The organism is Bdellovibrio sp. SBM16 (assembly GCF_056175625.1).
Window position 1 is genome coordinate 633,966 of record NZ_JBJKJG010000001.1, and the last position, 57,671, is coordinate 691,636.

At 43.0% G+C, this 57,671-nt stretch carries 43 protein-coding genes, 1 tRNA gene and 1 pseudogene (2 of these 45 cut by a window edge); 33 read left to right on the forward strand and 12 right to left on the reverse strand.

What is annotated here, in order from left to right; translation table 11 throughout:
• Positions 1 to 378 carry the end of a DUF3943 domain-containing protein gene (locus tag AC04MM_RS02910; RefSeq protein ID WP_475378815.1) on the forward strand. Its footprint begins 702 nt before the window's first position, so 378 of the gene's 1,080 nt are visible here — the last part of the coding sequence; its start codon lies beyond the left edge, outside the window; it ends in the stop codon at positions 376 to 378.
• Here the strand turns inward: AC04MM_RS02910 and AC04MM_RS02915 are convergent.
• On the reverse strand, positions 375 to 917 hold the full coding sequence (locus tag AC04MM_RS02915; RefSeq protein ID WP_475378816.1) for a NifU family protein: 543 nt from the start codon (positions 915 to 917) through the stop codon (positions 375 to 377). The genes AC04MM_RS02910 and AC04MM_RS02915 overlap by 4 nt on opposite strands.
• Before the next feature lie 122 nt (positions 918 to 1,039).
• On the opposite strand from AC04MM_RS02915, the gene AC04MM_RS02920 reads away from it, so the two are divergent.
• From AC04MM_RS02920 to AC04MM_RS02930, 3 genes are read left to right on the forward strand one after another with little or no spacing between them, the layout of a single operon-like run.
• Complete coding sequence (locus tag AC04MM_RS02920; RefSeq protein ID WP_475378817.1) at positions 1,040 to 1,966, forward strand: class I fructose-bisphosphate aldolase; 927 nt, start codon at positions 1,040 to 1,042, stop codon at positions 1,964 to 1,966.
• Between the two features lie 16 nt (positions 1,967 to 1,982).
• The gene (lysS, locus tag AC04MM_RS02925; RefSeq protein ID WP_475378818.1) at positions 1,983 to 3,473 is read left to right on the forward strand and encodes a lysine--tRNA ligase; all 1,491 of its coding nucleotides are present in this window, start codon (positions 1,983 to 1,985) and stop codon (positions 3,471 to 3,473) included.
• A 4-nt stretch (positions 3,474 to 3,477) separates the two neighbouring features.
• Positions 3,478 to 4,026, forward strand: coding sequence for a rhodanese-like domain-containing protein (locus AC04MM_RS02930; protein WP_475378819.1), 549 nt, complete (start codon positions 3,478 to 3,480; stop codon positions 4,024 to 4,026).
• Positions 4,027 to 4,080: 54 nt separating this feature from the next.
• Here the strand turns inward: AC04MM_RS02930 and AC04MM_RS02935 are convergent, their stop codons facing one another.
• Together AC04MM_RS02935 and AC04MM_RS02940 are read right to left on the reverse strand one after the other, a co-directional pair.
• Positions 4,081 to 4,536 carry a hypothetical protein gene (locus AC04MM_RS02935; protein ID WP_475378820.1) on the reverse strand — a complete coding sequence of 152 codons (456 nt, stop codon included), beginning with the start codon at positions 4,534 to 4,536 and terminating at the stop codon, positions 4,081 to 4,083.
• 116 nt (positions 4,537 to 4,652) lie between these two features.
• Positions 4,653 to 5,600, reverse strand: a complete 948-nt coding sequence (locus tag AC04MM_RS02940) for an HD-GYP domain-containing protein (RefSeq protein WP_475378821.1) — start codon at positions 5,598 to 5,600, stop codon at positions 4,653 to 4,655.
• 66 nt (positions 5,601 to 5,666) lie between these two features.
• On the opposite strand from AC04MM_RS02940, the gene recG reads away from it, so the two are divergent.
• The 6 genes from recG to uvrC all read left to right on the forward strand — a co-directional run bounded on the left by recG (position 5,667) and on the right by uvrC (position 15,548).
• Positions 5,667 to 7,754: an ATP-dependent DNA helicase RecG gene (gene recG / locus AC04MM_RS02945; protein ID WP_475378822.1), complete on the forward strand. Its 2,088-nt coding sequence runs from the start codon at positions 5,667 to 5,669 to the stop codon at positions 7,752 to 7,754.
• A gap of 181 nt (positions 7,755 to 7,935) precedes the next feature.
• Entirely contained in the window at positions 7,936 to 8,430 is a 495-nt protein-coding gene (locus AC04MM_RS02950) for a CarD family transcriptional regulator (protein ID WP_409477492.1), read from the forward strand.
• 122 nt (positions 8,431 to 8,552) lie between these two features.
• Positions 8,553 to 10,055, forward strand: coding sequence for a glutamate--tRNA ligase (gene gltX, locus AC04MM_RS02955; protein ID WP_475378823.1), 1,503 nt, complete (start codon positions 8,553 to 8,555; stop codon positions 10,053 to 10,055).
• A gap of 10 nt (positions 10,056 to 10,065) precedes the next feature.
• Complete coding sequence (gene cysS, locus AC04MM_RS02960; protein ID WP_475378824.1) at positions 10,066 to 11,523, forward strand: cysteine--tRNA ligase; 1,458 nt, start codon at positions 10,066 to 10,068, stop codon at positions 11,521 to 11,523.
• A gap of 15 nt (positions 11,524 to 11,538) precedes the next feature.
• Positions 11,539 to 13,626, forward strand: a complete 2,088-nt coding sequence (gene uvrB, locus AC04MM_RS02965) for an excinuclease ABC subunit UvrB (RefSeq protein ID WP_475378825.1) — start codon at positions 11,539 to 11,541, stop codon at positions 13,624 to 13,626.
• Positions 13,623 to 15,548, forward strand: coding sequence for an excinuclease ABC subunit UvrC (gene uvrC / locus AC04MM_RS02970; protein WP_475378826.1), 1,926 nt, complete (start codon positions 13,623 to 13,625; stop codon positions 15,546 to 15,548). The genes uvrB and uvrC overlap by 4 nt, the downstream gene beginning before the upstream one ends.
• A gap of 7 nt (positions 15,549 to 15,555) precedes the next feature.
• Here the strand turns inward: uvrC and AC04MM_RS02975 are convergent, their stop codons facing one another.
• A complete protein-coding gene (locus AC04MM_RS02975) occupies positions 15,556 to 16,293 on the reverse strand; it encodes a hypothetical protein (RefSeq protein WP_475378827.1) in 738 nt (245 codons plus the stop codon).
• Positions 16,294 to 16,512: 219 nt separating this feature from the next.
• Here AC04MM_RS02975 and AC04MM_RS02980 point away from each other — a divergent pair, with 219 nt between their 5' ends.
• The 6 genes from AC04MM_RS02980 (at position 16,513) to AC04MM_RS03005 (ending at position 32,370) form a co-directional block, all read left to right on the forward strand.
• Positions 16,513 to 16,893, forward strand: coding sequence for a hypothetical protein (locus AC04MM_RS02980; protein WP_475378828.1), 381 nt, complete (start codon positions 16,513 to 16,515; stop codon positions 16,891 to 16,893).
• A 77-nt stretch (positions 16,894 to 16,970) separates the two neighbouring features.
• On the forward strand, positions 16,971 to 17,969 hold the full coding sequence (locus AC04MM_RS02985; RefSeq protein ID WP_475378829.1) for a SpoIID/LytB domain-containing protein: 999 nt from the start codon (positions 16,971 to 16,973) through the stop codon (positions 17,967 to 17,969).
• Positions 17,970 to 17,991: 22 nt separating this feature from the next.
• Positions 17,992 to 18,858, forward strand: a complete 867-nt coding sequence (locus AC04MM_RS02990) for a M14 family metallopeptidase (protein ID WP_475378830.1) — start codon at positions 17,992 to 17,994, stop codon at positions 18,856 to 18,858.
• Positions 18,803 to 19,705: an SDR family oxidoreductase gene (locus AC04MM_RS02995; protein ID WP_475378831.1), complete on the forward strand. Its 903-nt coding sequence runs from the start codon at positions 18,803 to 18,805 to the stop codon at positions 19,703 to 19,705. The genes AC04MM_RS02990 and AC04MM_RS02995 overlap by 56 nt, the downstream gene beginning before the upstream one ends.
• Before the next feature lie 145 nt (positions 19,706 to 19,850).
• Positions 19,851 to 21,038 (forward strand): EAL domain-containing protein, encoded by a 1,188-nt coding sequence (locus AC04MM_RS03000; RefSeq protein WP_475378832.1) that lies wholly within the window; start codon positions 19,851 to 19,853, stop codon positions 21,036 to 21,038.
• An 82-nt stretch (positions 21,039 to 21,120) separates the two neighbouring features.
• Entirely contained in the window at positions 21,121 to 32,370 is an 11,250-nt protein-coding gene (locus AC04MM_RS03005; protein WP_475378833.1) for a hypothetical protein, read from the forward strand.
• On the opposite strand, the pseudogene msrB reads toward AC04MM_RS03005, so the two are convergent.
• A pseudogene (gene msrB, locus AC04MM_RS03010) lies at positions 32,371 to 32,841 on the reverse strand (peptide-methionine (R)-S-oxide reductase MsrB); the annotation flags it as partial.
• 328 nt (positions 32,842 to 33,169) lie between these two features.
• Here msrB and AC04MM_RS03015 point away from each other — a divergent pair.
• The 6 genes from AC04MM_RS03015 (at position 33,170) to AC04MM_RS03040 (ending at position 41,508) form a co-directional block, all read left to right on the forward strand.
• Positions 33,170 to 33,245: transfer RNA gene (locus tag AC04MM_RS03015), tRNA-His, on the forward strand.
• A gap of 416 nt (positions 33,246 to 33,661) precedes the next feature.
• Positions 33,662 to 34,447, forward strand: coding sequence for a hypothetical protein (locus AC04MM_RS03020; RefSeq protein WP_475378834.1), 786 nt, complete (start codon positions 33,662 to 33,664; stop codon positions 34,445 to 34,447).
• Positions 34,434 to 35,771 carry a type IV secretory system conjugative DNA transfer family protein gene (locus tag AC04MM_RS03025; protein ID WP_347359485.1) on the forward strand — a complete coding sequence of 446 codons (1,338 nt, stop codon included), beginning with the start codon at positions 34,434 to 34,436 and terminating at the stop codon, positions 35,769 to 35,771. The genes AC04MM_RS03020 and AC04MM_RS03025 overlap by 14 nt, the downstream gene beginning before the upstream one ends.
• 106 nt (positions 35,772 to 35,877) lie before the next feature.
• A complete protein-coding gene (locus AC04MM_RS03030; RefSeq protein ID WP_475378835.1) occupies positions 35,878 to 37,371 on the forward strand; it encodes a transposase in 1,494 nt (497 codons plus the stop codon).
• Between the two features lie 169 nt (positions 37,372 to 37,540).
• Positions 37,541 to 37,963 carry a DUF4112 domain-containing protein gene (locus AC04MM_RS03035; protein ID WP_475378836.1) on the forward strand — a complete coding sequence of 141 codons (423 nt, stop codon included), beginning with the start codon at positions 37,541 to 37,543 and terminating at the stop codon, positions 37,961 to 37,963.
• Positions 37,964 to 38,019: 56 nt separating this feature from the next.
• Positions 38,020 to 41,508: a hypothetical protein gene (locus tag AC04MM_RS03040; RefSeq protein WP_475378837.1), complete on the forward strand. Its 3,489-nt coding sequence runs from the start codon at positions 38,020 to 38,022 to the stop codon at positions 41,506 to 41,508.
• On the opposite strand, the gene epsC is transcribed toward AC04MM_RS03040, so the two are convergent.
• Entirely contained in the window at positions 41,497 to 42,006 is a 510-nt protein-coding gene (gene epsC, locus AC04MM_RS03045; protein ID WP_475378838.1) for a serine O-acetyltransferase EpsC, read from the reverse strand. The two genes, AC04MM_RS03040 and epsC, sit on opposite strands and share 12 nt — an antisense overlap.
• Positions 41,991 to 42,986: a 3'-5' exoribonuclease YhaM family protein gene (locus AC04MM_RS03050; RefSeq protein WP_475378839.1), complete on the reverse strand. Its 996-nt coding sequence runs from the start codon at positions 42,984 to 42,986 to the stop codon at positions 41,991 to 41,993. Before AC04MM_RS03050 ends, epsC begins: the two co-directional genes overlap by 16 nt.
• A gap of 418 nt (positions 42,987 to 43,404) precedes the next feature.
• Between AC04MM_RS03050 and AC04MM_RS03055 the strand changes: the two genes are divergently transcribed.
• Both AC04MM_RS03055 and AC04MM_RS03060 read left to right on the forward strand, forming a co-directional pair.
• Positions 43,405 to 44,639, forward strand: a protein-coding gene (locus AC04MM_RS03055) for an IS3 family transposase (protein ID WP_475378840.1) whose coding sequence is annotated in 2 segments (ribosomal slippage) — positions 43,405 to 43,759 and positions 43,759 to 44,639 — 1,236 coding nt in all. Because the reading frame shifts where the segments join, the coding sequence is not laid out codon by codon here.
• A 305-nt stretch (positions 44,640 to 44,944) separates the two neighbouring features.
• Positions 44,945 to 45,460, forward strand: coding sequence for a hypothetical protein (locus tag AC04MM_RS03060; RefSeq protein ID WP_475378841.1), 516 nt, complete (start codon positions 44,945 to 44,947; stop codon positions 45,458 to 45,460).
• 106 nt (positions 45,461 to 45,566) lie between these two features.
• Here the strand turns inward: AC04MM_RS03060 and AC04MM_RS03065 are convergent, their stop codons facing one another.
• Positions 45,567 to 45,797, reverse strand: coding sequence for a hypothetical protein (locus tag AC04MM_RS03065; RefSeq protein ID WP_475378842.1), 231 nt, complete (start codon positions 45,795 to 45,797; stop codon positions 45,567 to 45,569).
• Positions 45,790 to 45,993: a DUF4160 domain-containing protein gene (locus AC04MM_RS03070; RefSeq protein ID WP_475378843.1), complete on the reverse strand. Its 204-nt coding sequence runs from the start codon at positions 45,991 to 45,993 to the stop codon at positions 45,790 to 45,792. The genes AC04MM_RS03065 and AC04MM_RS03070 overlap by 8 nt, the downstream gene beginning before the upstream one ends.
• A gap of 772 nt (positions 45,994 to 46,765) precedes the next feature.
• Between AC04MM_RS03070 and AC04MM_RS03075 the strand changes: the two genes are divergently transcribed.
• Both AC04MM_RS03075 and AC04MM_RS03080 read left to right on the forward strand, forming a co-directional pair.
• Entirely contained in the window at positions 46,766 to 46,963 is a 198-nt protein-coding gene (locus AC04MM_RS03075; RefSeq protein ID WP_475379032.1) for a helix-turn-helix domain-containing protein, read from the forward strand.
• Entirely contained in the window at positions 46,953 to 48,050 is a 1,098-nt protein-coding gene (locus tag AC04MM_RS03080) for a tyrosine-type recombinase/integrase (RefSeq protein WP_475378844.1), read from the forward strand. The genes AC04MM_RS03075 and AC04MM_RS03080 overlap by 11 nt, the downstream gene beginning before the upstream one ends.
• 184 nt (positions 48,051 to 48,234) lie before the next feature.
• On the opposite strand, the gene AC04MM_RS03085 is transcribed toward AC04MM_RS03080, so the two are convergent.
• On the reverse strand, positions 48,235 to 49,182 hold the full coding sequence (locus AC04MM_RS03085) for a hypothetical protein (RefSeq protein ID WP_475378845.1): 948 nt from the start codon (positions 49,180 to 49,182) through the stop codon (positions 48,235 to 48,237).
• Between the two features lie 316 nt (positions 49,183 to 49,498).
• Here AC04MM_RS03085 and AC04MM_RS03090 point away from each other — a divergent pair, with 316 nt between their 5' ends.
• The 4 genes from AC04MM_RS03090 (at position 49,499) to AC04MM_RS03105 (ending at position 53,605) form a co-directional block, all read left to right on the forward strand.
• Positions 49,499 to 50,269, forward strand: coding sequence for a 4-hydroxy-tetrahydrodipicolinate reductase (locus AC04MM_RS03090; RefSeq protein WP_475378846.1), 771 nt, complete (start codon positions 49,499 to 49,501; stop codon positions 50,267 to 50,269).
• An 8-nt stretch (positions 50,270 to 50,277) separates the two neighbouring features.
• Positions 50,278 to 51,546: a putative Na+/H+ antiporter gene (locus tag AC04MM_RS03095; protein WP_475378847.1), complete on the forward strand. Its 1,269-nt coding sequence runs from the start codon at positions 50,278 to 50,280 to the stop codon at positions 51,544 to 51,546.
• Positions 51,547 to 51,993: 447 nt separating this feature from the next.
• Complete coding sequence (locus tag AC04MM_RS03100) at positions 51,994 to 53,199, forward strand: cation:proton antiporter (RefSeq protein WP_475378848.1); 1,206 nt, start codon at positions 51,994 to 51,996, stop codon at positions 53,197 to 53,199.
• Positions 53,192 to 53,605, forward strand: coding sequence for a hypothetical protein (locus AC04MM_RS03105; RefSeq protein ID WP_475378849.1), 414 nt, complete (start codon positions 53,192 to 53,194; stop codon positions 53,603 to 53,605). Before AC04MM_RS03100 ends, AC04MM_RS03105 begins: the two co-directional genes overlap by 8 nt.
• A gap of 144 nt (positions 53,606 to 53,749) precedes the next feature.
• Here AC04MM_RS03105 and AC04MM_RS03110 read toward each other — a convergent pair whose 3' ends face one another.
• The gene (locus AC04MM_RS03110; RefSeq protein WP_475378850.1) at positions 53,750 to 54,199 is read right to left on the reverse strand and encodes a deoxycytidylate deaminase; all 450 of its coding nucleotides are present in this window, start codon (positions 54,197 to 54,199) and stop codon (positions 53,750 to 53,752) included.
• 107 nt (positions 54,200 to 54,306) lie between these two features.
• Positions 54,307 to 54,636: a helix-turn-helix domain-containing protein gene (locus AC04MM_RS03115; protein ID WP_475378851.1), complete on the reverse strand. Its 330-nt coding sequence runs from the start codon at positions 54,634 to 54,636 to the stop codon at positions 54,307 to 54,309.
• Positions 54,637 to 54,719: 83 nt separating this feature from the next.
• Between AC04MM_RS03115 and AC04MM_RS03120 the strand changes: the two genes are divergently transcribed.
• From AC04MM_RS03120 to AC04MM_RS03130, 3 genes are all read left to right on the forward strand, one after another.
• Positions 54,720 to 55,595: an NAD-dependent epimerase/dehydratase family protein gene (locus AC04MM_RS03120; RefSeq protein ID WP_475378852.1), complete on the forward strand. Its 876-nt coding sequence runs from the start codon at positions 54,720 to 54,722 to the stop codon at positions 55,593 to 55,595.
• Positions 55,596 to 55,731: 136 nt separating this feature from the next.
• On the forward strand, positions 55,732 to 56,010 hold the full coding sequence (locus AC04MM_RS03125) for a hypothetical protein (protein WP_475378853.1): 279 nt from the start codon (positions 55,732 to 55,734) through the stop codon (positions 56,008 to 56,010).
• 162 nt (positions 56,011 to 56,172) lie between these two features.
• On the forward strand, positions 56,173 to 57,671 hold the 5' portion of the coding sequence (locus AC04MM_RS03130) for a hypothetical protein (RefSeq protein WP_475378854.1). It continues 274 nt past the right edge of the window; 1,499 of the gene's 1,773 nt are visible here — the first part of the coding sequence; the start codon lies at positions 56,173 to 56,175; the stop codon falls past the right edge of the window.

A 57,671-nucleotide genomic window follows, 5' to 3' on the forward strand; every position in this document is an offset into this window, starting at 1 on the left:
TTCGGGTATAGTTTTTTGATGTCGACATTTTTCTGGGAGTACGGAGTTGAGTCATTATTTGAAACACCGTCGTGGAACGACTTATGGGCTACTCCTATTATTGGTTCATTAATTGGTGAGCTTTTCTTGCAGCTTTACCAGAAAGTTGAAAACAACAACGGTGAAGTTTTAGGGTCACGTAGATTAGGGTTTGGCGCAAAGCTATTGCTTAATTCAGCCGAAACTCTTCGTCCTTATATTAACAGAATCTTTGGCTCACAGGTAATCAAAAGCGGTCGGGCAGGATTTAGCATGGGTAAATGCGGAGCCGAAGCGCATGAAACCATAAAGATGAAGCAGGAAACGTGTCCGTTTTTTACGATCGAATTTAAGTTTTAGATCGCTTCAACAGATTTAATTTCAGGAATAGCTTCTTTCATGCGAACTTCGATACCGTCTTTAAGCGTGGCCTGTGACGAAGGGCAGCCGTTGCAGGCGCCTTTCATCTGAATATACAGAACGTTGTCTTCGTATTTACTAAACACCACATCGCCACCATCCATCGCGACAACCGGACGGATTTCTTCTTTTAAAACTTTTTTGATCTGCTTTACTATGGCCGAGTCATTTTCGTTGATATCAGGATCTACGGTCTTTTGAACGAATACTGGCTGGCCTGAGGTTACATGCTCGGAAAGTAGGCCTGTCAGGGGCTGAGCGATAACCGCCCAGTCGACCCAGTCTTGCTTAGTGATTGTCATGAAATCCTGGCCAATATAGACGCTGGAAACCCATGGGAAGCCGAAAATTTTAGCAGCCAGAGGGCTGGTGTCGGTTGATTCCACGTTCGGATAGTCAGATTGTTGATCGGCAATCTTAGCAGAGAAAACAAACTTTAAAGTAGCTGGATTTGGCGTGGTTTCGTATGTAACTTTCATGCCTTAATGATTATCAGGAGTGCTGCGAAAACACAAATTTTTACTGGTAAATCTTTGCTCTTCATAGGTTTTTTCGATAGGCTTTTGCAGAATTCGCACTAAACAAACAAGGAGACTCAACAATGACCCCACGCGTACGCGAGATTTTAAGCTGGTATGGAGATGAAAATATCGGTGTTTTAACAAACATGGCCCGTATGATGAATCACGGTAAACTAGCAGGAACAGGTAAATTAGTTATCCTTCCGGTTGACCAAGGTTTTGAGCATGGCCCGGCAAGATCTTTTGCGAAAAATCCGGATGCTTATGATCCTTCATTTCACTTTGATTTAGCGATTGAATCTGGTTGTAATGCTTACGCCGCACCACTTGGAGCCTTATCAGCCTGTGCACGTGATTATGCCGGTGAAATTCCGTTAATCTTAAAAATCAATAATTCAGACACTCTTTACGGTTCAAAAGCCCCGATCTCAGCATTAACCTCTGGAATCGACGATGCTCTACGTTTAGGGTGTGCGGGTATCGGCTTTACCATTTACCCGGGTTCGCAACACAGAAAACAAATGTACGAAGAGATCGCTGAAGCTTCGGCACAAGCTAAAAAAGCGGGTCTTGCTGTAGTGATCTGGTCTTACGCGCGTGGTGAGCAGATCTCTAAAGAAGGCGAAACAGGTATCGATGTTATTGCTTACTCGGCTCACATCGCAGCCCAACTTGGTGCAAACATTATCAAAGTTAAACCACCGACAGCTCACATTGAACAAGCCGAAGCAAAAAAAGTTTATGAAGCGCAAGGGATCAAAGTCGCTTCATTGACTGATCGTATCCGTCACGTTGTGCAAGCTTGTTATAACGGTAAACGTATCGTGATCTTTTCGGGCGGTGAAGCCAAAGGTACTCCGGAATTACTGGCTGAAGTTAAAGAATTAGCCCAAGGTGGCGCGTTTGGTTCGATCATGGGCCGCAATGCTTTCCAACGTCCGAAGAAAGAAGCCATCGAGTTACTGGGTAACGTGATGGAAGCTTTTGCCGGTAAACCGTTAAAATAAGTTAAGGATAACTACTATGTCTGAGATGCATGATAATCCAATTAAAGCCGAGAAAAGAAAAAAACTTCACGCGCTTAAAGAAAAGGGCATCAACCCATTTCCTTATAACTTTGATAAGAGCGTTCACATTGAACAACTTATCCGTGATTTTTCTAATCTGGTGGCTGGTGAGAAAAAGCCTGAAACGACCTTCCGTATCGCTGGTCGTTTAATGACCTTACGGGCGATGGGTAAGGCCAGCTTTTTCAACGTGCAGGATCAGACAGGAACTTTACAGTGCTATATCAAAGTGGAAGAGCAGTCTGAAGCTGGGCGCACAAGTTTTGATTTAATCGATCTGGGTGATATCGTGGGCCTTGAAGGTTACATGTTTAAATCACAAAAAGGTGAGTTGTCGTTATACGTTAAGAACTTTCAGCTTTTAACTAAAACGTTAGAACCGCTTCCAGAAAAATTTCACGGCATTCAGGACGTAGAAATTAAATACCGTCACAGACATTTAGATTTAATTTCTGATCCGGACTCAAGAAAAGTTTTCGTGACCCGCTCGAAGATTATTAAAGCGATCAAAAAATTCTTAGATGACCGTGGTTTTATGGAAGTTGAAACGCCAACCCTGCAGCCGTTATACGGTGGAGCAGCGGCCACGCCGTTTACTACTCATCACAAAGCACTGGATATGAAGCTTTACATGAAAATCTCTCCTGAACTTTATTTAAAACGCCTGATCGTAGGCGGTTTTGAAAAAGTGTACGAAGTCGGTAAGAACTTTAGAAATGAAGGTATCGACCGTACTCATAATCCAGAATTTACGATGCTTGAGTTTTACGAAGCCTACACGGATTACAACTACCAGATGAAACAATTTGAAGAGTTAGTGTCTAGTGTAGCTAAAGAAGTAACGGGTTCAATGAAGGTTCAGTACCAGGGTAAAGAAATTGATTTTACCCCGCCATGGAACAAGATTACGGTTCTGGACGGGATTAAAATCCACGCTAAAATTGATGCTGGGGACCGTGCAGCTTTAGTTGATTACCTTCAGAAAAATGAAGAGCCTGCTAAACTTAAAAAAATGCAGATGGATAAATTATCACTGGGTGAACTGCAGATGAAAGTTTTCGAAGTGGCGGCAGAGCCGCACTTATGGCAACCGACATTTGTCATGGATCATCCGGTAGAGATTTCTCCGTTAACCAAAGTGCACCGTGATAATCCAAGATTAGTAGAGCGTTTTGAGCCGTTTGCAGCTTGTATGGAAATCGGCAATGCTTATTCAGAGCTAAACGATCCGGAAGAGCAGCGGGCGCGCCTTAAAGAGCAAGAAGCTAACCGCGGACACGATGAAGAAGCGCATCCGATGGATGAAGACTTCTTACACGCGATCGAAACAGGTATGCCGCCAACTGGCGGTGTCGGTATCGGTATTGAGCGTGTGGTGATGTTACTAACGAACTGTCCGTCGATTCGTGATATTTTGTTCTTTCCAACGATGAAGATTGTTAAATAGGGTAATGAAGTATTTAGGTTTGTTATTTGTTTTATGTCTTACGTGGGCTTGCCAGCAAAAGCCCACAAAAGCGTTGGAAGAATCTGCCAACGTGTTTGTTCGTAAAGCGGTCTTAATCGACACCAGAAATCCATTTTTATATGAGTCGTTTCACATTGAAGGTTCGCAGAATCTTTGGTGGGAAGACTTTCTGGTTATAACCAACCCGAAAAAGAAAACCCGCATGCTTGATCCGGATCTGCTGCAAACCGTAGAGCGTCTGGCGAGTAAAGGAATCCATCCGGATAAAACCATTATTTTGTTAAATGACAAAGCCGATGCTGTTGAGAACAAAAAGTGGAAATGGTTGCTTAGTTATTTAGAAATTAAAAACATTGAAATGAAAAGTGTTAATGATTTAAAAAAATCAGCCAGAGGGCAGAATAACCGTTTTGCTAAGGCCGAGCCGCAGACTCCCTGGACCTTGCTGACCAGTGAAGATTTTCAAAAAGATCTGGTCAGTAAAAAAGCTCAGAAGTGTTTTGTTACATTTAATCCGAAAATTTGTTTATAAGGGCAAAAATTTGAGCGCCGGTAATTTTATTACTTGCGGCGCTCGAAAGAAAAATTACGGTACACGAACAACCGAAATACGCCATTGGTACGGAACCGGCGCGAAAATCACTGCTTGAGTCATCTCTGCGTTTTGGAAATAGAATTCCCAGGTTGAAGGCGACAAGCTAGCTTGGCAGTATCTGCCTAAGTTATCATTGGTCACCGCACTTACGTTGTCGTGAATATAAATGTAGTTGCCATTGTAAGCTGTGTGAGATCTAACCCCTACAGTTAAATTATTTGCAGGGCCGGGGCCGAACTGGCAGCGTGCGTACATCGTCATCGTGTGGTGTTCAAATGTAAAACGCGTGTGAATCCAGATACCGTTAACGGCCATAGCTTGCGTTGATTTCCATTGGCCTAGCATAAGTGGCGCAGGGCTTTGTTGGGGCGGCGTCGGGTGGTGTTCGATTGATGCAAAAGCTGATAGTGACAATACGGTCGTAAACAATGCGATAAACATTTTCATAGAAAAAGTCTCCTTAATAGCTTAACGCTAGAAAGGCTCTGCTTATCTGTCAATTGTAGTGAACGCTTCGGGGTAGTTCTCTTGCTGCGCCGTGTTTCAAAAAGTAAGGCCTACCGTTAAGAGGCGTTGTCCATCTTGAATAGGACGGAGTACATGGCTTTTAACATTTCGGGGTCGAATTTATGTGCAACTTTTTCTTTCATCATGTTGAGCGCTTCTACCGGGCGCATCGGCACGTTGTAAGAACGCTGGGTGGTCATGGCATCGTAGGTGTCGGTAAGAGCCACGATGCGCGCAAACGGGTGAATCTCTTGTCCAGAGAGGTCTTGCGGGTAGCCGCCGCCTTTCCATGATTCATGATGCTCGTAACAGGCGGCTTTAATACCGTCAGTGATATTCGGAGATTCATTTAAAATTTTAAGGCCAAACTGCGGGTGCATTTTCATCTGTACCCACTCAGCTTCATCTAATGGGCCGCGTTTGCACAGAATGTTTAAATCGACGTTACGTTTGCCGACATCATGAAAAAGACTGCCTAAGCCCAGCTCTTCCATGGTTTTTTTATCAAAGCCTAAAGCACTGCCTAAGCCTAAAGAGTAAATACTGACGTCAAATGAGTGATTGTAAGTGTAAAAGTCATGCCCTGACAGACTGATTAAGCCGCCTACCGATTCAGGCGCGTTTTCCATAAACTCTAATAAATCTTTTACCACCGGTTTGGTTTCTTCGATCGCCTGGCCTACATCTGGCGCTTCAAACAGGTCTTCTAAGATCGCAATTGAGCTTTCGCGTAAGATCGTCGCCTTTTGATCATTGTTAATTTTAGAAGAGTTCATCGAGTCTTTAACATAATCGCGGTAAAGCGGTTTGTTGATGTCTTCAACAAAAAACGATTCACCGGTATCTCTACCGTGCAGACTTGCGATTTTTGCAGCAGCTAATTTATCACCGGTGCGCACGTATTCGACCATCTTGCCGTCGATGTAGACATAAATTGCAAATGGGATGTCCTCCGCGGGGCGGATCGTGCTTAAACGAATTCTGAAATAACCTTGGCTGCTCATACTTAACCTATCGGAAAAATATGAAGGAAACTTTGACAAATTCGCATACCTAAATACGATATATTCATGCCCATAACTTTCGACACAGATATTCAGTATTTAAAAGGAGTAGGCCCGAAATTGGGAGCTCTCATGTCTCGAAATGGGATAAAATCGATTAAAGACCTGCTTGAAAACTACCCGCGGGCCTTTGAAGACAGACGTGCGGCCAGAAACATTGCTTCGCTAAAAGAAAACGATCTGGTGTCGCTAAAAGCCATGGTGATCAGCGTAAGCTCGTACGCGATGGGACGATCATCGCGCAAAATTTATGATGTGTTAATCCGCGACGGCTCGGGACAGATCCGCTGCAAATTTTTTCGGGTGCCGTACAAAGGCTATTTTGAGCGCTTTAAAACCGGAACCGAAGTTCGCATCATCGGTAAAGTTACCAATTACCGCGGTAAATTAGAGTTTCATCATCCGGATATCAAAGATATTGTTCCCGGTGAAGAAGATGTGGATCAGCTGCTGCCGATTTATGTCGAGATCGAAGGCTTTAGTTCGGTCAAAATGCAGAAGATGATTCAATCGGCATATTTGCAGATTAAAGACTGGCCGATTGAGAAGTTTCCGCCAAGTTTAATGCATAAATATAATTTAATACCCCGCAAGCAGGCGATTAAAGATATGCATTTTCCCGAGATTGAAAATGCCGAAGGGCTTACGACGTTATCCTCAAAGGCGCATGAACGTATCATCTTTGAAGAGTTTTTCTGGCTGGAGCTGTATTTAGCCTCGAAAAAAATGGGCCTAAAAAACGAAAAAGGTGTGGCGGTCGTAAACAGTGATGCGATGAATTTAAAATTAATTGAATCCCTGCCGTTTACTTTGACCAATGCGCAGAGAAAGGCTTTTGACGAAGTCAAAAAAGATATGCAATCCGGAAAACCAATGAACCGTTTGGTGCAGGGGGATGTCGGTGCCGGTAAAACCATGGTGAGCTTTATGGCGGCCATGTATGCATTTGAGAGTGGCTATCAGACCTGCATGATGGCGCCAACCGAGATTTTAGCCGAACAACATTACAATAATGCCGTCAAACGTTTAGAGCTGCTGGGGTTAAAATTGGGATTACTCACCGGTAAGACCAAAACCAAAGAGCGCAAAGAATTATTGGAAAAATTAATTACCGGTAAAATTCATTTTCTCATCGGAACTCACGCGCTGATCGAAGACTGGGTGCAGTTTAAAAATTTAGCCTTAGTCATTATTGATGAACAGCACCGGTTTGGTGTAGCGCAAAGGGGATATCTCAAATCCAAAGGCCAGTCACCGCACTTTTTAGTGATGACGGCAACACCGATTCCGCGAACGCTGGCCATGACGGTGTACGGGGATTTAGACGTGTCGATCATTGATGAAATGCCGGCGGGGCGTTCGCCGATTCAGACCAGAGTTGTGACCGAGTCAAAACGCAGCAACGCCATAAGCTTTATGGCTGAGCAGATCGAAAAAGGGCGGCAGTGTTATATCGTCTATCCGCTGGTTGAAGAGAGCGAAAAAATCGATTTAAAAAATGCCACCGAAGAATATGAAAAACTAAAGCATCAGTTTCCGAAAATTCGTTTTGGTCTGTTGCACGGAAAAATGAAGCCAGCCGAAAAAGATGAAATCATGACCCAGTTTCGTAAGCACGAAATTGATGTGCTGGTTTCAACCACCGTGATTGAAGTCGGGGTGGATGTGGCCAATGCGAATTTAATGATTATCGAACACGCCGAACGATTTGGTTTATCGCAGCTGCATCAGCTGCGCGGACGGGTCGGCCGTGGTGAGTACAAGTCGTTTTGTGTCATGATTATGGGCTATGCGGTCAGCGAAGAAACCCGCGACCGCGTGACATTTATGGAAAAAACCAATGATGGTTTTAAAATCGCCGAATACGATTTAGAAATCAGAGGCCCGGGCGAATTCATGGGGGCCCGCCAATCAGGTCTTCCAGGATTTAAAATCGCCAATCTGGTGCGGGATTTCGCCCTCTTAAAACAGGCCCGAGATGCAGCGTTTGAACTTCTGCAAAAAGACCCGCAATTAAAATCTTTAGAAAATAAGCTAATCCGTGAAGAGCTGTTAAAGTGCTATGGCCCGCAGGCCTTGGCCGGCGTCGGCTAAATTAAGTGACGGAGATGGTTACTTTGTAAAAAGAGTAGACGGATGGTTACGGTAGTTTTTACACTTCTTAATTTTCTTGGTCGTTTTTTGATCATTTCATTGATGGACCATGTCAAAAGTGTTAGAACATCTAGACGTCATGAGTGGGTTTTTTGCTTATGACAAGTTATGAGGTGGATCGATGTCACAGTTTAAAGTTGGAGATCATGCGGTATACCCCGGCTACGGAGTCGGACGAATCGATAAAATCGAAACGAAAGAGATTTTAGGCGCTAAGCACGAATTTTTTTCGGTCATCATTTTAGAGACGGGTATGAAAGTAATGATCCCTGCGGCTAATATCAAATCTGTTGGCCTTAGAGCTCTTATTTCGAAAGAAGAGGCGTTCAAAGTCGTTGATATCCTTAAGGATAAAAACGTTAAAATTGACACGCAAACGTGGAACCGTCGCTACCGCGAATACACTGATAAAATCAATACCGGTTCGGTTTTTGAAATCGCTGCCGTATTACGTGATTTATACTTATTAAAAGTCGACAAAGAATTAAGCTTTGGCGAAAAGAAGATGTTAGAAAAAGCTAAAAGTTACCTGTTAAAAGAGCTTAATTTAGCTGCTGACGTTAAAGACGTAATGAATCAAGATCAGGAAGTTAGAACGATTTTGGATTCGAAGTAATCCAAAATCAATAAACCAGTTAGACTCTGGGTAGTAATCGTTTACTCGTTATAAATTCTAAGTCAGAATAGAAAGCCTAAATCGTAAGATTTAGGCTTTTTTTCGTTTTAGGAGTCCTTTTCATGTCAGTTACTTTGAATCCTGGTTTTACCGAAGTTCGTACTCGCTTTGCCCCGAGCCCAACCGGTTATTTGCACGTCGGCGGCGCTCGCTCGGCGTTGTTTAATTTATTATTCGCTAAACACAACAACGGTAAATTTATTCTGCGTATTGAAGATACGGATCAGGCCCGTTCGACCGAAGAATCGCTGCGCATGATGGTGCAGGATATGGTGTGGCTTGGTCTTAACTGGGATGAGGGTGTTGACCCGGTGACCTTAAAAGATATGGGGCCGTATGCTCCGTACCGCCAGTCGCAGCGCTTAGATATTTACAAAAAGATAGCTGATGAGTTAATTGCCAATGATAAAGCTTATTACTGCTTTATGACTGATGAAGAGCTCGAAGCTGAACGCGCGCGCGTAAAAGCAATTAATCAAAATGCGCACGTTGAATCACCGTATGAGACCTGGACGTTAGATCAAGCCAAAGCCGAGCTTGCCAAAGGTAAATCAGCGGTCGTGCGATTTAGAACCAAACATTTACGTAAAGATTATTTACTCAACGATCTGATCCGCGGCGAAGTGCGTTTTCCGTCGGATATGGTCGGTGATTTTGTGTTGCTTCGTTCAGACGGCATGCCGGTGTATAACTTCTGTTGTGTGGTTGATGATTACATGATGAAGATCTCGCACGTATTGCGTGCCGAGGAGCATTTGCCGAATACGTTAAGACAGCTGATGATTTACGAAGGCATGAACTGGCCAACGCCGCAGTTTGGCCATATTTCGTTAGTCTTAGATGACGACCGCCAAAAGCTGTCAAAACGTAAAGGCGCGGTGGCCTGTGATCAGTTTATGAAAGACGGGTATTTGCCAGAGGCATTAAATAACTTTATGGCATTACTTGGCTGGTCGCACCCAGAGGGTAAAGAAATCTTCTCGATGGATGAGATGATTAAGCTATTTACGCTAGACCGCGTGAATGCATCAGGTGCGGTATTTGACCGTGTTAAATTTAAATGGATGAATGCGCAGTACTTGCGTGCACAGGATAACCAAACCATCTGGAACCAGATCAAGCCGTACCTGGCGGCTGCGGGTATTCATTTGCCGAAAGAATCGGGGACGACCGAATGGCAAATGAAGTCAGTAGAAACGTTTAAACCAAAAATTGAAATTTTAACCGATGCGGTAGCGCTTTACCAATTACTTGATGATGCCAAATTTGAAATTTCAGAAGAATCAAATGAAGCGTTAGGTTGGGAGTCGACCAAAAACGTACTGACGGTTTGGAAAAGTCAGATCGCGGCCCATGCGACGGAGACTTTTACTGAGGCTGATTTCGTCGCGATTGAAAACGCGGTTAAAACCGGTGCTAACGTTAAAGGTAAAAACTTATTTATGCCAATCCGCGTGGCCGTGATCGGTAAACCGCACGGCACTGAAGTCAAATTATTAGTGCCCTTGATGAGCAAACAAAGTTTGCTTGCCCGCGTGGATAAAGTATTGGCGAAGTTAGGATAAAGGTATCTTCATGCTTAAGATTTATAATACTCTGACCAAAAAGATCGAAGAGTTTAAACCGATTACCCCCGGGCATGTTAAAATCTATGTCTGCGGACCGACGGTGTACTCATTTTTACACGTGGGAAACTTTCGCGGACCGGTGTTTTTTAACTTTGTCAGAAACTGGCTAGAGTACTTGGGCTATAAAGTTGATTACGCGCTAAATTTTACTGACGTGGATGATAAGATCATCAACCGCGCCATCGAAGAAGGTAAAACGGCCTCTGAAATTTCTGAGCTTTATATTAAAGAATATAAAAAAGATTTTTCGGACTTGGGCTTACGTGCTCATGACCATAATCCTAAGGTCTCTGAATACATGCCGCAGATTATCGAGTTTATTCAAAAATTAATCGATAACGGCAAAGCCTATCCGGTGGATGGCGATGTGAACTATGCCGTCGATAAATTTAAAAATTACGGCCAACTTTCAGGCCGCAAATTAGAAGATATGCAGGTGGGTGTGCGTATTGAAGCCAATGAGAAAAAACACCACCCGCTGGATTTTGCTTTATGGAAATCACGTAAGGCTAACGAAGATCTAAAGGGTGGAAGCTGGGCTTCGCCCTGGGGCGAAGGCCGTCCGGGCTGGCATATCGAATGTTCGGCGATGGTGCATGGGTTATTCGGTAATCAAATCGATATTCACGGCGGGGGATTAGATTTAGTGTTCCCGCACCATGAAAATGAAATCGCCCAGTCTGAAGGCTGCACGGGAACGCACTACGTGAATTACTGGATGCACTGGAACATGTTAAATTTCAGCGGCAGTAAAATGTCTAAATCGTTAGGCAACGTTTTGAATATGCGTGAATTCTTAGAAGAACATCATCCTGAAATTTACAAATGGATGATGCTATCTGTTCACTACCGAAGTGTAGGTGAATTCAGCGATACGACGATCGAGCAGGCGGTTTCAGGCCTTGCGCGCGTTTATTCGTCATTAGCATTAGCTGACAGCTTTATTTCTGCTGAAGCCCATGCCGATGCGAAGTACCAGGTAGAGCTTGATACTTCGTGGGAAAAAATCATGGAGCATATCAATGATGACTTTGGTACTCCACAGGCTTTTGCCGTTATGTTTGAACAAATCCGTAAATTTAACGGCCAATTTAAACGTGGCATGAAGACAAACCCTACCTTGGCAGGGCGTGCAAAACAGTTTAAAGAATTTATTCTGCAATTTGGTAAGATGATGGCGTTATTCCAGATGCCGGCTGAAAAATTCTTACGTTCATTAGATCAAAAGCTGTTACAAAAAGCCGGTGTGGATGAGCATGAAGTTGAAGCGTTGGTCTTAGCGCGCTCGTTGGCCCGCCAAACAAAAGACTATGCAAAGTCTGATGAAATCCGCGCAAAGCTTACAGCGCTAAATATCAATGTCAGCGACACGCCAGAAGGCAGCTTCTGGGAAGTCAGCAAATAGTATTTAGGAAGGCTTATGGCAGAAGCTAAAAAGAAAGCCTTTAAGAAAAACTTCAAATTGGTTTCTCCGTTTAAGCCGGCCGGTGATCAGCCTAAAGCGATCGAAACGCTGGTTGCAAATTTTCAAAGCGGGGTAAAACACCAAACGCTTTTAGGGGTTACCGGTTCGGGTAAGACCTTTACCATGGCGCACACCATTGCGCAGTTAAACCAGCCGGCTTTGATTTTAGCGCCGAATAAAACCTTAGCGGCACAGATTTATTCTGAAATGAAAGAGCTCTTTCCCGAAAATGCGGTGGAGTATTTCGTATCTTATTATGATTACTACCAGCCTGAAGCCTACGTGCCATCAACCGATACTTTTATCGAAAAGGATTCGGCGATCAATGAACAGATCGATCGGATGCGCCACTCAGCGACACGCTCGCTATTTGACCGCCGCGATGTGATTATTGTTTCGAGTGTTTCGTGCATCTACGGTCTGGGGTCGCCTGAGGCCTACGAAGGTATGATGGTTCAGGTCGTCGAAGGTCAAAAGTTAAAGCGCGATGATTTACTGCGTGAACTTATCCGTATCCAGTACAACCGCAATAACGTGGATTTTTCGCGCGGTACGATTCGTGTGCGTGGTGACGTGGTGGAAGTGTTTCCGCCTTATGAAGAAGAGCGCGTGATTAGAATCGAGTTTTTCGGTGATTATGTCGAAAAAATTTCGTGGATTGATCCTTTAACCGGTCAGGTCTATGAAGAAATGGATCAGATCGGTATTTACCCTGGCTCGCACTACGCCACGGGTGATGATTCGTTAAAGCGGGCCATTGTAACCATCCAGGAAGAGTTAGGTCACAGGCTTAATGAACTCAAAGCCAATATTAAATTTTTAGAAGCGCAGCGCTTAGAGCAGCGCACGTACTATGATATCGAGATGATGGAGCAAATCGGTTTTTGCTCAGGCATTGAAAATTACTCGCGCCATTTAACCGGCCGCGGACCGGGCGAGCCGCCGCCGACGTTGATTGAATATTTTCCGAAAGAGTTTATCACCATCATTGATGAGTCGCATGTAACAGTGCCGCAGATCGGTGGAATGTATCGTGGTGATAGAGCGCGTAAGTTAACCTTGGTTGAGCACGGTTTTCGTCTGCCGTCGGCACTAGATAACAGACCGCTGAATTTCCAGGAATTTGAAAAACTGATGGATAAGGTGATGTACGTCTCTGCCACGCCGGCCAATTATGAATTAGAAAAATCTGAAGGTCTGATCATTGAACAGATCATCCGTCCAACGGGCCTGATTGATCCCAATGTCGAAATTCGTCCGGTAAAATCACAGATTGATGATTTGTTAAAAGAATCCAGAGAGCGTATCGCAAAAGGTGAACGTGTGCTTATTACCACGTTAACCAAACGTTCAGCCGAAGATTTAACCGAGTATTTTGAATCGCTGGGTATGAAAGTTAAATATCTTCACAGTGACATCGACACACTTGAGCGCACGGAAATCATACGTGATCTGCGCTTAGGCGTGTTTGATATCCTGGTCGGGATCAATTTACTTCGAGAGGGTTTAGATATTCCTGAAGTTTCGTTAGTCGGGATAACAGATGCTGATAAAGAGGGGTTTTTACGCTCAGAGCGTTCATTGATCCAGACGATCGGACGTGCAGCACGTAATGCCAACGGGCATGTGATTTTATACGCCGACCGTGAAACCGATTCGATTAAAAAAGCCATGGCTGAGACCGCTCGTCGTCGCGCCATTCAGGATGCGTACAACAAACAGCACGGCATCACGCCGCAGACGATTAAGAAAAAAATCAAAGAAGGCCTTGGTGATCTTTTTGATGGCTCAGTCGGTGCGTATAAACTTAAAGGCGAAAAAGATAAAACTGCAGAAAAAATGCAGAAGTTTTCGGCTAAGCCTAACAAGATTCAGGATGAGATTAAAAAATTAAAAGATAAAATGAAGCGCTTATCGGCAGAGCTTGAGTTTGAAGAAGCGGCAAAAGTGCGCGATGAAATTAAACGATTACAGATATTAGAACTGCAGGTGCGAGATGCGCATCTGGGAGAGTCTGAATCTGGTGTGAATAAAGAAAAATGAGTAAATACGAACAAGGTCTGCTAAAAATTGAAGCCCTCAAGGCTCTGGTCAAGGAGTTTCCGACCCAGTCCGGGGTGTATTTAATGAAATCCGAAGTAGATAAGATTATTTACATCGGTAAAGCCAAGAATCTTCGTAACCGTGTGCGCAGTTATTTGCTTAACTCAGCCGATCATTCAGCAAAGACTAAGGCTTTAGTTCATAATATCGATAAGATTGATTACATTTTAACGAAGACCGAAGTTGAGGCGTTTTTACTAGAAGCTTCGCTGATCAAGAAACACCGTCCGAAATACAATATTCGGCTTAAAGATGACAAGTCTTACCCGTACATTAAACTTTCTTGGGGCGATGATTTTCCAAGATTGTATTTAGCGCGCAAGGTTCATAAAGACGGTGCGCTTTACTTTGGGCCATACACATCCGGTGGTGCCGTCTGGGGCACAATCCGATTTTTAAACCGCGTATTTAAAATCCGTGATTGCACGGATCATATGTTTAAAACCCGTACGCGTCCGTGTATGACCTATCAGATCGGGCGCTGCACGGCTCCCTGTGTGAAGTATATCTCTAAAGATGACTACCGTGGTGAAGTCGGCGGGGCTAAAGATTTTTTAAAGGGCCGTAGCAAAAAAGTGATCAAAGATATTGAAGCCCGTATGTTTGCTGCCGCGAACGAAGAAAAATTTGAAGTTGCGGCTAAACTGCGTGATTCGATGTGGTCAGTTAAAAATATTCTAGAAAAACAAGCGGTGATTAACGATGCCTCTGAAATGGATCAGGATGTTGTCAGCTTTCACGGCGATCACCGTGGGGTGGTCGTTGAAACGCTGCACGTGCGTTCGGGCCGGGTGATTGGGGCAAGGCCGCACTTTTTAGGTGGATTAGATATCACCTCGCCGGATGAGTCGGTCGTTGAGTGGTTTACATCATTTTTAAATCAATACTACGAAGATAACTTTATTCCGGATGAAGTTTTAACTGTGATTGATCTGGGTGGGGATTTAAATAAGCTTCTACACGATGTTTTACATGAACGTTCGGGTAAAGAAGTTGTTGTTCGTTACGGGCATGATCAGAACGCCCAGAAGCTTTTGGAAATGGCCGAGCAAAACGCGAAAGCCCATTTTGAAAAGCTGGTCTCTAAAGAAGAAGAAAAGCTTAAAGGCTTAAACGAAATTAAAACCAAGCTGCATTTGAACAAGATTCCGCAGCGTATTGAGTGTTTTGATATTTCGCACTTTCAGGGTGTTGAAACGGTGGCAAGCCAGGTGGTCTTTGAAGACGGCCGTCCCAGTAAAGATCATTACCGCCGGTATATTATCAAAACAGTTGAAGGTGTTGATGACTTTAAATCCATGTACGAAGTGCTAGCCCGCCGTTTTAAACATGCCGAATACGAAGACCCGGATTTATTAGTGGTCGACGGGGGTAAAGGCCAACTTTCCCAGGCTGTAAGAATCCTGCAAGAAATCGGTAAAACCAATATTCCGGTGGTGGGTTTGGCCAAAGCCAGAACCCAGGCTGATTTTAAGGCTGAAGAAGTCGAATCTACCGAAGAGCGGTTTTTTCTTCCGGGGCGATCTAATCCGGTTACTTTTAAATCCAATTCAGAAGCGTTACATATCTTAACCGGCATCCGTGACGAGGCGCACAGATTTGCGATCACCTTTCATAGAAAGCGCCGTGAAGAACGAAGTTTATCCAGCGAATTAGATGCGATATCAGGTCTTGGTGAAAAACGTAAGGCAATTTTGCTTAAGGCGTTTACGTCGGTTGAAGCGATTAAAGAATCTGACGTTGAAACGATTGCAGCACTAAAGACATTTAACCGGGTGTTGGCTGAGAGAATTTTGATCCACTTAAACTCAGATGAGTCCGAAGCTGATGCCGCGGACTCGATCGAAGTAACAGATGAGTAAATAAGAACTAGATCGTTTGTGGATTGCAAAGTGATGAGCGCATTAAAGCTTTGCGGATTACGCTGTACTTTTTTGAGCTGCCAGACGGGCGTAATACATCCCAGTAAGATTTGCTTGAGAATAATTCGCCATCACGAACTTCAAACTGTTTTTCTAACATACCTAAAGTACATTTGCTGGCTGCGATCGGCTTAGCCGCATCACCTTTTTTACAGAAGCCTTTGCCGCCATCGTAGTTTTGCTCAAATCCGCGGTGTAATTGGTAGTAACCGTACGCTGTGCCGTTAGGGCCACCATGGTTAGTCGCCGTGCGTGTACAGTTAGATTCAAAGTGAGCCATGGCCGTTAAGATAAATGTCCAAACGATTGATTTTTCTTTCGTCGTCATTTTTCCGTAACGGGGGCAGTATTTATTTTTGACTGAACCGCCGGCCACTAAATTATCCAAGCCAGAAGCGTTATCAATAAAGATTTGTGATAAGGCACGGCCAACATCGCCGGCGATCATTTTTCCGTCCATTAAAGCTACACATTTGTCATCAACTTCAGCCGTCGAAAGCGGGTATGAGGTTTGGTGTGACATCTGCGCCATATTTAAAGCGTCAGCGAACTCTTCTAAATAGTTAGGCATTAAAGCTTCAGTGTGGCGGTCCATTTCGGCCGCAGTCATGGCTTTAACTGATACTGTTGATGTGATGACTGACATCACTAATGCGCCTGTTAATAAAAGAGAGTGTAGTTTCATGGGGGAACTCCTTATCTGTTTTAAAGAAATTTACCTTTCAGTAACCAAATTAAATAGATGTTATGATTTTTGACTGTGTAAAAAGAGCCTGTCTAATGAGTTTACGGTTTAAGCGTTTATAGCGGTTTTGGCTGGTATATTTGATTTGAGTGCCGAAAAGAGTCTTTGTAAAAATGACAAAGGCGTTTTATACCTGTGTACCGAGCTATGCAAGAGTACGTGAAATACCTAAAAAATGTGTTAGGCGTAAGCCAGATTTTGAAGTCAAATGAGCCTGCAAATCCCGGCTCTGTGGCAAGAGCTGTGGCGACGCCTAAAATCACGGTATGGGTTGAAAACTTCAACCAGTTTTCAAATGAAGATCACACGCTACTAAACAACATGCTGGCAGCGATGAAAATTCCGGCCGGTGAGATGGTGGTGCAGGATCTCTCGCAGAAAAACCCGGGCCTGTCGCCGATTGAGTTTAGCCTGGTGCTATCGCCGGATGCTTCGGGAAGCCAGACCTATTCACCGCAGGTTTTGCACGCAAATAAATCTTTGAAAAGCACGGTCTGGACTTTTCTCCAGCAGGTGATGCAAAAGTATAAATCCCTGTAACTAGACCCACGGCCAACTCTTGGGCCAATGGGCTAAAAATTCCTAGTCGTAAAGCCTGACTCCCGATCAAATGAGTTATGGTTTTTCGATGTACGTATTCTATTGTTACGCTCGCTATTTCTTTGTTTTTATCAACCCAGGTGTTAGCACAAAATCCCGCTGAATATTCCCATGTCCGTGTCCGCATCGAAAAAGATCTAAACCAGTACCCGAAAAACCTTACGGCCATGTTTGGCCAGCATTTGCGTAAGTACGAAGTCGTGCATAAAGACAGCGGCAAGTTTGATGTGATTGAAGTCGTGCCGTTAACTCATTACTTAGCCGGTGTAGTTTCAAAAGAGATGCCGCAGGCCTGGCCGGAAGAGGCTTTAAAAGCACAGGCGGTCATCGCCAGATCGTATCTTTTTGCGCGGATGAATGAACGCCGGGATAAAATCTTTCATGTTGAAAATGATCAGATGGATCAGGTGTTTCAGTGGACCGATTCGGTAAAAGCATATCAGGCGGTGCAGAAAACCGAGAACATTGTGCTGTCATCAAACAAAAAAGTGGTTAAAAGTTTTTATCACGCAGATTGCGGCGGGCAGACAATTCCGGCCGACAAAGTGTGGTTAGGGGCGGTGGATTTAGGTACGGCAAAAGATGCGTGGTGTGCAAGCCGCAGTAAAAATCAATGGTCATTTCAACTGCCGGTTGCAGAACTTAAAGAAGACCTTACAGCCAAAGAGGTTTTCGAAGCGGCTTACTTTAAGAAAAAACTTGTCCGCTTTGAGGCGTGGGGCATTCAGAAGCTGCGTCAGACGTTTGGTTTTTCAAAAATCCGTTCCTCACCCGACACGGTGGAGATTGCCGATAATGTCGTAACCTTTACGGGGCGCGGGTTTGGGCACGGCGTAGGATTATGCCAGTGGGGAAGTTTGTACATGGCCAAAAAAGGTCGGACGTACATGGATATTTTGACGCACTATTATCCGAAAGCTGAAATTTTAAAGATTCAATCGTTGCTAATCAAAAACTACTTAACAAACAACGAAATCCCTAAGACGATAAACAAGACAACTGCTCAAAATCTTTAACACTTAGGATAAGGAGATCCCAATGTTAGAAGGCATTCTGGCGCTTTTTCTAATGCAGGCCCCTACAGCTGCGAACAAGTATGATAATGCTGTAGCCAAACTTAATGAAATCGCAGCAACTCATCCTACGCAGGCCCAGGTCATCACGATCGGCTTAAATGACCAAGGTACACCCATCAAAGCTTTAAAAGTCGGTAACGGTGAAACGGCATCGTTAGTTGTAGCCACTCATCATGGTAATGAGTACGGCTCGACGGCGGTCGCTCTGGGCTTTGCTGAAAGCATCGCTAGAAAGCCTATCGAGGGACAGACGGTTTATATTATTCCGGTGTTAAATGTGACCGGTTATAATCGAGGCAGCAGATACGAGCAAAATTTAAGTACTTCCGTTGATGCCAACCGCGATTACCCAAGTCCATGTAAGCGTGATAAAGCTTTTCGTTTAAAATCAACCAACGCTTTGGCTACATTTATCGACGAAAAAAATATTCAGATTTCGGCAACCTTACACACTTACTGGCCGGCGGTGGTTTATCCGTGGGGTATTTCGACAACGGATTTATCGACACCGTATGATAATGAGTATAAAAAGCTGGTGGCCGATGCGACGATTGAAAGCCGTTATACGACAGGTAACAACACTGAGATTTTATACGCGGCTGATGGTACTTTTGAAGATTACGCTTACTGGAAGCACGGGATCTGGTCGCTGTTATTTGAATTAGGTTTTTCGCACAATCCCGATTCAGTGGCGATCAAAAACATGATCGAAGTTAACACCCCAGGTCTTCGCCGCTTTTTAGAAAATTCGCCTAAAACCCGCGTAGCCAAGCATGACTTTACCGGTCGTTGTGATGCGCGTGCACCGCAAAGAGTTTTACTCGAGTAGGCGCATGCACCAGAAGGTTTTATTTATTACCGGAATCAGCAGCGGCATCGGCCAGGCGACTGCTGATTTTTACATGCAATCCGGCTGGTTTGTTATCGGCACTTACCGAAAATCACAAGACGGTGAAACCTTTAGAAAAAAATACGCCAAGTCATTTTTGGGTATTGAAGTTGATGTCACTGATTACAGCAAAGTCGACCAGATCCCACAGATCTTAAGCCAAAATGGTATAGCGCATGTTGATGCCCTGGTTAATAACGCCGGCATAGCTTTGGCCGGACCAATCGAGTATCAAAGTTTTACAGAATTACAGAACATCATTAATATCAACGTTGTGGCTGTCATCAAGATGACGCAAACGATTTTGCCGCTGTTAAAAAAATCCAAACATGGGGCACGCATTGTTAATATCTCGTCAGTTTCCGGTAAAAACGGGACCCCATTTTTAGGGGGGTATTGTGCAAGTAAACATGCGGTTGAAGGGTTTTCGGAAAGCCTTCGACGTGAGTTAAATCTCTACGGCATGAAGGTTTCAATTGTTGCTCCCGGTTCGATTAAAACACCGATCTGGGGCAAAGGCTTTGATGTTGTGGCCAAAAGTTATGACCATACTGAATATAAAAAATCGTTTCAAAAATTTTTAAGTTTTGCGGGCAGTGAAGTGAAGCATGCTTTACCGGTTGAAGCGGTGGTTAAAGATATTGATCACGCTCTGACAAATGCCCGTCCAAAATTCAGATATGCGCCCGTGCCACGAAAATTTCAGAACTGGTATCTGCCAAAACTTTTTCCGTTGCGCTTATTCGATTTTCTAACCTGCAAAGCCCTCGATTTAAATAAGAATTAGACTAATAAAGTTGCGAGTGTTTCATGTTGGTAGAGTTTTAGCCCAAGTTTTGTCCAAGTGGGGGGCTAAAAAACCAAGAACTAGACCTCAATCCAGTAAATTGGCTGCACGCCTGTGACGATAGGTTTGTTAACGAGGAACGCTAATGACGACGTTAAAGAAACAAATTTCAATCGCAAAGGACACTGTTTTATTCAAACAGGGTGAAGCCGGTGATTGCGCATACGTTGTTGAGAGCGGAAAAGTACTTGTCTACCTTGAAATCGATCAAAAAGTTGTGCCGTTAACCCACATCAAAAAAGGTGAGATCTTCGGTGAAATGTCGCTGATCGACTCATTGCCACGTTCGGCATCGGTTAAAGCGGTTGAAGACACAATTCTTAACGTTGTGACAAAAGATCAATTGATCGAGCGTTTTCAGGGTTCTGACCAATTAGTTCAATTATTATTAAAAGTGATGATGAATCGTGTACGTAAAAACAATTCATCACTGACTCATGGTAACGAAGCTAACATGAACCAGGACGACATGGTGATGGACGGTTTTGAAAACCTGAAATTTGAAAATCGTCTGCAGGAAGCTTTGAACAACCAAGAGTTTGAAATGTTTTACCAGCCGATTATCAATATGCAGGACAATCGTGTGGTCGGCGCCGAAGCTTTAATCCGTTGGAAAGACCCGGTGATCGGTTACATCCAGCCGGATAAGTTTATCGACTTTTTAGAAAATTCATCTTTAATGGTTTCAGTCGGACACTGGATCTTTGAACGTTGTCTCCAGGATTTCCATAAAATCAAAGGCACGTTTGGCGACGATTTTATTATGAGTATCAATGTGAGCGGACGTCAGTTTACTCACCCTGATTTTTTAGTGGATCTTGAAAGATTGACGTGGAAACACAAAGTAAACCCGAAAAACATCAAGCTTGAAGTCACTGAGCGCGTGATGATGAACGGGGTTGTGGCAATTGAGATCTTAGATTCGTGTAAAAATAAAGGTTTTCATATTTCAATTGATGACTTTGGTACCGGATATTCAAGCTTGCAGTATTTATCGCAGATGCCTGTCAGTTATCTGAAAATTGATAAATCATTTGTCTCAAAAATTAACGCCGATCCGAAAGTATTAGCTGTTGTGAAGTCGATGGTCTTCATGGCACAGGCCCTAGGCATGGATATTATCGCCGAAGGTGTTGAAACTTTGGATGAGCGTGAGTCGTTACTGCAATTAGGTGCGTATTACGCACAAGGCTGGTTGTATTCTAAAGCCTTACCGTTGGATCTGTTTATGAAATTGCCAACTCAGATCGTAAAAGAAAAAGTAGCCAGCTAGCTAAATAAAATCTCCATAAATTAGACCTTGTGACAGTGTCTAAAACCTTAATTGTTATATGGTTTTAGCCGATAAAGTGCCTATGCGCGCTATTCAATTTTTAGTCATTTTTTCATTAATTTTTAATTCCTTCGTGCCCATGGATTACAGAATCGCACACGCCTCTGAAACATCGACAGGAGCACGTCAGCGCGGCAGTTCAAGAAATCCAGCGACTTCATCACAGCAAGACAGTGTTCGCCTTGAGAGAAGCGCTTGTCCGGCAACGCTTGTTGATTCAGTCAAAAACGATAAAAAAGCCTCATTTTTAACGCGATCTTTGATCGGTGATATAGAAGACACGTGTGGTAATTATTCTTTTACCGGTAAAAGACAAACAGTACCGCGAATGACGGTGATTAATTCCGGCGATAAGGTTAAAGTCGGTATGGAAGAAATCTATGGCGACCATTTTTCTCCGGCGTTGAAAAATTCTTTAAATGGTTGTTCAAATCTTTCTGCACCAGATCAGGCAGCGATTGCTACACGTTTTTATTCGGCCGCAGTTCAGATCGAAGACTTTAATGGAAAAGTCGCTGACGAAATCAGTTATATTGATTCACTGATCAGCGGGGGCAATGCAAAGGATTTTGAATGTAGCGAAATGCTTCCTAAGCTGAAAAGTCGCTGCCCAGAAAATACCGCCAACAAATGTAGCGAATCACGTGACAAACGTTTAGATGATGTCGCAGATAAAACAGCTCAGGCTCTAGCCAAGTTAGAAAAAGCAGAACAGTTGCTGAGCAACTGTAAGAACAAACTGATGCCGTCTTTGTTAAGAGCCAGTGAAAAAAGTAAACAAGCCGCTTATCAAAAAAACTGCGCTCCTGAAATGGCGTTAATTGCACAGATTAAAGATGGCTACCCATGGATTGATGGTGCTGAATTTCAGAAATTGGCCATTGCCAAACCGGCGCGCTGTGAAGGTGGCGGACGCGGCGGTGGACAGCGTAAATGTTTTCCGGCCCAGTATAAAGATAAAGCCGCCGTCAAAGAAGCGATCAAAGCTCAGTTAAACTTAAATCGTAAAGCGTTAGTAGCAAGTCATAAAAAAAGTATGCAGGATCTTCGCTGCCTGGTGTATAGCAACACCGATGCAAACTCAAAATGTAATTTTGATGACATCCGAAAAAGTCTAAGCGAAATGAAAGTGGCAACCACAGGATATGATAAACCTCTGGATGACTACGCCAGATACAATAACGGTGAAAAGTTTGATCGCGAAGGGCAGCCGATTAATCCGGCCACTTTAAAAAGTCAGGCCTCTCTTCGTAAAGCAATAGAATTAGACACTTATTTTGGCATTGAACAATGTTATATCCGCATGGGCCACGATAACCAAAAGTTTGAGAAAGAAGTCGGTGAGGCGACGAAGAATGCCGCTATCGACATTGGCATCGTCGTAGGTACCGCCGGTTTAGGAACCGTAGCCGCAGGTGCGCGCGTCGTTTCGCGCTTAGGCCGTTTTTCTCAGATCGCCCGAAGTTCAGCGACAGTGACCGGGGTTGCAGGCGGTGATGTTTATTATGCCTCGAAATCTGTCTCTGATGTTTATGCTAAATGTAAATTACCAGCGAAGGCCGCGGTAGATGCTTCGTCGTCATCCCGTTTGAAAGCCGATATTTGTGAAGATGCAAAATCGCCATTGGCTCAAGCCCGCCTTGAACAGTCTGATTGCCGAGAAGCCGCGCTTTGGGCTCTTGTCGATGCAGCTGCCGTCGGCGTGAGTTTAGCTTCTTTAAAAAACACACTTCGCGCCAACAATGCTTCCGCAGGTCTTTCAGAGACACAGGCCGTTACCGGAAATTCGCAAACTTCGGTAAAACCAGTTGCTGAAGTTAAACCGGCGCAAAAACCGGCTTCCAATGCATCACCGGCAAAAAAACCGAAAGAAAAACTTGTAGAAAAGCCTGTCGAAAAACCTACAGAACAGGTGCGAGCACCGGCCGAAGATGCAGCACCCGTAGATAATCTGACAGCTGCCGCAGATACGGCCACAGCTGTTTCAGGTAAAACACAGGATTCAACTGGTCTAAGCGAATTTGCCAGCACCAATCAAAATTTAACTTCAGAGCAGCGCGAATTAGGTGCGGCTCTAACCACCACGGCCAACACCACGGTCGCGGCAAAACCAGATACGACCACGGCAAATAGCAGTGATGATCTTATCGATAGCATTCAAGAGCAAATTAATAGTACCGCTACGAACGGACGCGGTGGCAATCCTCGTACCGATAGAGATCGTGACCAGCTGGCACAGACGCTAGAAACAGATTTTATCGCGGCCAATCGCGGTCAGCGTGTGCGTGTGGCCAATGCCGATGGCGGATATTTAAATGCGCAGATAACCGGTCTTAAAGCAGATCCGAATGGCTCTGGCAGAGTCGAAGTCGCCTACAATAATTCAAACGGCAGTATCTCGTCGCGTGAAGTTGAGATGCGTGAAATTTTTGAAGCGAATCCGAAACTGCGCGAACGTTTAGATGCTAGATTTTATGAAATTATGAGTAACGGCCGCAACCTGCAGTCGGATCGTGCGATACTGGCGGCAAGAAATGCGCCGCCAGCGCGGCAACAAACAACAACAGGATCTTTTAACCCGGTACCGAACAGCGGCAACTCCTTAGATACGCGTTCAAGTAGTTCAATCAGCACGATGGCCGGTGGTAGCCAGCAGCAGGCTCCGGTATTTAACCAAAAAGCGGCCGCACAAACAGCACCACGCTATCAGGTCTCTTCATTACGCATGGACTCTGGTTCAGGCGGTGGTGGAGCGGCAGCTGTTTCTATCAATGTTCCACAGCAGCAGGCCTCGCGCAGCCGCGCACCGGCGTCAGTGCAATCTGAGCCAGCAGCGCCGGCACGCCAATCTGTTGAAGATGAATTATTGGCTGCCATGAATGCTCCGGCAGCGACAGCGGTAAACATTTCGCCAATAAAAGCAAGAACATCAGTTAAAACATCAACTGCAGTGCCGGTTAAAACCGATGCTGATGTTAAGGTCGATGATGGTACGGTCGTTGATAAATCGACGAACGCTCGCTTTGTCGAAGGGGAACAGATCCGTATTTCTAACTTTGAAGGCGGAGATGCCGCTGATTTTAAAGTCGTCAAAAAGTTAGATAACGGTTTATTGCGTGTGGCTGATGCCAACGGTAAAGAATTTGATTTACTACGTGATGAAGTAAAAAGTGCCCAGCGTTTAAGTTTAAATGGGGCCGCTGAACCGGTGATTAAAGCCGAGCCAACGCCGGCTAAAATCGGCAACTACGCTCCGGGTGAATTATTACAACCCGCTAAAGTTGAAAATGTTAAATTAAAAGAAGAGTTTGTCCGCCCGGGTGACATGGTCAGTGTTAAGAATTTTGAGGGCGGTGGTGATTTAAATGCCAGTATCGTTAAGAAAAATACTGACGGTACTTTACGGGTTAAAGATGAAAGCGGTAAAGAATTTGATTTAGTGAAATCTGAAGTTAAAGGCGCAGAATTTTCGCGCGATTTACCAGAAGAAGTCAGAAAGAACTTAGAGATTCCGGATGAGGCAGAGCGTGTTAAAGCTGCACAAAATTATGTAGGCCGTTCGTTATCGCCGGAGCAGGAAAATGCGGTGATTAAATCGCATAAAATCGCCAGCGATAAAGGGATTTACACCCTGTCTAAAGGTGAATTAAAACAAAAAACCAAAATTTTACGTGATGCGGGCTTTAGTGATGAAGAGGCCAGCTTACTTTTACGTAAAGGGGTTACCGGCGGGACGGGATTAGATAACGTTCGTATCGTAGCCGAACAGCCTCCGGTTCCCGAATTTGAAATCGTTAAGGGTAAACAGATCCAGGTTCCGATGGGTAATACCGGCCGCACCAACCCAGGTGCGGTGATGAGCGGGCCGGATAAAAACGGTTTTTATGAAGTTGAATTTTTCCAGCAAGGTGTCGGTATCGGCCGCACCAGAAAAACCGCCAAAGAATTAATCGCGGCCAATGTGGTTGTGCCGTTGAAGCAGCCTAATCCGGTGATCAATGTACCGGTTGTAGGAAAAGATATTTCTTACCCGGGTAAAGTGATCAGTGGCCCGAATGCCAAGGGCCAGTACGAAGTTGAAATTTATCCGCCGGGCAAGCCAGCGACCATCGTGCGAATGGACGAGTTAGTGTTAAAACGTGCAAACACGCCGCTGGCTTTACGCCAGGCTAAAATCCGTGATGCCCGCCATGCGAGTTTTGCAAAAAAATCTTCGGCTGAATTAGAACAAATTGTTTCTGACAGTTTCCGCAGAGCGGAAGGCCGCGGTGTACGCGATCAGTATGATGTAAGTTATGGTTCAAGCGGTAAGCCTGATAAAACTTTAAAAATTAAAAAAATTGATGTCGAAGGACAAAAAGCCCTTGAAGAGCTGGCCAAACGCCAGTCGCGTAATCCGACTGAGCTTTATGAAGAATTTAAAGTGGCCCGCAAAACTGTGGTGCAGCCACAAAGCAGCGCTCAAAAAGTTTCAGGCATGAGCAGTGCTGATGTTTACAATTCACCGCAGGCCGGTGGAGCCCGCAATGAATTAGACTTTTTGGCTGAAAAAGACGGTTTAAACGGATCTAAATTCAATGTGCGTCAGCGCGAAAGCATCGCGCGTGAACTTGGTATTACAGATGTTAACCGTGCTTCAGCTATTGATTATGGTTCGATTGCGACCCGAAAAGAAACCCGTGATTTATTTGACCGAATCATGCCAGGCCAGAGATCTTTTGATGCCGACCTGCTACGCCAGACAATGAGTTATAATCCGCGCGGTGGTTATATCGGTGAGCGTGAATTTTCGAATGCCGAAAAATTCGTAAACGCAGTCAAACAAGCTGATGTCAGCAATTTAACGGCCGCCGAACGACGTTTATTAAATAAATACACAGACCGTGCACCGCTGTACGCGCGCCAGGCTAATCCAGATGTGGCTTTAATTCCTCGCCAGACTCTTGAGGTTGATGTCACACCGGTGGCAACGGGCGCAAGCCGCAGTATTGCTTCAACATCACGCGCCCAGGTCGAAGATGCCGCAAAAACTGCGGATGCAGCCCGTAACCGCTTAGATTACTTAGCTGAACAAGAGGGTTTAAAAGCTACGCGATTAACCGAGCGTCAGCGTGAAAGTATAGCCCGTGAATTAGGTATTTTTGATGAAAATAAAACCGCGGCCTTGGATTACAAATCCGTGGGTACAAAAAAAGAAGCCAGTGCTTTATTTGATAAACTGTTTCCGGGTAAAAAAGACTTTGATGTTGAGTTATTGCGCCAAAGTTTAAGTTATAACCCGCGCGGTGGTTATTTATCTAACCGTGAGTTTAGTAATGCTGAAAAATTTGTAACGGCAATTCGCAATGCTGATATTGACGGTTCGACGTTATCACTATCTGAAAGACGCTTATTAAACCGGTTTACTGATCGTGCACCGCTTTATGCGCAGCAAATAACCCCGGAAACACCGCTGATCCAGCCACAAAGTTTAGAGGCGGTAGTTCCACCGCGTATCACCAGCGTTAAAGTTGCAAATTTTGCCGGTCGTGGTGATGAGATCGTGGCGCAGGCGAGTGTTAAACCAGAGCTTGCACAGAAAGGTGATCAGGTTCACTTAAAAAACTTTGAAGGTGGCTCTGACTTACATGCTAAGTTTGTCAGACTTAATAAAGATGGCACCGCACGGGTGCAAGATTCACGGGGTAAAGAATTTAATTTAAGTGCGCAGGCCACCAGTGAGGCCAAGTTCTACCGCGGCCTGACAGCAGAACTAAAAGTAAACGGCGATTTAGATATGCCGTCACGCGTGGCCACAGCCGCAGCGTATTTAAAACGTCCGTTAACTCCGGCGCAAAAAGACGCGATAGCGGCAGCGCATGCGGTTGGTGGCAAAGAGCGCGGTTATTTTGACTATACAATGAAAGAGTTGCGCGAAAAGACAGATATCTTACGTAAGGCCGGGTTTAACAAAGCCGAAGCAAGTTTACTTCTACGCAAAGGTATTGCCGGTAACAATCCGGCAGAATTGGCGCAGGTTATTAAAGTTGAGCCGGGTGATATCCGTCTGGGTGACCGTGTAACGATTGATGAATTTAACGGGACCGGCGAACTACGCGGCGAGATCGTAGGTCCGGCCAATAATGGCGGAATGATTCTGCGTGAGGCGAATGGCACAGAAACCATCATCTATAAATCTGATTTAGAAGATGCAACGAACACGCGTATTACCCGTGATCCGTACAGACGCTCGATCGCCTCAGCCGACGAGTCGATTTCTTTAGAACGTGCCAAGATCGTAGCGGTAAGAAATATCGATAAGGCCGTTCCGATTCCGGCTTCAGAAGTTCGGGTTGGTGATCGTATCGTGATCAGCGAGTTTAACGGGACCGGTGAACTTGATGCTGTGGTTGTCGGTCAGACAAAAAACGGCGGCTATCTGGTGCGTGAATCAGACGGTACTGATACAATTATTTACAAAACTGATTTAGAAGACATCAACAACACCAAAGTTTTGCGTGACTGGGGTACAATCCCTGCGATGGCCAAGACCGATGCTTCGGTGAAACTGGATTTCTCGCCGGATTCGCCAGTGTTGGTTTCTAAAGACGGAAAAAATAACCCGGATATCGTTGTGCCACTTGGTAACGGCGAGTTACGTCTTGGCCGGGTGTTGACACAGGTCGAACCCAAACCGGGTATGGCAAAGAGCTATGTGGTTGAGTACGCGGATGAAACCGGTGTAGGCAACCAGATTCAGCTTACCCAGGAGCAATTATTATACGCCAACACGGCTGATGCTTTAAAGAAAGTTCAAGCCGATATTAAGCGCAGTACGGAATACCAGGCTAAATCAAACACTGAATTACAGCAGATTTTAGATGAAGGAAACCGCGCCGCCAAAGAAGCCGTTGGTAAAGGCCGTCCGGTTGATAAAAAAGATTTAAATGCTGAAACCCAAACGGCCTTAGCTGAGCTGGCCCGCCGTAGCGGGGTTACTTCACGTGCGGTGTTTGAAGCCTATAAACGTGGCGGTGTTAAAGGGGTAGAAAATCTTGCGTCGGCACAGAAAATGCTTCGTGCTCCGGCCTCGAATGCAGTGCCTGTGGTCACTCCGATTATTGTAAAACCATTGGCGCAGTTAAAAACCGGCGACTTTGTCGTGACAGCCGGTATTGGTGATAAAGTTAAGTTACCAAAACCTGTGGGCACTGAAGTCGAAGGTGTCGTGTTGGGCCGTGAAAAAGTAAACGGCGAAGTGATTTATACGGTCGGTGTTAAAAAAGATAAATCGGTGGTGTTACAGAAAATGACCGACCGTGAACTGGGTGATTTAAATTCATCATTTGTCGGTATTAAAGCTAATCGTTCACGCAGTTTGGATCCTCAGGCGTTGCGTGCGCAGATTGATAATGATTTTGCTAACGCAAAAAATGAGGCCCAGCTTGCTGAGCTTCGCCGTAAATCACGTTTAAAAGTTGAAGAGCGAAATAAAATTATTTATGACGATGCAAAAAGTAATCCGCTGTTGGTCAACAGTGCAGGGGTTACAACGCCTGAAGGAGCGGTTTATATTAATATCGACCGTGATATCGACGAGCGTTTTTCGACCTTATTACATGAAATTTCGCACACTAAAACCGACCGTATCAACGGTGATTTGGCCATTCGTTCCGAGAAGGGTTCGTTAACCGCACCTGGCTATGGAAACGGCTTTTTCATCGACGAGATTAAAGCAGCAACCGTAAATTTTGCGGTTGATAAGCAGACCGTCATTGCGCAAAGTAAATCCGGTGTGCCGGGTGTACCAAACCGTGCGGTTAAACGTGATATCAATCACATGCAAACCAGCGTTGACCGCAGACAGGGTTTTATCAACGACACCAATGCGGCGTTGGATCAGATTGATGAAGCGATTGGTTCACTGGTCGCTAAAGATATCGGCCGTACCGGTAATAGCAACTACACGATCTGGGAAGTGACTCTTAACCGTGTTGCTGGAAAAGACGGGCCGGTTAAAGTGAATTTTTCTACGCCGGTTAATATGTCGCGCAGTGAAGCGATGGCCGAGCTACGCCGGTTATCGCATGACACACGCATCAGTCTGTTAAACGCGCAAAGCCGTCTGGATTATGATAAAGCTTATTTAACTGAGCTGCGCGCCAAAGTCGGTGTACCAAAACCACCTGAAGGTTTAAAAGGCGGCAGTCTGGTTGCTGAAGCGCGAGCGGCTTCTTCACGTAGTCCGGCCTCAAGCGGTATTAAAGCACAGGCTTTAGATATAAACCCAGCTACAAAAGAGTTGGTCGAAGAACTGGATTCGGTATTAGGGGTGCGCGGTCGCAGCTTTGGTATGCGTGATGTGAACGAATTAACAGCGAGCCATCCGCTGACTCCGATTGTTGAAAAACAACGTCAGATTATCAGCCGCATAAGCCGTATCGACCGCCAGTTGCAGCCAGAAAATTACACCCGTACCGTAAATAAAATTGCTGATGACATGGCAAAAGCCGGCAATATGGATTTAGCAATCCCGTACTACCGTGCTTCAGCCAATACGATTTATGAAAACTTAGGTTCTTCAGCGAAATCGTTCTGGAGCAGCGAAGCCAATGCCAAGGCTGCCATCCGTGCCGGTTTTATCTCTGATAACCCGGATGTGGCAAGAATGGCGACTGATAAACTTATCGCTGCTAAATCAAAGTCGACAACGCCGGAAGAACTTAAAAAAGTGGCGTTAGATCACTACCACAATTTAGGTTATGAGTATGACCGTGTTCTGTACGGGGTAAAACGCTATGGTCATAAAAATAAAGAAGTTGATTTACTGGTGCTGCGTAAACAACAACAGTACTTATCAAATAAGTACAAACTAAAAGACGAGATCGAAAAAGTATACGGTAAAGACAGCTGGGTTAAAGTAGATGAGCAGGCCGACTTAACAGTTGAAGACCTTTTATCAAATCCGCAGCAGATTATTGACCCGGATAAATTTAAACGCTTTCAGCGTGTTCCGGCCAGCACGCCTGCCGTTGAAGCGCCACTGCCTCCGAGTGCATTTGTTCCGGCGCAAAATCATGAGCTTGAATTAGACGAGCAGGTTAAAAAATACGTTGAGTCGATTAAAACCGCTGACCTTTCGCCGAAAGAAGTTAAATCAGTTCTGCATCAGGAAGATTTAATCATCGCAACACAAAATGCTTCGGTTGCCAAAGTCATCGAAAAAGCTAAAGTCGACGTCGAAGGTTTAAAATTCGGTATGCTTGATTCGGATGTCGGTAAGATCGCAAAATTTCAGGAACATATCCTGATCAATAAAAACAAAGAATCAGACGAGCTCTTTGATACGATCCGCGGCAGTGATCAGACACCGGCCGGTAAAGAAGTTAAATCGATCTTAAGCAGTTTAGGATTTGCCAACCCGCAGATGTTAAACCCGAATATTTCCAACCAGGATATCCGAGAGATTATCGCTGAAGTTCCGGTGTTGCGTGGTTATTTACATGAACTTCCGGGTATGCAACTGGCCATCCGCGATTTAAACACCGGTAAAATTACACCGGCACAGTTTCGCGAACGGTTTTTAGCTAACCTTGGCCATAACGGCCCGGACGACGGCTTCTGGGGATTTTTGTCCGGCACGATCGTACCAAACTCGCTGGCCAATGCAAAACACCCGAAAGCCAAAGTACTTTTTGCCAATTCGATTTTTGCCAGTGAAAAACTGCCATCGGGTGTAGTTAAACCTAAATACCCGATGCCGCAATCACCGGCCGGTATCGTGCACTCGACGTTTGACCGATTAAGCCAAGGCACGCGCGGCGGGGTAAATAAAATTTTCTACGAATTAGGTGGTACGCCGCTTGCGGCTAATCCGAAAATCGCTGTACGCGATGTCGGTGTTCCCCCGAATAAAGGCTTACAGCTTCCGCACGAGATGCTGTTTGGTAATCCTGAAAAGACCATGCGTCAGTTGCAGGCCCTGCAGCAGCATGCGGCAAGTTTTAAAGCACTGGATAAAGTACAGCAGACAGAGCTGAGTCAGTTAGTCGGTGGTGCGATTGTGCGCTTACAAAAACAAAATGATTATATCAAAGATCATGTCGAGCTTGTGCGTGACAGCAGCGGCGCGATTGAACGCATGACTTTAAAGTTTATCGATGAAGTCGGCGGCGAAAGAAAATTGGTTTACACCAATGATTCTGCGGCCGGTGATATCGCTAAAGGGATGGATCAGATGCTGGCGCAGGAAGAGCGTCTGCACGGTGATCCGTTTAAGAAATTTAAAACGTTTGCCCCGCAAGCGCAGCCTCTGGCTTCGGGCAGAACCAGTAAGCTTGATCAGCGCCACAGCCAGACGGCTTTGGATTACATGATCGTAAACATTGCCAAACGTTCTGATAATGAAAAATCTGAGGCTCCGGAAGTTGTTGCGTTTTTGATGGCTTATAAAAATGATCCGGGATTTGCCAGCTGGTTAAACAGCAAAGAATTGCCAAATGCGGTTCATTATGATGTTAAAGGTAATGCGCAAAAGCTGCTTATCGAATACCGCAGCCAAACAAACCGAAGTCCTGCCTCGATCAAAAAACAAGACCCGGTCACGGTGAATTTAGCTGACCCGTCATTGCAAGAGCCGTCGCGGCTAAATGCATGGCAAAATGAGAGACAAATAAACTTTAAACGCAGTCAGTATGACAACGTGATTTCAAGTCTAAGAAAGGGCGATGTCGTTCAGGCCGTGTCTGCAAACAGTGGTAAGGTTGAGAGTTTTGAATTAGGTGATTATATCGGCGCGGGTAATACCTCAAACCTGTATGCCACAAATGATCCAAATAAGGTGATCAGGCTTCCGTACTTAACCAGCGGCGTGTCCGGCAAAAAATCGGGTAAAGAGTTTTTTGAAACTTATGTACAGACGCGAGCTAAGTATGAAGGCATTCCTGGTTTAGAAGTGGTTAAGGTTTTTGATCACGGTAAAAACTACGAGTATATCGTAAATGAAAAAGTGCGTATCCGTATGACGTTAAATCAGGTCGAAGACCGCTTGTACGATTTAAAATCGGGCAAAAAACTGACTGATCACGAAGAAAAAGAATTTTCTGAGCTGCAATCGGTGTGGGATCGATTCGTAAAAATCGCACCGGAGATTGCTAAACGTTCAAATGACCAGAACCGAATCAGCTCTATTAACAGTGGTAAAGCAGCCGATCGTGATATGGCGCTTATGAATGAAGCCCGCCAAGTGGCACTTACTCCGGACGGGCGTTTAGTGTTGTTAGACTGGGAATAGTTATTTTTTAAACGGGTGCTTTTTAGCATCCGCGATTTCTTTGGCTGTGAATAATTTTAAATAATCTTCATAGCCTTCTTCTTCCAGTTTTTCTAACGGAATAAATCTTAAACTTGCCGAATTCATGCAGTAACGAAGGCCGCCTTTATCTTTGGGCCCGTCGGGAAACACGTGGCCCAGGTGCGAGTCGGCGCGCTTTGAGCGGATTTCAATACGGTCCATGCCGTGGCTGGTGTCGGCTTTTTCAACGACGACATCTTTATTGATAGGTTTGGTAAAACTTGGCCAGCCTGATCCTGATTCAAATTTATCCTTCGAAGAAAACAGAGGCTCTTTTGAAATGACATCTACGTAAATACCCGGGTGGTGATTATTCCAGTAAGCGTTATCAAACGGGCGTTCGGTGCCGTTTTTCTTTGTGACCGCATACTGTTCGGGTGTTAATAATTTTTTTAAAGCATCGTCGTCTTTTGGAAATGCGCAGGTTTCTGGGTTATATTTTTCCACTTTCTTTTTCTCCGTCTTAGTGGTTGTAGGGGTAGCAGAAGCTGGTTTGGTCTGTGCCTGAGCCAGCGAAAAGCTTAAAGCGATGGTTGCAAATAGTAATAAAGTTTTCATATCAGTAAAGCCTACCACTTAACTAATAGCGGTCAAACGGGAGTCTTACCCCGTAAAACGGCTGAAAAATTAGCCAAAATCACCCATGAAATGCGCTTTTAATAGTTTTAAGGCTCAACTTCTTGCCAAGCGGCGAAAAGGTCGTTATAAGTTTGGTTCTCAAGGACTACTCAAGTCAGTGGCGGCCGTAGCTCAGTTGGTAGAGCATCGGATTGTGATTCCGAGTGTCGCGGGTTCAAGCCCCGTCGGTCGCCCCAATTTCCTTTCCTAGGAAATTGAAAAAGGCCTTCCAAAAATCATAAATAGCTGAAAATTCAAATCAAGTGGTTTCAATAAGTTACGGGTCTCTTCGCGCGTGTACCGTTACAGCGAATTACGGGGAATTACCCTGTTTGGCTATATCTGGCTATACGTTGGCTATACGATTTTTTTGATACAAACCACTCATCCCTAAGCACATCCCAAGACCAAGTTGCCCGCGTTACAAGGCCCGCCCTGTAAGTCAGCGAGGTGACTTGGTTTAGCTTGTCTTGCTCGCTCCTTATTTCTGCTGACCACCCGCTCTCTACGAGATCAGGTGGTCAGCAGCGGAGCTCGCAAGGCAAGCAAAACCAATAGTCAAAGATTGGCTATCAACAGGGCGGGCAGATTTAAATTTTTTAGGGAGGAATGAATGCAATTAGCAATGAGTGGGATATTCCCAGAGATCACAGAAAAACGAACCTCAGCAAAGAATATTGTATTAACTGAGAGGGATTTTGAAATTTTAGAATTTATCATGGATATGAAATTCGCAGGTGTTGAGGAAGTGTTTGAGAAGTTTTTTAAGATAACCTTAACGAATGAATCGGCGAAAAGTTCGGAGTGGGCGAGGAAGCGACTTTGCCAACTTGAAAAGGCAAACTTTTTGAAGTCGATGCGATCCTTTTCTGAAAGCACGAGATACTACGTTACCACCTTCAAAGCATACTATGCGTTGTCGCAATTTAACCCCGAGAAGTTTGTGAGTAAACCGAGTGGGGGATTTGATCAACGGACCTTCTTGCATGACCGTGGCGTTTTACGTGCGCGTTTGTATCTTGAGTCCTTGAGAAATGTAAATTCTTGGATTTCAGATCGTAAACTAAAGTCTTCGACAGAATTAGCTGGTGGTCTGACCGTTCAATATATTCCCGATGCGATCTATGTCACTTCGGCTAGTGTGCGCGTTGCCTTTGAACTTGAAATCGCTGTGAAGGCGAAAAGTCGTTATCAAGACAAAATCAAAAAATATGTTCAACTTATGCGTTCGACCAATATGCAACACAAGGTTTTTGATCGGGTTCAGTTTGTTTGTGCGAAAGATACTGTCGCAAAGTTTTTGCTTAAAGAGACCCGGATCTATGGGGAACTTTTTGAAGTCGTGACCGTTGAAGATTTCTTCTTTAGAAATGATGAGGTTAAGCATGAAGAAGCTTAATGCCGTTCAAGATTTGGTGTCCGGTGGTGGTGGCAATCTTAAGCCTTCTTCTGCTGATCGCGTTGTCATTGGCAAGGTCAGTGGTTCCTTGTGGCGCAAGGAGGAACTGACAGAAGGTCAGCTCAATCACCACGTTCATATTGTTGGAGCATCAGGGTATGGCAAGACAGTTTTGCTTTCTCATATCATCAAACAGCGAATTCAGCAGGGGAAGGGGTTGCTGTTCATTGATCTGAAAGGTGACATCGAGATGATCATGAAGTTTTCAAAGTTTGTTGCCGACAACGACCGAATTGAGGATCTTCAGATTTTCTCTTTGTCGGATCAGAAGTTGTCTATTCCTTATAATTTGATTGATGACGGAACGCCAACGCAGCTGCGAGATAAAATCATGCTGTCGCTAAATTGGTCTGAGGAATTTTATAAAAATCAGTCCGCCAGTTTTCTTTTAAAGGTATTGATTGGTCTTTGTTATCTGCGCGATAAGCAGTCATTCAGATTTCATTTGGGAACCGTTTTGGAGGCGGCAAGTAGCTCTGAATTTTTGGAAAGTCTGTCATTGAAGGTGCCTGAGTGCGAGCGTCGGGCTAAGGCTGCATTGGAAGATTGTTACAATTTTCTCAATTCGCAGGATAATTATAAATCACTTCAGGGGTTGCGAACTCAGATCGAGTCGCTGGTTCTTTCTGATTTTGGAGATATGATCACTTCGGAAGATCCAGGTATTAATTTGTACGATACTGTATCCAATGGAAAGATCGCTTTTGTGTTTTTGGATTCCCGCAGGTATGGAGAGACGGCGAAGTCGGTAGGTCGATTTATCCTGCAAGATTTAAAAATGGTTTCGGCAAAGGTTGATGCCGAAGTTCCGAAAGAGCAACGTCGTCCGTTCACAGTGATTATTGATGAGTTTGCAGATTTAGCTCAGGAAGACTTCATTGGTTTCCTGGATCGTGCGAGAAGTTCGAAAATGTCGGTGATAGTTGCGCACCAAGAGATATGTGATTTGTTGCGAATTAGCCCTGAGTTTGCAGGCCGCCTGATGGGGAATACATCAACCTTGTATGCCTTTCTTCAGAAGCGTCCGGAGAGTGCGGAGATGATCTCTGCGATGGCAGGAACCCGCAAAGCTTGGAAGGAGACGGTGCAGTCTTCAAAGATGCTTTGGCTGGATGTTCCGACGGGGAATAAGTCGCTTAGGGAAGTGGAGGAGTTTGTGATTCACCCCAATACAATTAAATCCCTAAAAGTTGGGAAGTGTATATCAGTGAAAAAGTATCCAGAATCTAGAGCGTACCTAGTGGCGGTGAATCATGAAAATTAATATTTTCAACCGTTTATATGGTGGTTTTTCAGTAATTAGGTGAAGTCGTTGAATACTTAACCGTGTACTTTTTGTGTCGGCAATAAATTTGCTTTGAATTTCGCCCATGGTGGCGGCTCTCAATAGTTTAAAAATCAAATCCTATCGGCGCCACAGGCCGGAGCAAAATCTATTGTATCGGACCATCGAAACCTATTGGCCGATTTTCGTAAACGAACAAAGAAAAGTCGGCAAAACCTTACCTCATTTTATACGTGATGAGTTCGATGACTTTCTGGAGTGTGGAATTCCAGAAAACGGATTCGTTAGAACTTATTGTTATGCATGCCGGTACTCCGGCATTGTTCCTTTTTCTTGTAAGCGCAGGGGTTTTTGCCCCAGTTGCTGTGCGCGGCGGATGAATGATGAGGCGGCTCATCTAGTTGATGCCGTGATCCCGGAAGTTCCCACCAGGCAGTGGGTTTTCTCTTTTCCATTTAAAATGCGATTACTGATAGCTCGAAATCAAAGTCTGATGAATAAGGCCTTGAAAATTTATATTAATGAAATTCAATCGTTTCAAAGGAAACGCGCCAAAGCTGCAGGTTTTAAAGAGCCCCGGAGTGGGGCTGTGACTTTTATTCAAAGATTTGGTTCAGCGCTAAATTTAAACATTCACTTTCACACAGTGATCCCTGACGGAGTGTTTTATAAAACGTCAGGCGGATATCGGTTCCATCGGTTGGCAGAGCCGAGTTTTGTGGAACTTTGTTCCGTCGCCATAAAAATCCGCAAGAAGGTTTTAAACGCCATCGAGAAAATGGGGCTGGCAGAAGATTTTCAAACTTTTTTTGACGAGGAATCGTTGGGCGAGATGCAGTCGATTTCCATCACACAAAAAGCTGCGTTCGGTGATCGAGCAGGGACGGGGCTCAAAAGATTTGGAGTTAAAAAAATAGAAGTGGATCCCGAAGGTCAGGATCCTTATTCCGCGAAGATCGACGGATTTAGCTTAAATGCCAGTGTGAGTGTTCCAGCGCAAGATCGCAAAAGGCTTGAACAGCTGATTCGATATATGGCTCGTGGGCCTATTGCAACAGAAAGGCTGTCGGAAGGATTTCCTAATCAGCTGGTTTACAAAATGAAATCCCCTTGGCGTGATGGCACAACACACGTTAGTTTTTCGCATTTAGATTTTATTGCAAGATTGGTGGCGTTGATTCCCCCGCCACGCATGAATATGGTGAGGTATCATGGTTGTTTTGCTCCGAACTTTAAAGATCGGGATTTGATCGTCAAACGACCATCGCAGAAAAAGGGAACAAACGAATCTTATCTTGTGAATAATTTTGCGAAGGTTGAAAAAGTAAAAAAAGAGCGTCTTCGTTGGGCAGAGATGTTGAAGCGTACTTTCAAAATTGACGTGACAGTCTGCCCAAGGTGTTCCGGCAGGTTAGAGCAGATTGCTGTTATTAAGGATAAAGCCGCTGCAAAAAAGGTCTTAGAAAGTCTTGGGGAATTAAGTTCGTTTCGACCGTTAGAGGTCATAGAATCTCGTGGTCCGCCTTGTTCTGATGACTTTTTCATCGATGAAATAGATCAACGCGATCCAACTTGGTGAATTAATCTGACCAGGAGTGGGGTGCTATTGCCTAATTACCGAAAGCGACGAAAAACCCTGTTTATTTTACCAGTTACCAGCTCTCGGTTAGCCCCTATCGGGGCGAGGAGTGCAACATAAGGACTCATTATCGGGGAGTTTGAGCGTAGTTCCCTTGGGAGCATAGACATTGGGTTTCAGGAAACCCTCTTTTATATGTCTTAGACTTTTTGGCATTAGCTTTGGTTGGGATTTTATTTTAGGACTACTCCCATTCTATGGAAACGTGACGACCACTTTGATTTCACTTTTCACTGTGATCTATGCGGCTTTTCACGGCGTTTCAGCGGTGGTGTTGGTGCGTATGCTATTAAATATCAGTGTAGATATGTTTATTACAGCGATTCCTGTACTTGGAAACTTAGGCGATATTTTTTGGCAAGCCAATACGAAGAATTATCGTATCATGGATAATTACCTTGAAAATGCTTCGCGCACTATTAAACGCTCATGGCTTGCAAACATAGCCATTCTGGGAACCTATTTAGCTATAATCTCCCTGGTTTTTTATGGCTTGTACAGCTTAACAGTTTATTTAATCCATTTATTCTAAAAATCTTCTGGCCTCTCCTTTGAGTAATCATTTGATAATGACTTAAAGGAGCTACCATGAAGCAACTAATTGGTTTTAAATTCGGTTCTGCGTATAAGGTTTTTACAGCCGTCACTCTTTTAGGCTTACAGCTGACTTATGCTGATTTAAAGATCACTACGGCGATTCGATCTAACTCCGAAGGATCTGTCTCAAATCGACACATTCAAGATTTTAACCTGTACCGACTAAAATATTTTTACGGCAACAATGGCAAAATTGACTTAAACAAGCTTGAAATTCTTAAAGCACTCTTAATAAAGCAAAAAGACCAACTACTTCATTCAGCCAAAATGAATAAAAAAACTAATTTGATCTTTCAGCATGGATATGACCAAGAAAAGGCTGAAGAAAAAGGGCTTGAAGCACAAAACGAACAAGCAGAAGCTTTAGCTCCATTTTTATTTGCTCTTGAAAACATCGAAGATCTCAAAAATAACTTGTTATCTCTAAGCGATTCGCAAATCCATGAAAAAGTAGAAACGATATTACTATTTGTTGCCGCCGCCTATACTCCTTACCCAGAAGGTCTTTTTACTAAAGCCATCGACCGCAGTAAAAATATTGTTCGTAACTTTTTTAACTTTAAAAAAGACGACAGTAATTTTGTACAAGCTAGTAATCTATTAAATCCAAAAACTAAAACATTTCTTACTGCTACTGAAATTTCTGAACTCCTTGCCAAAAAAGAAGATATTTCTAAATTAAATCCGCCAAGTTCAGCTTTTTGGACTAACAACGATGTTGAAAGTTACGATCCTAAAAATGAAATTTACTTTGGCGAACAACTTTTTCCGCCAAAAACGATCGAGGTACCCGTGCTACACTACAAACGCATGGGAAATGGAAATATCAAAATCAAAACGGAGTGGATAGATAACAACGATCTTAACAGCAAAGGTAAACCTAAGAAAAAGGATATTACTATTCGTTTAGGTCATGAAGCCTATGCTACGCCGCTTTCAAGTCATTTGGCGCGAGCTATCGGATACCCAGCAAACCCCAATACATTTAGAAAAAAAATCAAGCTCGACCTTGGCGATATCAGCTTTGATCAATTCGTTACAGAATGGAAAAATGCCCATGGCCTTGAGCAAGGCTCACCACTGACTCACATCGAACGTATCGCTGGTGAAAACGCAGTTTATTTAAAAAATGCAAATCTTGAAGCGTATCCCGATGATGATAAGTACCGAAAAATGGGGCCATTCAGAATGGGAGACAATGGCTTTGGCAATCGTCGTGAATATCGTGCCATGGTTTTATTAAATGCTTTAATTTCATTGCAAGATCAATTCGAATACCAAAGCAGAGTTGATGCTTACCGTCCGAATAAAAAATCTCTATGGCAGCCCATCTTCTTCATTTCTGACGTAGGTCAGTCACTGGGTATACCGACATGGGGAAACACTGGAACAGCTAACGAGTACACATGGAATTTTACATGGACCGATGAAGACGAAGTAAAGCTATTTTGGGTTTCAATTTTCAATTCACGAACTTGGGAGAAAACAACCTACAGCGACGTAAAATGGCTAGCTCGACGTATTGCACGCATTACATCAAATCAAATCAACGACATGGTAAAAGCTTCCGGTATGCCAGAGCCAGTGGCAGCCGTTTATGCTGAAAAAATTAAGTCTCGAATTAATAAAATGATAACAGACTTTGACTTGGATAAAGAAAATATTTCTTTACATGCTGTTATGTCAGCGCAAAAACTTTCACAATTACATCCCGAATATATTGATGAAAATGGCTATCTAAAAGATGGCGTTCAACAGATCAAAGACAACACTATTCCAGTACTTGGAAATCAATATACGCCATGGCAAGCAATAAAAGCCAACGTTTTAAATACCTTTTCTAATACCGTCAGTAAAATCATCACAGACACAATATTAACTGAAAAAATCACAAATGGTGGTCTTGTTGAATTCGACTTAGGAAAAGTACAAACTGATAGTGGACAGATTTTTGAAGCGACTAGAAAAATCGGTGTTAATAACGAAGTTGGGCCAGATCAGCGCCGCTATCTAATTAAAGATAAACTAAGCGTGGGGCTGCCTCTTGGTATTGACAATGAAAACTTCAAAACCCCGGCAGCTTTGTATTATGTATTTTCTTTTGAATACAGCCACAGCGTTAACTCAATAAGTGAAATCGCCTCTGAGCGCTTTTTTAAAAAAATAAATCCTTTTGAATTAAACGACATCCGCGAAAATCTTAGAAAAGGCGAACAGCTGTTTGTAACTCATAGCTACGGTGCTTCGATTGGCAGTATTAAGGTAAAAGCCCTGGATCAGTTACAAATTGAGGCTGCTCTATTAGGTATCAGTAAACAAACTATCAAGACAGTCTATTTTACTAAATCAGACACATTGTTAGAAGCCTTTGTTACCCATTTCCAAAATAAAAATGTAAAAACTGGATTTGATGTTACAGCTGCTCTAAGACTTGCTTTAATGTATCAAAAAAATAAATCTTCACTGAATCGCAGTTATTACAAACTAGATTTACTCGCTAAAAGCCAACAAGAAATTAGCAAATCAAATCAGGCATTTAATGTTGCCCTGATCGATAATGATTTTTCTGCAGTCGATAAAATCATCTCACCGACTACAGTTATTGAAACAAACAAATCAAGTAGCTTTAATTTTGGCTTATTTTTATGGAATCGCGATAGCAGCACTTCTGTAAGCGAAGTTTTTTTGAATCAAAAATCTATTCTATTAGCTAAAAGAAGTGTTTTACGCGATCGATCTTTTGATCGTATCTGGAACAATAAAAAATCAGGCCCTGAAATTTCAATTTTAAACTTTTTCGGCAATTTAACGAATGAAGGCGAAGCTCTTGATATTGCATTTGAAGGTAGTCTTAATACACTACAAAACAATTTTGACCGCTTTGAAGTGAATTTAAGTTTTAGTAAAAGAGACAGATATACAAAAAGAAAAGACTTTTATAACGAATTTATTAAGTACTTTAACGTCAGATCTGGTGAAGCTGATTACATCAAGTTTGATGTTCCTGAAAAAATTGAACAGTATCAGGATCTTCAGGGATCAATGCGCTGGCAATTAAGCTCAAAGGCTGTTGTTGACCTTTTAACCGCCATCACAAAATCAGAAAACCTTGCCCATCTTAATCAGTATGCTTCATCTGAAACTGCTCCGCAGATTTCTCGTCGCGCAACAAAAGTGTTACAAGTATTACAGAGCAAGGACTCAAACAAAAAAGAGCTAAAAAAGACTGCTAAAGAGATAGTTGATATCATCGAAGATTTTATTGGCTCTAAAGGAAAGCATGCTGCCGAGATTAGAAAACACGTTAAAACTAACGATGTGTGGATTATTACTTCGATCGAGGAAATGTTAGATTTAACTAATCCAACATTTCGATTAAGAAATGATTATTGGGCTCCAGAAATTGGCCAGTTTCAAGGACACTCTGATTTGGACATATTTCGCAGAACTCAGTTACAAAATCCAATTTTAACGAATTAAAATTGCCTGGGGGGCTACGATCACCGAATTTGCCGGAAGATCTTTAATGACTACGGCATTGGCACCAATTTTACAATTATCACCGATCGTAATCGGACCTAAAACTTTAGCGCCTGTGCCGATAAGAACGTTATTTCCCACGGTCGGATGGCGCTTGACTGGTTCGAATTTCATTCCACCTAACGTGACGCCGTGAAAAATCACACAATCATCACCAATCACTGCTGTTTCACCAATCACACAACCTACACCGTGATCAATCACCAGCCTTTTTCCCAACTTAGCGCCAGGGTGAATTTCAATGCCTGTGAGAGTTCTGGAAATATCTGCAACAAGACGTGCTACGAAGAATAACTTACATTTGTAAAGAGTATGCGCAATACGATGAAAAAATACCGCACGAGGGCCTGGGTATAAGAGCAAAATCTCAAGCATTGATTTAGCAGCAGGATCGTAATTTTTATAAGCGCGCAAGAAACTAATCACTTTACATTCCATTTCGTTTTTAAATCATCAATATAGAAATAGCGCTCAAAGTGTTCATTAAATCGCGACCACGATTCACCGCTTTGACGTTCTTGACTGATAAAGGACATCATCGTGTCCATTTTTGAATCCATATCGTCGATCATTGCAACAACTAAAGCTTCGGGAAACATTGGCACTTTAGGAGAACCGTATTCTAGCTTTCCGTGGTGGGCTAAGATAATATGTTTTAACATCATACGCAAATCTTCAGGAAACCCCAAGATACGTTGCGATTTCTTCTCAACTAATTCGCATGATAAAAGCATATGTCCTAGTAATTGTCCCGCAGACGTATAATAAATTTGTTGCTGCTCTGTCTGATCCAATTCCCAAATTTTTCCTAAATCATGAAAAATAGCACCAAAAATTAAAAGGTCTCTATTTAAATAGTTATAGTGTGCCGCCATGAACTGCATTATTTTACAAATAGAAACTATATGCTCTAACAATCCACCACGATGAGCATGGTGGATTGACTTGGCCGCGGGTGCTTTTAACAAACGTGGTTTAATTTCTTCATCTTGCAAACAATCTAACATCAATTGTTTTAACGGATGGATCTCTATTGTCTGCACTATTTGAAAAAGTTCAGAGTAAAGTGCGTGTGTATCAATTTGACGTTCTTTGATTTTAAAATCGTCTTTATTTAAACTTGCATCTTCGATTTTTTCCAAACGGTGGATAATGAGCTGTTTACGTTGATTGTAAATTTGCACAACACCCTTGATTTTAATTAAATCTCCGATTTCAAAGCGGCTTTGCATGTCATCAATGTTATCCCAGATCCGTCCATCAAGCTGACCTGACTGATCGCCGATCAAAACTGTCAAAAAAGGTTTACCATTTTTTCCAACACCTATGATCTTGTCTTTAACTAAAAAAATACGGTCTTGAACCGGGTCTTTATCATTTAAATTTTTAATCGGCGTTGCTGTTGCTGTGCCTATCATAACTACCCACTATTTTTTTAAGTTAAAAATCTCTGAACACATTTTTTCGCTGTAACGCGAATCTGACAGGTTCAAGTGCGACAGAATGTATTGAATTCCTTTTTTTACCAGCTCTCGGTTAGCCCCTATCGGGGCGAGGAGTGCAACATAAGGACTCATTATCGGGGAGTTTGACCCGGATAGCCCAGAGCTGACCTAACTAGTTTTGCCCGGTCAGGTCAATCAACCTAGGCTTTCAGTGCCTCAATACACATATTAAGAACGTGGTCAGCGATCTTAGATGCAGCCTTGGCTTTAGCGACAGTCATCGGCTTCCGCTCAGCATCTGGATATCGGTAAATCACCGCATAGATTGTCAGTGGACTTACCCCCTCTTAAACAGGACCACTTAGTCGGCCTCTAAAAAAGGGGTATGACTATGAATACACCTAGTAATAGTACTAGTAACAAAACTTATAAAACCGAGATTCTGGGCAAAGAGCGGAAACGCCGTTGGTCCCCATCTGAAAAACAGTCCATAGTTTCAGAGACTTACCAGCCTGGCTTTACGGTGTCGCAGGTTGCCAGAAAATATGATATACCTCCCAGTCAGTTATTCTATTGGCGTAGAAGACTTGAAGATGGAGCGTTGGTAGCTGTGGGATCTGAAGAAAAAGTTGTTCCAGAATCAGAAGTAAAGGCACTCAAGGAGCGTATCCGCAATCTTGAGAGAATGTTGGGTCGTAAGACTGAACAGGTGGAGATCCTCAGGGATGCCATCGAGCTTGCGCGCGAAAAAAAACTGATCTCGCGGCAGCCATTGCCGGGAGTCGACGATATTCCCTTCGCAACATCTGTGAAGCCTTTGAAATAGCTCGCTCTAATATCGTCAACAGACTCAAGGAAAACGCCAATATGAAACAACGGACTCAACCCGATGATGGCGATCTATTACCTGTCATCAAAGAGATCGTCGATAAACGGCCAACATATGGATATCCCAGGGTAACGGCTTTATTAAACCGCCAAAGATTTGAAGAGGGGCTGTCGCCGGTGAATCACAAAAAGGTCTACCGGATCATGCGTGAAAATGATCTTTGCCTGGCCCGACACACTGGTAAGTCCTATAGGCAGACCCACGATGGCAAGGTGATCACAATGAGAAGTGACCTTCGGTGGTGCACAGACATTTTCGGCGTTAGATGCTGGAACGGTGATTTTGTGTGGGTGATCTTCGTGATGGATTGTCACGACCGTGAAGTCATCCGCTGGGCCGCAAGTTCTGTCGGGATCAAAGGCGAACTTGTCAGGGACCTTGCTGCAGAATGCTTTGACCAGAGGTTCCCTGGCCATAAACAGGCTCCACATCGTCTTGAGTGGCTCTCTGACAATGGACCGCAGTTCGCAGCCACTGAGACCATTCACTTCATCCGAAGTCTGGGGATCACGGTTTGCACGACGCCGGCGTATAGCCCAGAATCCAATGGAATGGCGGAAGCCTTCGTAAAAACCTTTAAGAGAGATTACGTGTACGTCAACAGCATCCCCAATGCGGAAGCTGTTCTAGAGGTTTTACCGAAGTGGTTCAAAGATTATAATGAAGTTGCACCGCATAGGGGCTTGAAGATGATGGCCCCGAGGCAGTATCGAGAACAAACAACAACCGCTGGCTAAGTGGTCCTGTTTTTAGGGGTTAACTCCAACGACCAATTTCTATAAAGCTTTAGTTGAGGAGAAAATTAAAGAGCTTAGTTTAACTAATAAATGTGGGATATCTGATACAGAAGTACTAGTTTCATATATTCATTCCTCAGTAGAAGATGAGGCTCAAGAAGAAATTCAATATCACACATTAAGTTTAACATTTAAAAAATTAAATATGACGATTGGCTTGATAGAAGTTGCAGGCGCTCAAGAATACAATCCAATTGAATATGTCCAAATAGATTGTTTATCTCAAGACTAACAAGGAAATTATTATGAGAAGTATTTTAATATTCTTGTTTCCGCTGATCATTTCAACCCGAGCACTCGCAGCTGATACAGCCATATGTTCTACAACTAATGAGGTTGTTGGGGTAATACATTTAAATGGCCCTAAAGATAATACGTTTTCATCGCAGAAATGTATAGAGTGGGATATTAAAAATGATTGCTATTTAGCTCCGGGCCCAGAAGACAACAGTAATGTATGTGAATGTCTAAAAGTAGTAGACGAACTACATCACTATCAAAGCTGGCAAACCACTGGGGAGCTATCAATTCAAGAATTTCATATTGAGCTTGATTTTGAATTAATAAAACACAGGAATCAAAGCGAATTAGGTGGGACTCAGTTTGGCTTTACAAACAACATGAATTACGTAGCTAACATGGATAACTTTGATAAAGCAGAAGATCCAAGTAAAGATTTAACAATTAGACTTCAAAGAAAACCCGTGGGTGGTGAGTATTCTGAAACAGTTTTTGATATAATATACTGTGAAATGAAATAGCTTAAAACCTATAAAAGTCACGACTTCGGTAGACACTAGCGAATTTTACAAACTAACTATCGAAAGCCACAGACTTCTATAAAATCTGTGGCTTTTTCTTTTTAAACTATCCAGCAGCTTTCTTTTTGCCTTTTGATTTTTCTGCGAAAGTTTGAAGTACTTCACGAATCAAGGTTTGATAGCGGCCTTCATACTCTTCGGTTAAAGCTAAACGCTTTAAGTCTTTAACCAGATTTAAAGGTAGTCTAATCGAAATGTGGGCGGTGATATTTTCGTCTTCAAAATCCTCAATAGGAATATTCACGCTACCAGTTTTAATTTTTTTATCTTTAGCCATGCAGTTCCTCCCATCGTTCTAAAAGTAAAAGTCTGTTCTCACGAACAACACGAATAATCCGGTTTAAAGTTGCGTTAGAAAACTCAGTTTCTGAATCCATTACCTCTAAAGTTAGTAAATTAATCCGCACAGAAGCACCCATACCTTCGATATGAACGTGCGGTGGCCTGTGGTCGTTTTCGTTAATTTTGTACACAAGATGTTTAGAGGATAGAGCCTTTATTCGCGTCATCTTGAGTAAAAGCATACTATATATACTGTATATACACAATAAAATTGTTGCTAAAATGGATAATTCTGGGCGGCATTTAATTAAATTCGTTCTCAGATGCATTATAAAGATTCCGCCACTGGCGGAAGTTCACCACCTCAAAAAATGCACAAGATAGCCGTAAATTTATATAAAACTAAAACGACTGGTGGAAAATCGCCAGTGCAAGCATTTATATACAAATACTCAATTTTAAAAACTTCTTACTCATTTCAGTAACTTATTTGTGTTTTTGGTCGTGCCAATCCCTGCGTTCATCACTTTGCAATCTAATCAACTTGGAAACGGAGGGAACAAACTATGAATAAAAACATTCCGAATATTTAGCTTTAGTTTTTGCAAATTTGTTCTAACCAGTTTGGGCAAATTTCAAAAATAAAAGCGTATGCTGTGGCATTCACGGTATGTATGCTTAGGGTGAAAAATGACTGACGAAGTTAAGGTGTTGAAAATAAATAACAAATTAAAAATTCTTTGACCTGTTTACCCCTCTAAAGATCAGTGACCACTCTCCAACGACATAGTCTTATGGAAAGTGGTCACGGATACGGGGTAAAGGCGGTAAAAGAAGAAAGGAATAATTGTGGATAATGATGTCTATGAGAGTCATCTATCTACTAAAGCAACTGGAAAAAATACTGATAATCAACTAATGTATAAAACGAACGAACTCGAAAATATCGAGGGAAGTTCAAAAATGTTCATTGAAAATAAAATCAGAAGAGAATGGTGTAGCACACAAGAAGCTGCGGTGTTGTTATCGTTGTCAGAAAATGCTTTGCGGATAATGGTTTGTCGAAAACAAATATCCTATTACAAGCTGGGGCGACGACTACGATTCAAGTATTCGAATTTGATGCAACTTATTTTGAAAGGAGGCTGTCATGGCCTATAAGAAATATGTTAGCGAAAATAAAGAATATTACGAAGTTTATGTTAATGGATTTGATTCTGCCGGACGTAGAATTCAAAAACGTAAAAGAAAAATCGAATCTTTAAAAAAGGCGTTGGCGGTAGAATTTGAATTTAAACATGAACTTGCGCAAGCTAAAGAAAACGCAGTGCCTGTTAGATTTCATGAATGGTTTGATGTCGTGCTTGGGCGATTTAAGCTTGAATTTACTAAATCAACTATTCAGTGGTATGACGGTTTAATTCGTAAGTGGGCATTCCCGCATTGGGAAAATAAAGAAATTCATTCGATCACTAAAAGTGACGTTTATGAATTAGTCTTTGTTCAAAGCAAAGGAATCAAAACTGAATGGAATCGCAGAAATCTGCTTAAAGCGCTAAAAAGAGTCATGCAGCTAGCGGTTGACGAAGGCATCATCGAGCGTAATCCCTGCATTGGTATTACAATTCGAGTTCCTGAATCTAAACTGCAAGTATTAACTCCGATTGAAGGTAAAAGATTGTTACTTGAAGCTAAAATGTTAGGTCACAGGTTTTACCCTATATGGGCGTTAGGGCTTTTAACCGGAATGCGATCTGGTGAAATGGCAGCCCTTAAATGGACGGATATTGATTTTGAAAACAAATTAATTTCCGTCAATAAACAGTGGACGTCAAAAGCTGGGATTACTTCGACTAAGTCTAAAGGTGTTCGTAAAGTTCCAATATCAGAAGAACTAAGACGGTTCTTAGTTGATCTAAAACTTGAACGAGGCGAAGAGATCACTGTTTTACCCCACTTAATTGAGTGGCAAAACGGAGAGCAAGCCAGAGTTTTAAGAGAGTTCTGCGCAGGGATTGGAATTACTCAGATTAGATTTCATGACCTTAGAGCTTCGTTTATTACGAATTTGCTGGCTAAGGGTGAATCATTAGGACGAGTCATGGCGATTGTTGGGCATGGCGACATAAAGACAACAAATATGTACTTTCGAAAATCAGGAGTTGAGGTTATCGGAGGAACAGATAAGTTGGATTTTACGGTACCTAAAGTAGAATCAGCGGTCGCAAGGCTTAGACTAGTCGAATAGTTGCTACATTTTGCTACTTGGAGAGAGCGGTCTTAATAATATTAAGTACTTACAAACTTGCCGCTGATCGCCCCAATTTTTTCCCCGTATAAATCGCAGATCAGAACTCTCTTTGGCAAGATTTGGCTATTCGTTGGCTAGACGAATAAACCGTGAAAGTCGCTTCTATAAATGGTTACGGAGTTTATGCGGGAAAACGAAGTATGTTATTCTTCCACGCCTGCAGATATTCTTCGAGCTGTGTCTGCGTCAGCGGAAAACTGGGGTACAATCTTAAACCTAATGTAAGTTGGCCGTTAAGTTCTACACTACTGGCAACAACCGGATGCGAAAGTATGGGGTTGGCAAAAAAAGTAAAATGTGAAAACTCAGTCGGGGACGTCCATTCACCTAGATTAGTAAAAACTCCGGCGTTGTAGTTTGGATGTAAGCGAATCTTCGTTAAAAATTTAACCAGTGCAAACGGCATATAGCCGGAACTGTTTTGCCATAACCACACACCCCAGTGTCTTTTGCTTTTTAGTAATGCAGAGATTTTACTTTGCAGTTGCGACACGGTCTCATCTTTAATGCTGCAGGTAAAATTAGCTGCTTGGTTTCCCGGTGCACTGACAGCTAAGCCAAGCTCGCGGCGAAAATTCACAGGAACGATCCAGGTTAAATCGCTACGGATAGGTTTTAAGTAAGAGCGTGTGGCGTTGTTTAGCGTGTACAGAAGAAAGGTGTTAAGACTGATTCTTTCTGTTTGCAAACGCTGTTTTAACTTGAGCAGTTCGTCTTTGGTAACAACGAAAAAGGCATAGGGGGTTTCTGTCGTGGTCGCTTTACTCAGAGTAAATGGCCATAGTTTTTGCCAACGTGGACGGGCGTAGTAGTTAAAAAGCAAAATTTGCTTGATGTAAGTAAAAAATGAAATTGGTTGCGGTGCGGATTTTTCTTTAGCTTTTAAAAAAATAAAACCAAATTTAGCAGATAGCTCAGTCACCGCAGCTGTCGCATCACCCAGTGCATGTGGATATAAGTACTTTACCGGTGTATTGGTATCCTTGGTTTTAAAATCAAAAAGGATATCAGAGGGTTCACCTAGTTGTGTAAAGGCTTCAAACCAAATTCCTGTTGGATCGTATTTCATTGTGAACCTCAGGTAAATACTCTAGGTCGGTGTTTAAACTGAGCAGGGAAGTGAATCAGTTGCACGTGCACGTAACATAATAGCTGCTTCTTATAAAGTATATCACGATTTATTTTTATCAAGTCTTAAAATAATGACTGACAGCTAAAAGTCTGCTTTGGCCTGGTCTAACATACTGATTTTTACACTAAACAAGTCGTTTTTTCTTTACCCTGGTTCTGCATCACCATAATGATAGAGTATAAATTCAAATAGTAAGGGTGCAATTTTGCAGTTTTTTGAAAAGTAGGGTCGCTTTTCGCTGAAAGGCGATCCTATGCAATTAAACGTGGGTTTATTCGGATTTGGCAAAACAGGCACCCTTGTCGCTCAGGAGCTGGTTAAAGATTCAGATTTTAATCTGAAATGGGTCTTGAAAAAAAATGTTAACCCAAACTCGCTCTATGCAAGTCATTCATTAGGTTACGATGATAAATTTGCACCCTTTGTGTCTTTAGAAATGTTTTGCGAAAAATTTTTGAAGGCTAATCCTGTAGATTTGGTCATTGATTTTTCAGTCGGTGGGTCGGCAAGGCTTTACGACATTTTGGCTTCCCATGGCGTAAAAGTTGTTTCTGCAATTTCTAATTACACAGCCGAGGAATTGGAGTTAGTTAAATTGGCAGGTCAAAAAACTGCAGTATTAGCATCACCTAATATTACACTGGGTATCAATTGGCTGTTAATTGCCTCGAAGCTTCTTAAGCAGATTATTCCAAATGCTGATATTGAAATTGTTGAAGAACATTTCAGAAATAAGAAAGAAGTTTCTGGGACCGCACTGAAGATAGCTCAACATTTAAATTTAGATGAGAACGACCACATTAACTCAATACGGGTGGGTGGTGTCGTAGGTAAACATGAGGTTATCTTTGGTCTTCCGTATCAAACCATAAGATTGACGCATGAAAGTGTAAGCCGTTCTGCCTTTGGCACGGGGGCCATATTTGCGGCGAAATGGCTGATGGCAAAAGATCCTGGGGCGTATAAAATGGAGAATGTTATCTACGAAAAGTTTCTTAAACACCTCAAAAATTTGAGTCTTTAGGAATTTTTATGTCATCAGAATTAATTTCCTACGTAGCAACTCTATGTTTTGTTTTGGCTATTCTACACACTTTTTCAGTTAAGTTTTTTCAGGGGCTATCGCATAAATATCCTGATGGTTCTGTTGGCGAAAATGTTTTTCATCTTTTAGGTGAAGTTGAAGTCGTCTTTGGCATCTGGGCTGGTCTATTTATTTTGTTTTTTATGTGCATTGCTGGGCCAACAGAAGCGATTTCATACCTTGAACAGCGCAATTTTACCGAGCCAGGTTTTGTCTTTGTGATTATGGTAATATGTGCATCGAAACCCATTTTACAACTTAGCGAACTAATTATCCGACAAATAGGAAATCTACTTCCTTTACAAAAAAATCTTAGCTTTTATGCGGCCACGCTAATCGTTGGCCCATTGCTTGGAAGTTTTATTACTGAGCCTGCGGCGATGACGGTGACGGCGCTTATTTTGCTAAAGAATTTTTATAGACATAACATATCAGACAAACTTCGATATTCTACAATTGGGCTATTGTTTGTAAACGTTTCGATTGGAGGAACGCTTACGCCTTATGCTGCTCCTCCGGTTCTTATGGTCGCACCGAAGTGGAATTGGGACCTATCGCATATGTTATTAAATTTTGGCTGGAAGGCGATCGTTGCGATTGTGATATCGACGATAATAGTTTGCTACCGTTTTAGAAAAGAAATTATGAATGTGAATATCCAAGCTCCAATTGCAGAGGCAGAAGCGACTCCGCTTTGGGTAACTGCTCTACATCTGGCCATTCTAACTTTGGTTGTTATGGCATCGCACCACATGGTTTTATTCGTAGGCATATTCCTCTTTTTTCTTGGTATTGCCACTGTGACTAAAGAATACCACGATGAATTAAAAATTCGTGAAGCCCTTCTTGTCGGATTTTTTTTGGCAGGCCTTGTTGTTATTGGCGGGTATCAAAGTTGGTGGCTAGAGCCAATTTTAAGCAAACTCACGGCCTTGCCGTTGTACTTGGGTTCGATGGGGTTGACGGCTTTTACAGATAATGCAGCGATTACTTATCTCGGCAGCCAGGTGCCAAATCTTACAGATAGTTCAAAATATGCTTTAGTCGCCGGCAGTGTTGTCGGAGGTGGTTTGACGGTTATTGCCAACGCTCCTAATCCGGCAGGTTATAGCACTCTTAATTCATCGTTTGGTCCGGATGGAATTAGCCCGTTATCACTATTTGTCGGTGCGATACTTCCAACGGTTGTCGCCGCTTCTTGTTTTTGGTTTTTGTAAATCTTGAATGAATTTTAAAATGGCAGGAGAGCCCTTGAATTGTTTTCTTAAAAGCAAACTAACACTTACTTTGGTGCTAGTTGACAGTTGCAGGCAAAGAAGACGTACACTTGGAATTCGAAGCAACAAAGCTTACGGGCGGAAAGTACGCCATTTATAAAACCGATAAATGTGATTTGAAGAACTTTTCGTCCGAAAAACTAAAAAAGATTTCTCCTAAGAATTTGTTTTTTACCTTCACTACAAATTCAGGGAATATTTTTGAGGAAAGAAAGATAGATCACGCTGTAGCTGCAAAATTTAATATTGGGGTCTATTCGTTCGTACTCGTAAAGATTGGCAATGTAAAAACCGCGATTGCATGTTCTTCTCCAAGCTCATAATCAATGTTTAGAATGCTTCTAGATTAAATCTGCGGTGGCCACCGCTTTGCAAGGGATTCAGCCTATGAAAAGAATCCTTTTTTTAATGCTATTTTTAACCTTAGGGTTACTTTTATCACAGCTGATCCCTGTGGTTTGGGGAAATTATCCCGGCTGGTTTTCCTGGTTACGTCAATTTCTGACAATGGTTTTTTTGGCGTACATTATGATAGAAGTAGGGCGTGAATTTGAAATAAATCTAAAGAATAAAAAACAGTATGCCGTCGATTATCTGGTTGCGGCTACTGCCGCCGCATTTCCTTGGGTTATGGTTTCGTTATACTTTTTTGCTTTTTTGATGCCGGAAAATCAAGGTGGGGAAAGATCGCGGTGGTTAGATGCCTTTCTTGCGGGCCGGTTTGCAGCACCTACTTCTGCGGGGATTTTATTTGCAATGCTAGCAGCAGCAGGTCTTTCCAATACCTGGGTATTTCGAAAAACCAGGATTCTCGCCATTTTCGATGACTTAGATACGGTGATGTTAATGATTCCGTTACAAATTTTGATGGTTGGCATGGTATGGCAATTAGGAGGTGTGCTGACAGCTATCGCAGCTGTTTTACTTTTTGGCTTTAAGTATTATAAACGACTAAAGTTGCGAGCGACCTGGCTACATGTTTTGCTTTATGCCTTCATGCTAACGACAATAAGCGAATTGATTTATTTTTTTTCGAAAGATGCCTCTACAAATGTCGGCTTACACATCGAAGTGCTGCTTCCGGCATTTGTGTTAGGGTGCGCTCTTAAGCCCGAGCCTAACACTGAAGTAACAATTCCCGGTGAGGATGCCCCTGGTCTTCACGCCGAGGAATTGGCAGGGTTTATTATTTCATGCGTCTTTATTTTTCTCGTCGGTTTTTCAATGCCTAACATCAATGATATCGGTGCTGCCGCTGGTATGAGTTTCGGTATGATCACAGTTCATGTGCTGATCGTGACGCTGTTGTCTAATCTCGGAAAGATGTTTGCGTGTTTCTGCTATAAAAACGAAGCTACCCTAAAAGAGCGCTTAGCGGTGTCCATAGCTTTATTTCCACGCGGAGAAGTCGGTGCCGGCGTGTTAGCTTTAGCTTTGGGGTATGGCATGTCAGGGCCATTTATCATCGTAGCATTTTTAACTTTGGCTTTAAATCTATTGTTAACGGGTGTGTTTATTTTTACTGTCAAAAAAATATTACTGCATGTTAAAGATCCGGTTCATCTTGACGTTTCAGGAGGCGCATATGTTTGATGGATTACTACTAACCGGTGCGGCTGTATTGACAGCCATTTTAGGCGCGACATTTTATAAGAGTTCTTCGCTGCGACCACTTGGATTTACTCTGATTTTGTTTTCATTTTTAGTCTTCATGTTGGGTTTATTTCCGATTTGGGCCGAACGTCAGATAGGGGCTGATCTGCTCGGGGTGGCTGCGCTGCTGTGGCTTGGTTCCATTTGCGTAACAAAATTCTTAACAATCGAAAAACTGCAACAGAACGTAATTGCGATTGTGATAGTGTTTATTTTTGGCCTTTTGATAATTCTAAAAGATGAAGCTGTCGACATTTATGAACTTCTGACGATCTCAGCTTTTCTGTTTTGGTATGCGGCTACAGTTGTGCAAAGAGAATTTTCAAATAGACACAAGAGGGTGTAGTTAAGAAGTTATTGTGCCGTATCCTTGATGCGATCGCCGTCCTTAACGAGATCGGCGGGTAGACAAGCAACGAGACTCAAGGCTTCTTTCGGATCATCGGTGAAGTTGATTTTCCACTGCCTGAGGGGTCGCCCCGTTTTTTTTCTACACTTCGTATCTTAATTTCTTGATTCCAGGTTCTTCTGTTGGGATTTCGATAACCTTGATGTCTTTCATCTCTTTGACTTTGTCAGAATCGGTGTAGGACACCTTGTACAGAACTTCGGTAATACCGCATTGAAATAATAAGCGCATACATACAACACACGGCGAGTGAGTGCACACCACCGTGCAGTCATCCATTGAGATACCGTGACGGGCGCAGTTGGCAATCAGATTTTGTTCGGCATGAACCATGTAGGGATATTTATCGGGGCGGGTGTTTGGGAGTTCGTTGTCTTTGGTTCCGCGCACAAATCCGTTAAAGCCCGTGGCCAGAATTGCTCCGGTTTTATTTGAAACAAGCAAAGCGCCGACATGTGTTTCGGCATCGTGAGATCGTTGGGCTACCACTTCGGCGAGGTTCATTAAATTGGCTACTTTAGATGGGCGCATGGGCTTATATGAGAGCTGCTTACGCTGATTGTCAAAATAATTGAAATATTGTCTGTCTGCGGCGGCCTGACGAGAGCTATCAGCCCTAGAATTAATCAACTTTTTTCTTATTTTTTTTCTTTTTTCTTCGGCGCAAATACTTTGGCCTCGATCATTTTTTTTGAATCGGTGAGCATGACTTTGACAACCTTTTCGCGGTCGGCCTGCAACAGATCTAAGACTGCCTGAAAACAACGCGATGGCGGTGCACTCAGCCCGCGCTCCCAATTGGAAACAAATTGGCTATGCATGTTTATCGCAATAGCTAATTCTGTTTGTGTTAATCCAGCTTTGAGTCGTAGTTCTTTTAAATACAGACCCAAATGGTGAAAGTCGTTGTGGTTCATCAGGTTATTATCAGATGGTAGGGTCACAATACCTATTGAAGATTTCTTCAAATGCCTTCAGCTCGAACTTATACGAATGCAAGGCGTAACATTTAAAATTGTCTTAAGGTGAGACGAGATGGCAGAATAGCTTTATGGCAAATCGAGAAGTCTTAGTTATTGGCGGTAATCGCTTTTTTGGTAAACGTTTAGTTGAAATGCTTTTAAAAAACGGTGACCGTGTCACTGTGTTAAACCGCGGCCATTTAGATGATGGTTTTAAGGATCGGGTCACGCGCATTATCTGCGACCGCGATGATCTGGATAAGTTCAAAAACAGTGTGCAACATAAGTCTTGGGATATCGTTTATGATCAGGTGTGCTTTGATGCCCACCAGGCAAAGGCAGCGGTTGCGATTTTTTCCGGGCGGACAAAGAAGTATATTTTTACCTCGACGGTTTCAGTTTACCCACCGGGAGCAAATATCAAAGAAGAACTGTTTAATCCCAAAACACACAGGTATGACAAAGTGCTTTTACGCGATGAAAACTATGGCGAAGCAAAGCGTCAGTGCGAGGCGGTATTCTTTGCTCAAGAGGCAATGCCGGTCATAGCGGTGCGCTTTCCGATTGTCATGGGTCCTGACGACTACACCGAACGGCTTAAATTTTATGTGGACCGTATTAATAGCGGGGAGCCGGTGTATTTTCCCAACCTGGAGGCGAGAATGTCGTATATCCATGCGGCCGATGCCGCTGCGGGCTTATTTTTATTGGCGGATACAGCGTTTACCGGACCTGTGAATATGGCTTCGAAAGATCCTTTGAGTATGCGTGAGTTAATTACGGCCATTGAACAAACAGTCGGCAAAACCGCAAAGCTTAACTCGAAGGCTGTTTCAGAGAATGAAAAATCACCTTATGGTGTTGAGCAAGACTGGTTCATCAATATTGAATGCGCATTGGGTCTGGGATTTAAACCGCAAGAAATTCACGAGTGGCTAGTTGCCGTAATTAAAAATTATTTGTAGCCTTAACAGGTAGTGAAAAACTTATTTATTTGGTTAAAAGCTTTACTTCTTGTTGCGATGACGTCTGGCTGCGGGATTTCCGGAGAGGATATTTGGGGGCCCGGCTATATCACCGACCGCTTTCAGGGGTTGCCGGATGCCATTTTTTATCAGACTAAGGGAAGCTGTGCTGCCGGTGATCTGGAAAACCATCACTTCGACATTTTCTTTTGAACCAGAAACGCAAGTGCTTACTTTAAAAAATCTTGGCACCGCTACACTTCACCAGCGCAAGAAAAGATATTTTTTACGTATGACGTTCACGACAAATTTAAATTCACAGTTGTTGCGGGGACAAACGATCGATGTATGGGTCGGTTCCTCGCAAAAAGGGCTTAACACCGACATCGTTGACTTCTGCGGTCTTAAGTCCTGAAGACGTAGGTCCTGTAAAACGGTTGCAGAATCTGCAATGTGTTTGCACTACTGGTGACGTAGGTAATTTAGTGTAAACAGTTAAACAGTTTTTGCTGTACCTAGGACTTGAATTGAAGGTGTAACCCTTTAATAAGACACGATTTTCACCGATAGCGTTTTCGTGTTTGTCTATAAGAATTTAAAAAGTTTTTTATATATTTTCATGGCCACGGCAGCGATCTGCGGTGCTGCGTTTCAATTATCTAATTTCTATTTAAGTTACACTGATGTTCAGAACGAGCACGAAATCGTCGGTTATCTCATTACTGACGGTGAATCGGTTATTGTTAAAAAATCCCAGTCACCGGCGGGAACATTAGCAATCCACGGGCAATTGGTTTTATCTAACGACACGATTAAAACATTAGAAGCTTCGGCAGTGATTGAAGTCGGTCAGCATAAACTGCGTCTGTTACCATTTACTGATGTTTTGGTAAAAAAGAATGGCGCCAAATATGAATTCTATTTAACTTCGGGTTCGGTTGTGGCGTTAACAAAGAAAGCTGATCAGGTTATCAGCTTATTCGAACAGAGTAACGGCCAGGTCACGCAGTTACCTTTATTAGGGCAAAAAGCGCAGTACGACACAGCTTTATTTAAAGTTGAAGATATCGCTTTGATTGCTGATGAAAAAGGTTCGCAATTGCAGTTTAAATGGAGCGTTGATTCTGAGGTTAAAGACCGTTGGGTCGAATTCTGGGTCGGCGATGACAGATCGAATTTACAATTAGTTAAATTCTATCCCTATGAAGCCGGCGGTTTTAAAGAAAGCTGGACGATGAATCAATTTTACTGGCAGGTTATTATCAGAGAAAATAATACCGCCATTGAAACAAGCTCGGTCAATTTCTGGAAAAACGAATTTAAATCAAAAATTAACCTGCTATATCCAACAGATAAAGAAGTTATCAATAACGTCTTAAATCCAGAAGATTTTATTTTAAAGTGGTCTAAGGCTGCAAACGTTGAAAAGGTTAAAGTACAGATCTTTAGAAATAGCCAGATGGTTACAGAGCTTGATGCCGGCCGTAAAAATCAGATCGCTTTTAAGCCATCTGAGTACGGTTTTTATTACTGGCGTGTCGTAAGCGATAAAGGTGTTTACACTGAGCCACGTTCATTTTTCTTTGCGCCACTGGCAAGCGCTGATGCTGATGTACTTGAATGGCATGAAAATACCGAGTCGAAACAGTTTTTTTATCGCGATCCGATTTTGCACTTACGGTGGAAGAAAATCACCAAATTGCCTGTTGCCAAGTACAAAGTTACGCTGATCTATTTACAGGAAAATAAAAACGGCGACATTAAACAGGTTAAAGAGAATTTGTTTGTCGACGCAGATGAAATCAACGTAAAGGTCGATACCTCGACACCGGTTAAAGTGCGCGTCGAACCGTACAACAATAAAATGCAGATTTTAGGTAAATCGTTAGAGCATGAAGTTACCTTAACAAAACGGTCTGCGAAACAGGTGTTGACGTTTGCAAAACACGAAAAAACCAGAAAAAAAGAAGTCATTACCGATCGCAACTACAGTTTAAATATCGACCCGGCATCGATTTCAGCTTTGTATGAGTATCCGTATGAAGTTGTAGCATTCGACAATAAAGTCGTTAAAAC

Bases quoted from the DNA above. Each gene is read 5' to 3' on its own strand.
- AC04MM_RS02915 (WP_475378816.1), bottom strand. From the start codon at position 917: ATGAAAGTTACATACGAAACCACGCCAAATCCAGCTACTTTAAAGTTT.
- AC04MM_RS02920 (WP_475378817.1), top strand. From the start codon at position 1,040: ATGACCCCACGCGTACGCGAGATTTTAAGCTGGTATGGAGATGAAAAT.
- lysS (WP_475378818.1), top strand. From the start codon at position 1,983: ATGTCTGAGATGCATGATAATCCAATTAAAGCCGAGAAAAGAAAAAAA.
- AC04MM_RS02930 (WP_475378819.1), top strand. From the start codon at position 3,478: ATGAAGTATTTAGGTTTGTTATTTGTTTTATGTCTTACGTGGGCTTGC.
- AC04MM_RS02935 (WP_475378820.1), bottom strand. From the start codon at position 4,536: ATGAAAATGTTTATCGCATTGTTTACGACCGTATTGTCACTATCAGCT.
- AC04MM_RS02940 (WP_475378821.1), bottom strand. From the start codon at position 5,600: ATGAGCAGCCAAGGTTATTTCAGAATTCGTTTAAGCACGATCCGCCCC.
- recG (WP_475378822.1), top strand. From the start codon at position 5,667: ATGCCCATAACTTTCGACACAGATATTCAGTATTTAAAAGGAGTAGGC.
- AC04MM_RS02950 (WP_409477492.1), top strand. From the start codon at position 7,936: ATGTCACAGTTTAAAGTTGGAGATCATGCGGTATACCCCGGCTACGGA.
- gltX (WP_475378823.1), top strand. From the start codon at position 8,553: ATGTCAGTTACTTTGAATCCTGGTTTTACCGAAGTTCGTACTCGCTTT.
- cysS (WP_475378824.1), top strand. From the start codon at position 10,066: ATGCTTAAGATTTATAATACTCTGACCAAAAAGATCGAAGAGTTTAAA.
- uvrB (WP_475378825.1), top strand. From the start codon at position 11,539: ATGGCAGAAGCTAAAAAGAAAGCCTTTAAGAAAAACTTCAAATTGGTT.
- uvrC (WP_475378826.1), top strand. From the start codon at position 13,623: ATGAGTAAATACGAACAAGGTCTGCTAAAAATTGAAGCCCTCAAGGCT.
- AC04MM_RS02975 (WP_475378827.1), bottom strand. From the start codon at position 16,293: ATGAAACTACACTCTCTTTTATTAACAGGCGCATTAGTGATGTCAGTC.
- AC04MM_RS02985 (WP_475378829.1), top strand. From the start codon at position 16,971: ATGGTTTTTCGATGTACGTATTCTATTGTTACGCTCGCTATTTCTTTG.
- AC04MM_RS02990 (WP_475378830.1), top strand. From the start codon at position 17,992: ATGTTAGAAGGCATTCTGGCGCTTTTTCTAATGCAGGCCCCTACAGCT.
- AC04MM_RS02995 (WP_475378831.1), top strand. From the start codon at position 18,803: ATGACTTTACCGGTCGTTGTGATGCGCGTGCACCGCAAAGAGTTTTAC.
- AC04MM_RS03000 (WP_475378832.1), top strand. From the start codon at position 19,851: ATGACGACGTTAAAGAAACAAATTTCAATCGCAAAGGACACTGTTTTA.
- AC04MM_RS03005 (WP_475378833.1), top strand. From the start codon at position 21,121: ATGCGCGCTATTCAATTTTTAGTCATTTTTTCATTAATTTTTAATTCC.
- AC04MM_RS03020 (WP_475378834.1), top strand. From the start codon at position 33,662: ATGCAATTAGCAATGAGTGGGATATTCCCAGAGATCACAGAAAAACGA.
- AC04MM_RS03025 (WP_347359485.1), top strand. From the start codon at position 34,434: ATGAAGAAGCTTAATGCCGTTCAAGATTTGGTGTCCGGTGGTGGTGGC.
- AC04MM_RS03030 (WP_475378835.1), top strand. From the start codon at position 35,878: ATGGTGGCGGCTCTCAATAGTTTAAAAATCAAATCCTATCGGCGCCAC.
- AC04MM_RS03040 (WP_475378837.1), top strand. From the start codon at position 38,020: ATGAAGCAACTAATTGGTTTTAAATTCGGTTCTGCGTATAAGGTTTTT.
- epsC (WP_475378838.1), bottom strand. From the start codon at position 42,006: ATGGAATGTAAAGTGATTAGTTTCTTGCGCGCTTATAAAAATTACGAT.
- AC04MM_RS03050 (WP_475378839.1), bottom strand. From the start codon at position 42,986: ATGATAGGCACAGCAACAGCAACGCCGATTAAAAATTTAAATGATAAA.
- AC04MM_RS03060 (WP_475378841.1), top strand. From the start codon at position 44,945: ATGAGAAGTATTTTAATATTCTTGTTTCCGCTGATCATTTCAACCCGA.
- AC04MM_RS03065 (WP_475378842.1), bottom strand. From the start codon at position 45,797: ATGGCTAAAGATAAAAAAATTAAAACTGGTAGCGTGAATATTCCTATT.
- AC04MM_RS03075 (WP_475379032.1), top strand. From the start codon at position 46,766: ATGTTCATTGAAAATAAAATCAGAAGAGAATGGTGTAGCACACAAGAA.
- AC04MM_RS03080 (WP_475378844.1), top strand. From the start codon at position 46,953: ATGGCCTATAAGAAATATGTTAGCGAAAATAAAGAATATTACGAAGTT.
- AC04MM_RS03085 (WP_475378845.1), bottom strand. From the start codon at position 49,182: ATGAAATACGATCCAACAGGAATTTGGTTTGAAGCCTTTACACAACTA.
- AC04MM_RS03090 (WP_475378846.1), top strand. From the start codon at position 49,499: ATGCAATTAAACGTGGGTTTATTCGGATTTGGCAAAACAGGCACCCTT.
- AC04MM_RS03095 (WP_475378847.1), top strand. From the start codon at position 50,278: ATGTCATCAGAATTAATTTCCTACGTAGCAACTCTATGTTTTGTTTTG.
- AC04MM_RS03100 (WP_475378848.1), top strand. From the start codon at position 51,994: ATGAAAAGAATCCTTTTTTTAATGCTATTTTTAACCTTAGGGTTACTT.
- AC04MM_RS03105 (WP_475378849.1), top strand. From the start codon at position 53,192: ATGTTTGATGGATTACTACTAACCGGTGCGGCTGTATTGACAGCCATT.
- AC04MM_RS03110 (WP_475378850.1), bottom strand. From the start codon at position 54,199: ATGCGCCCATCTAAAGTAGCCAATTTAATGAACCTCGCCGAAGTGGTA.
- AC04MM_RS03120 (WP_475378852.1), top strand. From the start codon at position 54,720: ATGGCAAATCGAGAAGTCTTAGTTATTGGCGGTAATCGCTTTTTTGGT.
- AC04MM_RS03125 (WP_475378853.1), top strand. From the start codon at position 55,732: ATGCCATTTTTTATCAGACTAAGGGAAGCTGTGCTGCCGGTGATCTGG.